The organism is Agrococcus sp. BE272 (assembly GCF_031457935.1).
Lineage (GTDB): Bacteria > Actinomycetota > Actinomycetes > Actinomycetales > Microbacteriaceae > Agrococcus > Agrococcus sediminis.
This window is the reverse complement of the sequence record NZ_JAVDXL010000002.1, coordinates 386,735-442,797: the sequence shown is the minus strand read 5'-3', so window position 1 is coordinate 442,797 and position 56,063 is coordinate 386,735. Positions and strand designations below refer to the sequence as shown.

Annotated in this window: 51 protein-coding genes, 3 tRNA genes and 1 other RNA gene (2 of these 55 running past the window's edge); 25 read left to right on the top strand and 30 right to left on the bottom strand. The window is 73.2% G+C overall.

The genetic code is table 11. The features are described from left to right. Window positions 1-42 carry the 3' portion of a DNA topoisomerase IV subunit A gene (locus J2X49_RS08550; RefSeq protein WP_310124989.1) on the top strand. Its footprint begins 2,415 nt before the window's first position, so the window shows 42 of its 2,457 coding nt (coding positions 2,416-2,457); its start codon lies beyond the left edge, outside the window; its stop codon occupies window positions 40-42. Between the two features lie 155 nt (window positions 43-197). Here the strand turns inward: J2X49_RS08550 and J2X49_RS08545 are convergent, their stop codons facing one another. Then, window positions 198-2,279 carry a DNA topoisomerase IV subunit B gene (locus J2X49_RS08545; protein ID WP_310124986.1) on the bottom strand — a complete coding sequence of 694 codons (2,082 nt, stop codon included), beginning with the start codon at window positions 2,277-2,279 and terminating at the stop codon, window positions 198-200. A gap of 216 nt (window positions 2,280-2,495) precedes the next feature. Between J2X49_RS08545 and J2X49_RS08540 the strand changes: the two genes are divergently transcribed. Then, a complete protein-coding gene (locus tag J2X49_RS08540) occupies window positions 2,496-2,717 on the top strand; it encodes a hypothetical protein (protein WP_128190644.1) in 222 nt (73 codons plus the stop codon). Window positions 2,718-2,781: 64 nt separating this feature from the next. On the opposite strand, the gene J2X49_RS08535 is transcribed toward J2X49_RS08540, so the two are convergent. The 6 genes from J2X49_RS08535 to J2X49_RS08510 form a co-directional block, all read right to left on the bottom strand. Further along, the gene (locus J2X49_RS08535; RefSeq protein ID WP_310124981.1) at window positions 2,782-3,570 is read right to left on the bottom strand and encodes an amino acid ABC transporter ATP-binding protein; all 789 of its coding nucleotides are present in this window, start codon (window positions 3,568-3,570) and stop codon (window positions 2,782-2,784) included. Then, complete coding sequence (locus J2X49_RS08530; protein ID WP_310124977.1) at window positions 3,560-4,216, bottom strand: ABC transporter permease subunit; 657 nt, start codon at window positions 4,214-4,216, stop codon at window positions 3,560-3,562. Before J2X49_RS08530 ends, J2X49_RS08535 begins: the two co-directional genes overlap by 11 nt. A 79-nt stretch (window positions 4,217-4,295) precedes the next feature. Beyond that, window positions 4,296-5,120, bottom strand: coding sequence for an amino acid ABC transporter substrate-binding protein (locus J2X49_RS08525; RefSeq protein ID WP_310124974.1), 825 nt, complete (start codon window positions 5,118-5,120; stop codon window positions 4,296-4,298). A 112-nt stretch (window positions 5,121-5,232) separates the two neighbouring features. After that, window positions 5,233-6,687, bottom strand: coding sequence for an RNA polymerase sigma factor (locus J2X49_RS08520; protein WP_310124971.1), 1,455 nt, complete (start codon window positions 6,685-6,687; stop codon window positions 5,233-5,235). 178 nt (window positions 6,688-6,865) lie between these two features. Beyond that, complete coding sequence (locus tag J2X49_RS08515) at window positions 6,866-8,194, bottom strand: nitrate/nitrite transporter (RefSeq protein WP_128190496.1); 1,329 nt, start codon at window positions 8,192-8,194, stop codon at window positions 6,866-6,868. Further along, entirely contained in the window at window positions 8,191-9,111 is a 921-nt protein-coding gene (locus tag J2X49_RS08510) for a PAC2 family protein (protein WP_310124968.1), read from the bottom strand. Before J2X49_RS08510 ends, J2X49_RS08515 begins: the two co-directional genes overlap by 4 nt. A gap of 62 nt (window positions 9,112-9,173) precedes the next feature. On the opposite strand from J2X49_RS08510, the gene J2X49_RS08505 reads away from it, so the two are divergent. From J2X49_RS08505 to sucB, 3 genes are all read left to right on the top strand, one after another. Further along, on the top strand, window positions 9,174-10,622 hold the full coding sequence (locus J2X49_RS08505) for a leucyl aminopeptidase (protein ID WP_310124966.1): 1,449 nt from the start codon (window positions 9,174-9,176) through the stop codon (window positions 10,620-10,622). 104 nt (window positions 10,623-10,726) lie between these two features. Beyond that, window positions 10,727-12,100 (top strand): dihydrolipoyl dehydrogenase, encoded by a 1,374-nt coding sequence (gene lpdA, locus J2X49_RS08500; RefSeq protein ID WP_310124964.1) that lies wholly within the window; start codon window positions 10,727-10,729, stop codon window positions 12,098-12,100. 22 nt (window positions 12,101-12,122) lie between these two features. Further along, window positions 12,123-14,084, top strand: a complete 1,962-nt coding sequence (gene sucB, locus J2X49_RS08495) for a 2-oxoglutarate dehydrogenase, E2 component, dihydrolipoamide succinyltransferase (protein WP_310124961.1) — start codon at window positions 12,123-12,125, stop codon at window positions 14,082-14,084. Here the strand turns inward: sucB and J2X49_RS08490 are convergent. Then, window positions 14,081-15,448 (bottom strand): hypothetical protein, encoded by a 1,368-nt coding sequence (locus J2X49_RS08490; RefSeq protein WP_310124959.1) that lies wholly within the window; start codon window positions 15,446-15,448, stop codon window positions 14,081-14,083. The genes sucB and J2X49_RS08490 overlap by 4 nt on opposite strands. Before the next feature lie 94 nt (window positions 15,449-15,542). Between J2X49_RS08490 and J2X49_RS08485 the strand changes: the two genes are divergently transcribed. Together J2X49_RS08485 and glnA are read left to right on the top strand one after the other, a co-directional pair. Continuing rightward, a complete protein-coding gene (locus tag J2X49_RS08485; RefSeq protein WP_310124957.1) occupies window positions 15,543-16,232 on the top strand; it encodes a DUF4191 family protein in 690 nt (229 codons plus the stop codon). Window positions 16,233-16,333: 101 nt separating this feature from the next. Next, a complete protein-coding gene (gene glnA, locus J2X49_RS08480) occupies window positions 16,334-17,758 on the top strand; it encodes a type I glutamate--ammonia ligase (protein ID WP_310124954.1) in 1,425 nt (474 codons plus the stop codon). A 61-nt stretch (window positions 17,759-17,819) separates the two neighbouring features. Here glnA and J2X49_RS08475 read toward each other — a convergent pair whose 3' ends face one another. From J2X49_RS08475 to J2X49_RS08465, 3 genes are read right to left on the bottom strand one after another with little or no spacing between them, the layout of a single operon-like run. Further along, window positions 17,820-18,023, bottom strand: coding sequence for a zinc-ribbon domain-containing protein (locus J2X49_RS08475; protein WP_310124951.1), 204 nt, complete (start codon window positions 18,021-18,023; stop codon window positions 17,820-17,822). 49 nt (window positions 18,024-18,072) lie between these two features. Next, a complete protein-coding gene (locus J2X49_RS08470) occupies window positions 18,073-20,982 on the bottom strand; it encodes a bifunctional [glutamine synthetase] adenylyltransferase/[glutamine synthetase]-adenylyl-L-tyrosine phosphorylase (protein ID WP_310124949.1) in 2,910 nt (969 codons plus the stop codon). Window positions 20,983-20,985: 3 nt separating this feature from the next. Then, window positions 20,986-22,317 carry a glutamine synthetase family protein gene (locus tag J2X49_RS08465; protein ID WP_310124948.1) on the bottom strand — a complete coding sequence of 444 codons (1,332 nt, stop codon included), beginning with the start codon at window positions 22,315-22,317 and terminating at the stop codon, window positions 20,986-20,988. A 68-nt stretch (window positions 22,318-22,385) separates the two neighbouring features. Here J2X49_RS08465 and panB point away from each other — a divergent pair, with 68 nt between their 5' ends. Together panB and J2X49_RS08455 are read left to right on the top strand one after the other, a co-directional pair. Continuing rightward, window positions 22,386-23,246, top strand: a complete 861-nt coding sequence (gene panB / locus J2X49_RS08460) for a 3-methyl-2-oxobutanoate hydroxymethyltransferase (protein WP_310124946.1) — start codon at window positions 22,386-22,388, stop codon at window positions 23,244-23,246. A 4-nt stretch (window positions 23,247-23,250) separates the two neighbouring features. After that, window positions 23,251-23,760 (top strand): DUF1697 domain-containing protein, encoded by a 510-nt coding sequence (locus tag J2X49_RS08455; RefSeq protein ID WP_310124944.1) that lies wholly within the window; start codon window positions 23,251-23,253, stop codon window positions 23,758-23,760. A gap of 89 nt (window positions 23,761-23,849) precedes the next feature. Here J2X49_RS08455 and J2X49_RS12945 read toward each other — a convergent pair whose 3' ends face one another. Both J2X49_RS12945 and J2X49_RS08450 read right to left on the bottom strand, forming a co-directional pair. Beyond that, window positions 23,850-24,032 carry an AAA family ATPase gene (locus tag J2X49_RS12945; protein ID WP_396131272.1) on the bottom strand — a complete coding sequence of 61 codons (183 nt, stop codon included), beginning with the start codon at window positions 24,030-24,032 and terminating at the stop codon, window positions 23,850-23,852. Window positions 24,033-24,045: 13 nt separating this feature from the next. Then, a complete protein-coding gene (locus J2X49_RS08450; RefSeq protein WP_128188669.1) occupies window positions 24,046-24,276 on the bottom strand; it encodes an SPOR domain-containing protein in 231 nt (76 codons plus the stop codon). A gap of 47 nt (window positions 24,277-24,323) precedes the next feature. Between J2X49_RS08450 and map the strand changes: the two genes are divergently transcribed. Together map and ppgK are read left to right on the top strand one after the other, a co-directional pair. Then, window positions 24,324-25,193, top strand: a complete 870-nt coding sequence (map, locus tag J2X49_RS08445) for a type I methionyl aminopeptidase (protein ID WP_310124941.1) — start codon at window positions 24,324-24,326, stop codon at window positions 25,191-25,193. 25 nt (window positions 25,194-25,218) lie between these two features. Then, entirely contained in the window at window positions 25,219-25,974 is a 756-nt protein-coding gene (ppgK, locus tag J2X49_RS08440; protein WP_396131123.1) for a polyphosphate--glucose phosphotransferase, read from the top strand. A gap of 88 nt (window positions 25,975-26,062) precedes the next feature. Here the strand turns inward: ppgK and rnpB are convergent. Then, window positions 26,063-26,432, bottom strand: an RNA gene (rnpB, locus tag J2X49_RS08435) — RNase P RNA component class A. A gap of 69 nt (window positions 26,433-26,501) precedes the next feature. On the opposite strand from rnpB, the gene J2X49_RS08430 reads away from it, so the two are divergent. Next, complete coding sequence (locus J2X49_RS08430; RefSeq protein ID WP_310124937.1) at window positions 26,502-27,845, top strand: MFS transporter; 1,344 nt, start codon at window positions 26,502-26,504, stop codon at window positions 27,843-27,845. Here the strand turns inward: J2X49_RS08430 and J2X49_RS08425 are convergent. The 5 genes from J2X49_RS08425 to J2X49_RS08405 all read right to left on the bottom strand — a co-directional run bounded on the left by J2X49_RS08425 (window position 27,835) and on the right by J2X49_RS08405 (window position 31,132). Further along, entirely contained in the window at window positions 27,835-28,923 is a 1,089-nt protein-coding gene (locus tag J2X49_RS08425; RefSeq protein ID WP_310124933.1) for a hypothetical protein, read from the bottom strand. The two genes, J2X49_RS08430 and J2X49_RS08425, sit on opposite strands and share 11 nt — an antisense overlap. A gap of 23 nt (window positions 28,924-28,946) precedes the next feature. Continuing rightward, window positions 28,947-29,687 carry a hypothetical protein gene (locus J2X49_RS08420; RefSeq protein ID WP_310124931.1) on the bottom strand — a complete coding sequence of 247 codons (741 nt, stop codon included), beginning with the start codon at window positions 29,685-29,687 and terminating at the stop codon, window positions 28,947-28,949. Continuing rightward, the gene (locus J2X49_RS08415; protein WP_396131119.1) at window positions 29,678-30,523 is read right to left on the bottom strand and encodes a Nif3-like dinuclear metal center hexameric protein; all 846 of its coding nucleotides are present in this window, start codon (window positions 30,521-30,523) and stop codon (window positions 29,678-29,680) included. The genes J2X49_RS08420 and J2X49_RS08415 overlap by 10 nt, the downstream gene beginning before the upstream one ends. A gap of 60 nt (window positions 30,524-30,583) precedes the next feature. After that, a tRNA-Val gene (locus J2X49_RS08410) sits at window positions 30,584-30,656 on the bottom strand. Between the two features lie 17 nt (window positions 30,657-30,673). After that, entirely contained in the window at window positions 30,674-31,132 is a 459-nt protein-coding gene (locus J2X49_RS08405; protein WP_310124926.1) for a peroxiredoxin, read from the bottom strand. 132 nt (window positions 31,133-31,264) lie between these two features. Between J2X49_RS08405 and aceE the strand changes: the two genes are divergently transcribed. The 6 genes from aceE to J2X49_RS08375 all read left to right on the top strand — a co-directional run bounded on the left by aceE (window position 31,265) and on the right by J2X49_RS08375 (window position 38,745). Next, window positions 31,265-33,982 (top strand): pyruvate dehydrogenase (acetyl-transferring), homodimeric type, encoded by a 2,718-nt coding sequence (gene aceE, locus J2X49_RS08400; RefSeq protein ID WP_310124924.1) that lies wholly within the window; start codon window positions 31,265-31,267, stop codon window positions 33,980-33,982. A gap of 84 nt (window positions 33,983-34,066) precedes the next feature. Then, window positions 34,067-35,233 carry a CdaR family transcriptional regulator gene (locus J2X49_RS08395; protein ID WP_225792734.1) on the top strand — a complete coding sequence of 389 codons (1,167 nt, stop codon included), beginning with the start codon at window positions 34,067-34,069 and terminating at the stop codon, window positions 35,231-35,233. Between the two features lie 5 nt (window positions 35,234-35,238). Beyond that, window positions 35,239-36,159 (top strand): ACP S-malonyltransferase, encoded by a 921-nt coding sequence (locus J2X49_RS08390; RefSeq protein ID WP_310124921.1) that lies wholly within the window; start codon window positions 35,239-35,241, stop codon window positions 36,157-36,159. Then, window positions 36,156-37,151, top strand: coding sequence for a beta-ketoacyl-ACP synthase III (locus J2X49_RS08385; RefSeq protein ID WP_310124918.1), 996 nt, complete (start codon window positions 36,156-36,158; stop codon window positions 37,149-37,151). The genes J2X49_RS08390 and J2X49_RS08385 overlap by 4 nt, the downstream gene beginning before the upstream one ends. 37 nt (window positions 37,152-37,188) lie before the next feature. Continuing rightward, on the top strand, window positions 37,189-37,440 hold the full coding sequence (locus J2X49_RS08380; protein WP_128188656.1) for an acyl carrier protein: 252 nt from the start codon (window positions 37,189-37,191) through the stop codon (window positions 37,438-37,440). A gap of 69 nt (window positions 37,441-37,509) precedes the next feature. After that, complete coding sequence (locus J2X49_RS08375; protein ID WP_310124914.1) at window positions 37,510-38,745, top strand: beta-ketoacyl-[acyl-carrier-protein] synthase family protein; 1,236 nt, start codon at window positions 37,510-37,512, stop codon at window positions 38,743-38,745. Between the two features lie 73 nt (window positions 38,746-38,818). Here J2X49_RS08375 and J2X49_RS08370 read toward each other — a convergent pair whose 3' ends face one another. Next, window positions 38,819-39,346 (bottom strand): DUF3145 family protein, encoded by a 528-nt coding sequence (locus tag J2X49_RS08370; RefSeq protein ID WP_310124910.1) that lies wholly within the window; start codon window positions 39,344-39,346, stop codon window positions 38,819-38,821. Between the two features lie 112 nt (window positions 39,347-39,458). Continuing rightward, window positions 39,459-40,283: a DUF1684 domain-containing protein gene (locus tag J2X49_RS08365; RefSeq protein WP_310124908.1), complete on the bottom strand. Its 825-nt coding sequence runs from the start codon at window positions 40,281-40,283 to the stop codon at window positions 39,459-39,461. Window positions 40,284-40,376: 93 nt separating this feature from the next. On the opposite strand from J2X49_RS08365, the gene J2X49_RS08360 reads away from it, so the two are divergent. Then, complete coding sequence (locus J2X49_RS08360) at window positions 40,377-41,201, top strand: LLM class flavin-dependent oxidoreductase (RefSeq protein WP_310124906.1); 825 nt, start codon at window positions 40,377-40,379, stop codon at window positions 41,199-41,201. Between the two features lie 24 nt (window positions 41,202-41,225). Here J2X49_RS08360 and J2X49_RS08355 read toward each other — a convergent pair whose 3' ends face one another. Next, window positions 41,226-42,305, bottom strand: a complete 1,080-nt coding sequence (locus J2X49_RS08355) for an alanine racemase (protein ID WP_310124903.1) — start codon at window positions 42,303-42,305, stop codon at window positions 41,226-41,228. 95 nt (window positions 42,306-42,400) lie between these two features. On the opposite strand from J2X49_RS08355, the gene J2X49_RS08350 reads away from it, so the two are divergent. Beyond that, window positions 42,401-43,792 carry a polysaccharide deacetylase family protein gene (locus J2X49_RS08350; RefSeq protein ID WP_310124898.1) on the top strand — a complete coding sequence of 464 codons (1,392 nt, stop codon included), beginning with the start codon at window positions 42,401-42,403 and terminating at the stop codon, window positions 43,790-43,792. A 46-nt stretch (window positions 43,793-43,838) separates the two neighbouring features. Here J2X49_RS08350 and J2X49_RS08345 read toward each other — a convergent pair whose 3' ends face one another. Then, window positions 43,839-45,038, bottom strand: coding sequence for a hypothetical protein (locus tag J2X49_RS08345; RefSeq protein ID WP_310124895.1), 1,200 nt, complete (start codon window positions 45,036-45,038; stop codon window positions 43,839-43,841). A gap of 165 nt (window positions 45,039-45,203) precedes the next feature. Here J2X49_RS08345 and J2X49_RS08340 point away from each other — a divergent pair, with 165 nt between their 5' ends. Beyond that, entirely contained in the window at window positions 45,204-45,908 is a 705-nt protein-coding gene (locus J2X49_RS08340) for a VOC family protein (RefSeq protein WP_246991287.1), read from the top strand. Window positions 45,909-45,973: 65 nt separating this feature from the next. Here the strand turns inward: J2X49_RS08340 and J2X49_RS08335 are convergent. The 3 genes from J2X49_RS08335 to J2X49_RS08325 form a co-directional block, all read right to left on the bottom strand. Continuing rightward, window positions 45,974-46,047: transfer RNA gene (locus J2X49_RS08335), tRNA-Ile, on the bottom strand. Between the two features lie 26 nt (window positions 46,048-46,073). Next, window positions 46,074-47,273, bottom strand: a complete 1,200-nt coding sequence (locus tag J2X49_RS08330; protein ID WP_128188649.1) for a glycosyltransferase — start codon at window positions 47,271-47,273, stop codon at window positions 46,074-46,076. Continuing rightward, window positions 47,270-48,211 (bottom strand): DMT family transporter, encoded by a 942-nt coding sequence (locus J2X49_RS08325; protein ID WP_240671257.1) that lies wholly within the window; start codon window positions 48,209-48,211, stop codon window positions 47,270-47,272. The genes J2X49_RS08330 and J2X49_RS08325 overlap by 4 nt, the downstream gene beginning before the upstream one ends. A gap of 41 nt (window positions 48,212-48,252) precedes the next feature. Here J2X49_RS08325 and def point away from each other — a divergent pair, with 41 nt between their 5' ends. The 3 genes from def (at window position 48,253) to J2X49_RS08310 (ending at window position 49,794) form a co-directional block, all read left to right on the top strand. Continuing rightward, window positions 48,253-48,816, top strand: coding sequence for a peptide deformylase (gene def / locus J2X49_RS08320; protein ID WP_310124887.1), 564 nt, complete (start codon window positions 48,253-48,255; stop codon window positions 48,814-48,816). Window positions 48,817-48,879: 63 nt separating this feature from the next. After that, window positions 48,880-48,952, top strand: a tRNA-Asn gene (locus tag J2X49_RS08315). Window positions 48,953-49,086: 134 nt separating this feature from the next. Beyond that, window positions 49,087-49,794 carry a hypothetical protein gene (locus J2X49_RS08310; protein WP_310124885.1) on the top strand — a complete coding sequence of 236 codons (708 nt, stop codon included), beginning with the start codon at window positions 49,087-49,089 and terminating at the stop codon, window positions 49,792-49,794. A 3-nt stretch (window positions 49,795-49,797) separates the two neighbouring features. Here the strand turns inward: J2X49_RS08310 and dnaG are convergent, their stop codons facing one another. The 4 genes from dnaG to J2X49_RS08290 are packed head-to-tail and all read right to left on the bottom strand — an operon-like array spanning window position 49,798 to window position 55,451. Further along, the gene (gene dnaG / locus J2X49_RS08305) at window positions 49,798-51,663 is read right to left on the bottom strand and encodes a DNA primase (protein ID WP_246991291.1); all 1,866 of its coding nucleotides are present in this window, start codon (window positions 51,661-51,663) and stop codon (window positions 49,798-49,800) included. A gap of 11 nt (window positions 51,664-51,674) precedes the next feature. Continuing rightward, complete coding sequence (locus tag J2X49_RS08300) at window positions 51,675-52,931, bottom strand: deoxyguanosinetriphosphate triphosphohydrolase (RefSeq protein ID WP_310124880.1); 1,257 nt, start codon at window positions 52,929-52,931, stop codon at window positions 51,675-51,677. Beyond that, window positions 52,921-54,075 (bottom strand): tRNA dihydrouridine synthase DusB, encoded by a 1,155-nt coding sequence (gene dusB, locus J2X49_RS08295; protein ID WP_310124875.1) that lies wholly within the window; start codon window positions 54,073-54,075, stop codon window positions 52,921-52,923. Before dusB ends, J2X49_RS08300 begins: the two co-directional genes overlap by 11 nt. Next, on the bottom strand, window positions 54,072-55,451 hold the full coding sequence (locus J2X49_RS08290) for a glycine--tRNA ligase (protein ID WP_146356340.1): 1,380 nt from the start codon (window positions 55,449-55,451) through the stop codon (window positions 54,072-54,074). The genes dusB and J2X49_RS08290 overlap by 4 nt, the downstream gene beginning before the upstream one ends. 186 nt (window positions 55,452-55,637) lie before the next feature. Here J2X49_RS08290 and J2X49_RS08285 point away from each other — a divergent pair, with 186 nt between their 5' ends. Continuing rightward, on the top strand, window positions 55,638-56,063 hold the 5' portion of the coding sequence (locus tag J2X49_RS08285; RefSeq protein WP_146356342.1) for a nucleotidyltransferase domain-containing protein. Its footprint extends 183 nt past the window's final position; the window shows 426 of its 609 coding nt (coding positions 1-426); its start codon is at window positions 55,638-55,640; its stop codon lies off the right edge, out of view.

The following is a 56,063-nucleotide window of genomic DNA, read 5'->3' as shown; positions in this document are numbered from 1 at the left end:
GACGGCGCGATCGGCGCGGTCGGGTCGCGGCTCGGCGCGTAGCCGGCTCACCCGCGGCTCGCCAGCGCCTCACGACCCGCGACTGGGGCGGCTGCGCCCGACCGGGCACGGCGTGCCCGCCCCGGTCGTGCGCATCCGCCCCGGTCGTGCGCATCCGCCCCGGTCGGCGTCGGCGCCACGCCCCGGGCGCGCGCGGCTCAGGCGTCGATGCGGTCGCGGTCGACCTGCGACGTGACGATGAGCTCGCGCCGCGGCGCGACGTCGTTGCCCATGAGCAGCTCGAAGACCTCGCTCGCCCGCTCGGCGTCGCTGATCGTGACGCGGCGCAGGGTGCGGCGGGAGCGGTCCATCGTGGTCTCGGCGAGCTGGTCGGCGTCCATCTCGCCGAGGCCCTTGTAGCGCTGCGGCGGCTCGTGCCAGCCCTTGCCGGCCTTCTTGAGCCGCGCGAGCGTGCGGTGCAGCTCGGCGTCGGAGTAGGTGTACACGGCCTCGTCGGGCTTGCCGCGGTGCTTGACGAGCACGCGGTGCAGCGGCGGCACGGCCGCGAAGACGCGCCCCTCGTCGATGAGCGGCCGCATGTAGCGGTGGATGAGCGTGAGCAGCAGGGTGCGGATGTGGGCGCCGTCGACGTCGGCGTCCGACAGCATGATGATCTTGCCGTAGCGCGCGGCCGAGATGTCGAACGAGCGGCCGGATCCCGCCCCGATCGACTGGATGATCGCCGCGCACTCCGCGTTGGAGAGCATGTCGGCCACCGACGCCTTCTGCACGTTGAGGATCTTGCCGCGGATGGGCAGGATCGCCTGGAACTCGCTGTCGCGCGCGGGCTTCGCGGTGCCGAGCGCGCTGTCGCCCTCGACGATGAACAGCTCGGTCTGCGCGACGTCGTTCGAGCGGCAGTCGACGAGCTTCACCGGCAGCGACGACGACTCGAGCGCGCTCTTGCGCCGCGCGGTCTCCTTGAGCGAGCGCGCCGAGATGCGCGCCTTCATCTCGCTGACGACCTTCTCGAGCACCTGCGCGGCCTGCGCCTTCTCGTCGCGCTTCGACGAGGTGAGGATGGCGCCGAGCTCGCGCGCGACCACCTGGGCGACGATCTGGCGCACGGCGGGCGTGCCGAGCACCTCCTTCGTCTGGCCCTCGAACTGCGGCTCGGGCAGCCGCACCGTCACGACGGCGGTGAGGCCGGCGAGCGCGTCGTCCTTCTCCACCTTGTCGGTGCCGGCCTTGAGCTTGCGCGCGTTCGCGGCCACCTGGTCGCGGATGAGCTTCAGCAGCGACTGCTCGAAGCCGGCCAGGTGCGAGCCGCCCTTGGGCGTCGCGATGATGTTCACGAACGTCTGCACGACGGTGTCGTAGCCGGTGCCCCAGCGCAGCGCGATGTCGACCTCGCACGTGCGGTCGACCTCGCGGGTGACCATGTGCCCGGTCGCCTCGTCGAGCACCGGGATCGTCTCCTGGAAGTCGCCCTCGCCCGTCAGCCGCCAGGTCGACGTCAGCGCGGGATCGGGCGCGAGGTACTCGGCGAACTCGCTGATGCCGCCGTCGTACTTGAAGTCGTGCACGACGCGCTCGTCGGCGCGGTCGTCGATGATCTGGATCGCGAGCCCCGGCACGAGGAACGCCGTCTGGCGCGCCCGGCGCGAGAGCTCGTCGGCGAGGAAGTCGGCGCCCTTCGTGAACACCTGCGGGTCGGCCCAGTAGCGCACGCGCGTGCCCGTGACGCCCTTCGCGACCTTGCCGACCTTGCGCAGCCGCGACGCATCCACGAACGGCAGGAACGTCGCGTGCGGCGAGGGCTCTCCCTCGTCGAGGAACTCCCCCGGCTCGCCGCGGTGGAACGACATCGCCCACGTGGCGCCGTCGCGGTCGACCTCGACGTCGAGGCGCTCCGAGAGCGCGTTGACGACGGATGCGCCGACGCCGTGGAGGCCGCCGGAGGACTTGTAGGCGCCGCCGCCGAACTTGCCGCCGGCGTGCAGCTTCGTGAAGATGACCTCGACGCCCGTGAGGCCCGTGCGCGGCTCGACGTCGATCGGCAGGCCGCGGGCGGTGTCGCGCACCTCGACGGAGCCGTCGCGGTGCAGCACGACCGTGATCTCGTCGCCGTGGCCGCCGAGCGCCTCGTCGACGGAGTTGTCGATGATCTCCCACAGGCAGTGCATCAGGCCGCGCGAGTCGGTCGAGCCGATGTACATGCCCGGGCGCTTGCGCACCGCCTCGAGCCCCTCGAGCACCGTCAGGTGCCGCGCCGAGTAGTCGGATGCCGCAGCTGCCAACCGATCCCCCAATCCTCGCTCGACGCGCCCGGGCTGCAGCGGTCTGCGACCGGCCGAGTGGGCGCCGCCCGCCAGCCTAGGGCCGCGCGGGCCCGCGGAACGGCAGGGCGCGCGGCGCGGACGGGCGTTGCGCCGCTGGCGAACCGATGGCCGGATGACCGGGATCTGACAGACTCCCGTGCCACGATGGAGGTCAGGACGAAGAAGGAGGGCACCGTGAACGACACCCAGACCGCGACGCTCGAGGCCGACGAGGCGAACGCGCCGCTCAGCGCGCTCGACCGCTGCGACAGCTGCGGCGCCCAGGCATACGTCCGAGCGACCATGGCGAGCGGCACGCTGCTCTTCTGCGCGCACCACGCCGCGAAGCACCGCGAGGCGCTCGAGCCCGTCGCGCTCGTCTGGCACGACGAGAGCGCGAAGCTCGCCGAGCGCTGACGCAGACCGCGAAGCGGCCCGTCCCCTGGTGGGGCGGGCCGCTTCCGCGTAGGGGCGTTGCTCGCTACCCGCCGAAGGGGCCCTGCAGCCGCTGCAGGAAGCGCTTCGTGCGCTCGTGGCGCGGGTCGCCGAAGAGCTGCGCGGGCGCGCCCCGCTCGACGACGACGCCCTCGTCGAAGAACGACACCTCGTCGGCGACCTCGCGCGCGAAGCCGAGCTCGTGCGTGACGACCGCCATCGTCCAGCCGTCGGCGGCCAGCTCGGTCATGACCGCGAGCACCTCGCCCACGAGCTCCGGGTCGAGCGACGAGGTGGGCTCGTCGAAGAGCAGCATCGACGGCGCGAGCGCGAGCGCGCGCACGATCCCGACGCGCTGCTGCTGGCCCCCGGAGAGCGACGACGGGTAGGCGTCCGCCTTCTCGCGCAGGCCGACGCGGTCGAGCAGCGCCAGCGCATCCGCCGTGGCCTCGTCGCGGTCGCGGCCCTGCACGCGCACGGGCCCGATCGTGACGTTGCCGAGCACCGTCAGGTGCGGGAACAGGTGGTGCTGCTGGAAGACCATGGCGGATGCGCGGTGCAGCGCCGCGCGGTCGCGCCGGCCGGGCGGCCGGGCGAAGTCGATCGCGAGGTCGCCGATCCGCAGGCTCCCGGCGTCGGGCGTCTCGAGCCCGTTGAGCGAGCGGAGCACCGTCGTCTTGCCCGAGCCCGACGGGCCGATGAGCGCGTGGACGGTGCCGGGCGCGATGTCGAGGTCGACGCCGCGCAGCACGTGGTTCTCGCCGAACGACTTGTGCAGCTCGCGCGCCGACAGCAGGAGGCCGTCGGCGGCAGCGTCGGTGTGCTCAGACGGCATAGCGGTCGAGCCTCCTCTCGAGGCGGTCCTGCCCGCCGGCGAGCACGAGGCAGATGACCCAGTAGACGACGGCGGCGACGATGTAGATCGTGAGGAACTCGCCGCTCGGCGCGGCGATGCGCTGCGCGACGCGGAACAGCTCGGTGACGAGGATCACCGACGCGAGCGAGGTGTCCTTCACGAGCGAGATGAACGTGTTCGACAGCGGCGGCACCGACACGCGGGCCGCTTGCGGCAGCACGATGCGCCAGAGCGCCTGGCCGCGCGACATGCCCACCATCGCAGCCGCCTCCCACTGCCCGCGCGGGATCGAGAGGATCGCGGCGCGGATGATCTCGGCCGCGTAGCCGCCGACGTTGAGCGACAGCGCGATGATCGCGCTCGGCCAGGGGTCGAGCGTGATGCCGATCTGCGGCATGCCGTAGAAGATCACGAACAGCTGCACGAGCATCGGCGTACCGCGGATGATGGAGATGTAGCCGCGCGCGACGGCAGAGAGCCACGCGATGCCGGAGACGCGCATGAGGGCCATCCCGATCGCGATCAGGAGACCGAGCGAGAACGACGCGAGGGTGAGCGGGATGGTGCCGGTGATCGCGCCGAGGGCGATGGGCCCCAGCGAGTCGAGCACGAGCTGCCAGTTCACGACGCGAGCCTAGACGCTCGGCCCGCGCACGGACGCGGCCCCGGCGAGCGCCGGGGCCGCGGTCCGCGAGGTGCGCCCGTCACGGCTGCGAGACGTCCTCGCCGAAGTAGCGCTCCGAGATCTCGGCGAGCGTGCCGTCGGCGGCGAGCGCGGCGAGCGCCTCGTCGACCGCTGCCACGAGCGACTCGCTGCCGGCGCGGAACGCGACGGCGCTCTCGCTGACCTCCTCGGTCTCGGCGACGACCTCGAGGCCCGTCTCGCCGCCCTGGGACTGCTCGTAGTCGAGGAAGGTCAGGCGGTCGTTGATCGTGGCGTCGACGCGACCCTGGCGCAGCAGCTCGGCGGCCTGGGCGAAGCCCTCGACCTCCTCGACGTCGGCGCCCGCATCGGTGGCGACCTCGGCCCAGTTGCTCGTGAGCGACTGGGCGCTCGAGCGGCCCTCGAGCGCGTCGAAGCCGGTGATGTCGCTGTCCTCGGGCACGATCAGCACGCCCGGCGAGTAGGTGTACGGCGTGCTGAACTCGTAGCGCTCGAGGCGCTCGGGCGTGATCGAGACCTGGTTGGCGATCACGTCGAAGCGGCCGGAGTCGAGGCCCGCGAAGATCGCGTCCCACTGGGTCTCCTGGAACTCCACCTCGACGCCGAGCTCCTCCGCGACCGCGGTGATCACCTCGACGTCGTAGCCGGTCAGCTCGCCTGCCCCGCCCTCGTGGAACGAGAACGGCGAGTAGGTGCCCTCGGTGCCGACGACGAGCACGCCCGCCTCCTGCACCTGCTCGAGGGTGAGGCCGGTCGAGCTCGGCTCGCCGCTCGCGGCGGGCTCGGAGCCCGACGAGCAGCCGACGAGGGCGACGGATGCGGCGGCGAGGGCCGCGAGGACGACCGCGGGACGGGCGTGGGTCATGACTTCTCCTTCTTGGGGGCAACACTCCATGTTAGAGCACGAGCGACCCCGGAGACGACGCAGGCCGCCCCGGGGAACGGGGCGGCCTGTGCGCGCTGGATGCCGGTGCGGCCTACTCCAGGTAGTCGCGCAGCTGCTGCGAGCGCGAGGGGTGGCGCAGCTTCGCCATCGTCTTCGACTCGATCTGGCGGATGCGCTCGCGCGTCACGCCGAAGGTGTCGCCGATCTGGTCGAGCGTCTTGGGCATGCCGTCGCCGAGGCCGAAGCGCATGCGGATCACGCCCGCCTCGCGCTCCGAGAGCGAGTCGAGCAGCGACTCGAGCTGGCGCTGCAGCATCGTGAAGCCCACGGCGTCGGCTGGCACGACCGCCTCGGTGTCCTCGATCAGGTCGCCGAACTCGCTGTCGCCGTCCTCGCCGAGGGGCGTGTGCAGCGAGATGGGCTCGCGGCCGTACTTCTGCACCTCGATGACCTTCTCGGGGGTCATGTCGAGCTCGCGTGCCAGCTCCTCGGGGCTCGGCTCGCGGCCGAGGTCCTGGAGCATCTGGCGCTGCACGCGGGCGAGCTTGTTGATGACCTCGACCATGTGCACCGGGATGCGGATCGTGCGCGCCTGGTCGGCCATGGCGCGGGTGATCGCCTGGCGGATCCACCACGTCGCGTACGTGGAGAACTTGAAGCCCTTCGTGTAGTCGAACTTCTCGACCGCGCGGATGAGGCCCAGGTTGCCCTCCTGGATGAGGTCCAGGAACTGCATCCCGCGGCCGGTGTAGCGCTTCGCGAGCGAGACCACGAGACGCAGGTTGGCGCCCAGCAGGTGGCTCTTGGCGCGCTGGCCGTCGCGGGCGATGCGGGTGAGGTCGCGCTTGAGCTGCCAGTCGAGGTCGGGCTCGAGCGAGAGCTTCTCCTCGGCGAAGAGGCCCGCCTCGATGCGCATCGCGAGGTCGACCTCCTGCTCGGCGTTCAGCAGCGCGACCTTGCCGATCTGCTTCAGGTAGTCCTTGACCGGGTCGGCGGTGGCGCCGGTGATCTGGGTGGCGGCGGGCTCGTCGTCGTCGCCCGAGAGGCGCAGGGCGCCCGTCGGCAGCTTCTCGACGTGGACCTCCTCCTCCTCCTCGGCCTCGGCCTCCTCGGCGACCTCCTCGGTCTCCTCGACCTCGGGCTCGGCGGCCTTCCGGCGCCCGCCGCGCGCGGGCTTCGCGGCGGCGGCCTCGACGTCCTCCGCCTCGTCGCCCGACTTGGCGCGGGTCGCCTTCGCCTTCGCGGCAGTCGTCTTGGCGGCCGTCGTCTTCGCCGCTGCCGTCTTCGCGGCCGTGGTCTTCGCGGCGGTCGCCTTCGCGGCCGGCGCCTTGGCGGCGGTCGTCTTCGCGGCTGCGGCCTTCGCCGGCGCCTTGGCGGCGGCGGTCTTCGCGGCGGCGGTCTTCGCGGCGGCGGTCTTCGCCGGCGCCTTCGCGGCCGTCTTCGGCGCCGCCTTCGCGGCGGGAGCCTCGGCGCCGGTCGCCTGCTCGGGCTCGGCGGCCTTCGCGGTGCTGCGGCGCGAGCTCGCGGTGGTCTCCTTGGCTGGCATGCGTCCTCCGGTGGGTCTCGGGCGCCTGGCCCCGTCGTGGATCGTGCGCGATCCGGACTGAGGGCAGTCGAATGACCCATGTCAAGTCCGGCGGCGGGCGCCGGTCTCGACTGGGTCGGTCTTGACAGTATAGCGCCGCATGTGGCATGCGCATTCCCCGAGTGCCCGGAGCGCCGCCTCAGTGCCCGCGACGGCGCATCCGGCGGGCGATCGCCTGCCACACGGGCGCGACCTCTATGCCCTCCTCGCGCAGCCTCGAGCGCGTGATGCGGCGCATCCGCACCACCATCGCGAAGCCGAGCGCGAGCACGACGAACTGCGACGAGAGCGCGATGCGGAAGGCGTCCCAGTCGTAGAGCCCGACCTGCTCCCCCGCTGCGGTGCGCACCGAGTGCACGACGTCGAGGATGATGCCGACCGCCGGCATGATCGCGAACGACGCGAGGAACCCGCCGATGTTGACGACGCCGTTGGCCGAGCCGAGCACGCGCAGCGGGTTGAAGGTGCGCGCGAAGTCGAAGCCGACGGTCGAGCCCGGGCCGGCGATGCCGAGCACGACGACGAGCACGACGACGAGCCAGGTGGGCGGATGCCCGGGCCACACGAGCACGACGGCCCACGTGAGCGCGACGATGCCGACGATGCACAGCACGAGCGTCGAGCGGCGGAGCGGGAACCGCGCCGTCGCGATGCCCACGATCGGCCCGACGACCATGCCGGTGACCACCACGACCGTCATGAGCCGAGCCGCGTCGGGCTGCGAGTAGCCGAGCCCGTCGACGAGCATCGGGAAGCCCCACAGCAGCAGGAAGACGTTCGTCGAGGCGAGCAGCGAGAAGTGCGTCCAGAAGCCGAGCCGCGTGCCGGGCTGGCGGAACGCCGCCTGCAGCCGCGGCCACCAGCCCTCGGGGACGTCGATCGAGCCGGTCGCCGGCGCCCCGCCCCGGGGCGCGTCGAACACCACGAGCAGGACGAGCACGAGGATGACCGCACCCGCGACCGCGAGCGTGCCGAACGAGAGCCGCCAGCCGATCTCGTTGAGCAGCCAGACGAACGGGATGGCCGACATGAGCTGCCCGACCTGCCCCGTCGTGGCGGTCCACTGCGACATCTGCGCGACGATCGGCCCGCGGAACCACCCCGACTGCAGCCGGATGACCGAGATGAAGGTGGCGGCGTCGCCGATGCCGAGCAGCACGCGGCCGGCGATCGCGAGCGGCAGGTCCTCGGCGAGGGCCACCATCGCCTGGCCGCCGACCATGATCGCCGCACCGGAGGCGATGAGCACGCGCGGCCCGAAGCGGTCGAGCAGCACGCCGACGGGCACCTGCATCGCGGCGTAGACGCCGACCTGCACCGCGCCGAGCGTCGCGAGCAGGGTCGCGGCCACCTCGAAGCGCTCCGCGGCGGCGGGGCCGGCCACGCCGAGCGACGAGCGGTGCAGGATCGCCATCATGTAGGCGATCGCGCCGACCCCCCAGACCAGCCAGGAGCGGGCGCTGTTCATGCCAGCGGATCCGGCCCCGGCCGCCGGCGCTCCTGCAGGTAGCGCTCGAGCTCCTCGGCGATCTCGTCGGCGCTCGGCAGCGAGCCGTCCTCGTCGGTCAGCGGTGAGCGCACCGACGTCTGCGCCATGAACGCGTCGTAGCGGGCCTCGAGCGTGCGCACGACGCGCTGCAGCTCCTCGTTGGTCTCCATCTGCTGCGCGACGAGCTGCTGGAACTCGCGGTCGGCGGTGCGCAGCTCCTCCGTGCGGAAGGCGAGCGAGGTCGCGCTCGTGACGCCCTCGAGCGCGGCGAGCGCGGGCCCGGCCGAGCCGGACTCCCCCACGTAGTGCGGCACGAGCACCGTGAAGGTCGCCACGGGAGCCGTGCCCTGCAGGCGGTGCTCGATGCGGTGGATGACCGACGCGGGCACCGACGACACGGGGCGCCAGGCCGAGTACTGCTCGATCAGCTCGGTGCGGTTGCCCGAGACCGTCGAGACGAGCGGGCGCGTGTGCGGCACGGGCATGCCGATCGAGGTGATGATCGTCGTCGACGCCACCTCGAGGTGCTCGAGCAGCTCGAGCAGGGCGTCGGTGAAGCGCTCCCACATCCAGTCGGGCTCCGGGCCCGTCAGCAGCAGGAAGGGCGCGCCCGCGTCGTCCTCGACCAGCAGCACCGTGAGCGTGTGCGGCAGGTACTCCTCGATGTGGTCCTCGTTGAAGAGCATCCGCGGCCGGCGCGAGCGGTGGTCGATGAGGAGATCGGTGTCGAACTCGACGATGCCGCGGTGCGGGAGCGTGTCGAGGATCGCGGCGGCGGCGGCCTCGGCCGCGGCGCCGGCGTCGACGAAGCCGTGGATCGCGATCACGAGGTCGAGCCCGCGCGGCACCGTCTCGAGGTCCTCGAGGGCCAGTGTCAGCTCGTGCGGTTCGAACACGGCTCCAGCCTAGTGATGGGCCGCGGAGGGGGAGCCCGACGTCGCCGGTATCCTCGTGACCCATGCCCATCCCCGCGCTCTCGATCATCGCCCGCCCCGAAGACGCCACCGCCGAGCTCACCGTGCACGGCGTCACCGCCGGCGACGAGCCCGCCGCCCAGGGCTTCGACCCCGAGCTGCTCTCGGGCCTCGCCATCACCGGCAAGCGGGAGCAGGTGACCCGAGCCGTCGTCGACGGCCGTGCCGTCGCCTTCGTCGGCCTCGGCGACGACCTCTCGTCGGCACGGCTGCGCGAGGTCGCCGGCGCCGCGGTGCGCGCGCTCCGCGACGTGCCGTCGCTCGCGCTCGCGCTCCCGGTGACGACGACCGACGACGTGCTCGCGGTGCTCGAGGGCGCGGCGCTCGGCGCGTACCGCTACACCGGGCTGAAGCGCGACCAGCGGCCCGGCGTGCTCGAGATCGCCGTGGTCGCCGGCGAGGCCGAGGTGACCGAGACGGTCGTCGCCATGGCGCAGGCCGCATCGCAGGCGGTGTGGACGACGCGCGACCTCGCCAACACGCCGCCCAACCTCCTGAGCCCCGTCGAGTTCGCCGACCGCGTGGTCGCCGAGGGCGAGGCCGCGGGCCTGAGCGTCGTGGTGCGCGACGAGGAGCGGCTGCGGCGCGAGGGCTTCGGCGGCATCCTCGCCGTCGGCCAGGGCTCGAGCCGCCCGCCGCGGCTCGTCACGATCGAGCACGCGCCCGAGAACGCCACCCGCCACGTCGTGCTGGTCGGCAAGGGCATCACCTTCGACTCCGGCGGCCTCTCGCTGAAGCCCGCCGCGTCGATGCAGCACATGAAGTACGACATGACCGGGGCCGCGACGGTGCACGCCGTCGTCGTCGCCGCGGCGGCGCTCCAACTGCCCATCCGCATCACCGCGCACCTGTGCCTCGCCGAGAACCTCGTCTCGTCGACGTCGACGCGCCCCGACGACGTCATCACCATGCGCGGCGGCACCACCGTCGAGGTGACGAACACCGACGCCGAGGGGCGCCTCGTGATGGCCGACGGGCTCGTGCTCGCGAGCGAGGCGATGCCCGACGCGATCATCGACGTCGCGACGCTCACCGGCGCCCAGCAGATCGCGCTCGGCAACCGCGTCAGCGGCGTGATGGGCAACGACGACGCGTTCGTCGACGCCGTCCTGCGCGCGGGCCGCGAGGTGGGCGAGCAGCTGTGGCCCATGCCCATCCCCGAGGAGATGCTGCCGATGCTCGACTCGGAGGTCGCCGACCTCGCGAACGCCAAGGTCGGCAACCGCGCCGGCGGCATGCTGCTGGCGGCAGCCTTCCTCGCGGAGTTCATCGGCGAGCGCGACGGCGCGCGCATCCCGTGGGCGCACCTCGACATCGCCGGCCCCTCGACGAACACCGGCTCCGCCTTCGGGTTCACGCCGGTGGGCGCGACGGGCGTGACCGCGCGCGGGCTGCTGCGCATGCTGTCGAAGATGTCGCGCTCGGCCGAGTGATCGACGAACTCCGAGGTGCTTCCGACTAGGCTGGCACGGGCAAGAACTGCCCTGCACCGCCGCGCCCACCGGCGCGGCGACGAAGGATCATAAGGAGCGAGTGCGTGTCCGATCAGAGCTTTGACATCGTCGTCCTGGGCGGAGGCAGCGCGGGCTACGCCGTGGCGCTGCGCGCCGTGCAGCTCGGCAAGACCGTCGCGATCGTCGAGAAGGACAAGCTCGGCGGCACCTGCCTGCACAAGGGCTGCGTGCCCACGAAGGCGATGCTGCACTCGGCCGAGGTCGCCGACGTCGTGCGCGACTCCGAGGAGGCGGGCGTCGACGCGGAGCTCAAGGGCATCGACATCCAGCGCGTGACCGCGTTCCGCGAGGGCATCGTCTCCAAGAAGTTCAAGGGCCTGCAGGGCCTCATCAAGGCCAAGGGCATCCCGGTGTTCGAGGGCGAGGGCAAGCTCACCTCCCCCACGACCGTGCAGGTCGGCGACCAGACCCTCACCGGCTCGAGCATCGTGCTCGCGACCGGCTCCTACCCGAAGACCCTCCCGGGCCTCGAGATCACCGGCAACGTCATCACGAGCGAGCAGGCGCTGCAGCTCGACTGGATCCCGCAGCGCGCGGCGATCCTCGGCGGCGGCGTGATCGGCGTCGAGTTCGCGAGCGTCTGGCGCTCCTTCGGCGTCGAGGTCACGATCATCGAGGGCCTCCCCCACCTCGTCCCGAACGAGGAGGAGTCGGTCTCGAAGCAGTTCGAGCGCGCCTACAAGAAGCGCGGCATCCAGTTCAAGCTCGGCGCGCGCTTCTCCGGCGTCACGCAGGACGACTCGGGCGTGCACGTCTCGCTCGAGAGCGGCGAGACGATCGACGCCGACCTGCTGCTCGTCGCCGTCGGCCGCGGCCCCGTCACGGCCGGCCTCGGCTACGAGGAGGTCGGCGTACAGCTCGACCGCGGCTTCGTCACGGTCGACGAGCGCCTGCAGACCTCCGTGCCCGGCGTCTACGCCGTCGGCGACATCGTCCCGGGCCTGCAGCTCGCGCACCGCGGCTACCAGCAGGGCATCTTCGTCGCCGAGGAGATCGCGGGCCTGTCGCCGCGGCTCGTCGACGACCGCAACATCCCGAAGGTCACCTACTCCGACCCCGAGGTCGCATCCATCGGCTACACCGAGGCGAAGGCCAAGGAGGAGTTCGGCGACGACAAGGTCGAGAGCTACGAGTACTCGCTGGGCGGCAACGCCAAGAGCGAGATCGTCGGCACGACGGGCAGCGTGAAGGCGGTGCGCGTCAAGGACGGCCCCGTGGTCGGCGTGCACATGATCGGCCGCCGCGTCGGCGAGCTGATCGGCGAGGCGCAGCTGATCGTCAACTGGGAGGCGTACCCGGAGGATGTCTCGCAGCTGATCCACGCGCACCCGACGCAGCACGAGTCCCTCGGCGAGACGATGCTGAAGCTCGCCGGCACGCCCCTCCACGCCATCTGATCGAGCCACAGGAGATCACCGCATGACTGACATCCAGCTTCCCGCCCTCGGCGAGAGCGTCACCGAGGGCACGATCACCCGCTGGCTCAAGGCCGTGGGCGACGAGGTCGCGGTCGACGAGCCCATCGTCGAGGTCTCGACCGACAAGGTCGACACCGAGGTGCCCTCGCCCGTCGCCGGCACCATCACCGAGATCCTGGCCGACGAGGACGACACCGTGGAGGTCGGCGCGGTCATCGCGCGCGTCGGCGACGCCGGCGACGCGCCGGTCGAGCAGGCCCCTGCCGAGGAGGCGCCGGCCGAGCAGGCCCCTGCCGAGGAGGCTCCGGCCGAGGAGCCCGCCGCCGAGACCGCCACCGAGGGCACCGACCCCGAGGCGGACCAGGAGGCCGACGAGGAGTCGGCCGCCGAGGCGCAGGAGTCCCCCTCGCAGGAGGCGGAGCAGGCCGAGGAGGCCCCGCAGCAGGCGCCCGCGGCCGAGGCGAAGCCCTCAGCGGGCGGCGGCACCGACATCACGCTCCCCGCGCTCGGCGAGAGCGTCACCGAGGGCACGATCACCCGCTGGCTCAAGGCCGTGGGCGACGAGGTCGCGGTCGACGAGCCCATCGTCGAGGTCTCGACCGACAAGGTCGACACCGAGGTGCCCTCGCCCGTCGCCGGCACCATCACCGAGCTGCTCGCCGACGAGGACGACACCGTCGACGTCGGCGCCGTCATCGCCCGCGTGGGCGGAGCGGCGGCCGCGCCGGCCGACGAGCCGAAGGCCGACGAGCCGCCGGCCGACGCCGACGGCTCCGCGCAGGCGCAGGACGCAGCACCGGCCCCGCAGGCCGAGCCCGCCGAGCCCTCCACCGAGCAGCCCGAGCCCGCCAAGGCTCCCGAGGCCGAGGCACCGAAGGCGGAGGCGCCCAAGGCTGAGCCGAAGGCCGAGGAGCCGAAGGCAGCGCCCGCGCAGCCTGCCGCACCCAAGGCACCGGCAGCGCCGGCTCCGGCAGCCCCCGCGCCCGCGGCTCCGGCCGCCGCGGCACCGGCAGCACCGGCGCAGGCAGCACCGGCGCAGGCAGCACCGGCGCCGAGCTCCTCCGGCTCGCCGTACGTCACGCCCATCGTGCGCAAGCTCGCGAACGAGCGCGGCGTGGACCTGGCGAGCCTGACCGGCTCCGGCGTGGGCGGGCGCATCCGCAAGGAGGACGTGCTGGCCGCCGCCGAGGCGAAGCCCACCGAGGCACCGGCTGCGGCCGAGGCCCCCGCGGCATCCGCCGCCGAGGTAGAGGTGTCGCCGCTGCGCGGCACCACGGCGCCGATGTCGCGGCTGCGCAAGGTCGTGGCGAAGCGCGCGGTCGAGTCGATGCAGACGCTCGCCCAGCTCACCACCGTGGTCGAGGTCGACGTGACGAAGGTCGCGAAGCTCCGCGATGCCAAGAAGGCGGCCTTCCAGGAGGAGACCGGGCAGAAGCTGACGTTCCTGCCGTTCTTCACGCAGGCGGCGGTCGAGGCGCTCAAGTCTCACCCGCTGATCAACGCCACAGACGACGGCGAGCAGATCACCTACCCCGACACCGAGAACCTCTCGATGGCGGTCGACACCGAGCGGGGCCTGCTGACCCCGGTCATCCGCGACGCGGGCTCGAAGAGCATCCGCGAGCTGACGGCCGAGATCGCCGACCTCGCGCAGCGCACCCGCGACAACAAGCTGAGCCCCGACGAGCTCGCCGGCGGCACGTTCACGCTGACGAACACGGGCTCGCGCGGCGCGCTGTTCGACACGCCGGTCGTCTTCCAGCCGCAGCGCGCCATCCTCGGCGTCGGCACGGTCGTGAAGCGCCCCGTGGTCGTGCAGGTCGACGGCCAGGACTCGATCGCGGTCCGCTCGATGGTGTTCCTCGCCCTGTCGTACGACCACCGCATCATCGACGGCGCCGACGCGGCCCGCTACCTCGGCCAGGTCAAGGCCCGGCTCGAGGAGGGCGCCTTCGAGGTCTAGCCAGACCCCGGCTGCGCCGACCACGCGTCGCGCAGCACCCAACCGGCCTCGGTGCTCATCGCGAGCACCGAGGCCGGTGCCGTCTCGGAGACCACCCGCAGCAGCCACGCGTCGCCCAGCCGCTGCGCGACCTCGAGGCGCCCGTCGTCGGGCATCCGCCACGGCTCGTCGGCGACGAGCTGCGGGCTGTCGGCCTCGTGCAGCCCGACGAGGCACGCGGCGTCGCCGGCGTCGAGGCACGCCTCCCGCTCGGCCAGCAGGGCAGCCGCTCCCGCGAGCGGATCCGCAGTCGCGGCGCCGGCTGCTGCATCGGCGGCATGGGGCGCGTCGGGCGCGCGAGGCGGATCGGTCGGCGCGGTGATCGCGGGCTCGGTCGACGCGGTCGCGGCAGGGGCATCGTCGGACGGGGCGCCTGCGCCGGCCGAGCCCGCCGGCAGCGCGAGCCCGAGCGCGATCGCGCCGGCGACGGCGCTCGCGACCGCGACCGCCCAGAACCTCGGGCGCACCGAGCCGGCAGCCCCGCGTGCGCGCTCGAGCAGCGGGCCGCCCCGTGCCGCCGCGCGGTCGAGCAGCAGCGCGGCCCGCGACCAGAGCGCGTCGACGCCACCCGCGCGGTCGCGGCGGCGCATCCCGGCTCCGTGCCTCTGGACGCCGCGCACTCCGGCGCGATGCTCGTGCTCGCCGCGCGCGGACGGCGGGTCGAGCGCGAGCGGCAGCGCGGGCCAGGCCGCGAGCAGCGCTTCGCCCGCGGCAGCGAGGTCGCGCCGCTCGAGGGCGGTCTCGACCGCCGCCGGCAGCGCGGCGCCGGCCGCCTCGACGACGGTCGCCGCGAGGCGCCGCCACGCGTCGGCATCCGCGGCGACCGCGGGGCTCGCGTCGCGCCACGCCTCGGTCGGCCTCGCCGTCTCGACCCGCGCGCCCGCCGCGAGCAGGAGCGGGGCGCCGTCGGGATCGAGCCGCACGTCCTGCGCGCCGAACCCGTCGACGGCGGCGCCGACCGCGTGCAGTGCGGCCAGCGCGGCCGCGACCGGCGCGAGCGCCGTCACCGCCTCTCCGGGCGCGGGCGCGCCGCGCTGCACCAGCCAGACGGCCAGGTCGCGCGGCAGCAGCGGGCGGATGACCACCGCTCCCCCGTCGGTCGCGACGTCGAGGATGGGCACGAGGTGCGGATGCGCGGCGGCCAGCACCGCCTCGGTCTCCCTGGCGAGCGCGTCGTCGGCGCCCGCCCGGCTGCGATGCACCTCGACCGCCGCGCCCGACGCATCCGCCGCCACCCACGCCTCGCGCTCGCCGTCGTGCCGCAGCGCCCGCACCAGCTGCAGCCCGGCGATCGTCGCCGGCCCCGTCGCTCCCTCGTCGTCCACGGCCGCGACCATGCCACCGGGGCGCGCGGCGCCGGGGCCTGCGCGCGACCGCCTGTGGAGAGCGGGCCGCTCCCGCGCCGGTATCCTGGACGGCATGGCACGCGACAGCGAGAAGGAGCCCGGCAGGCTCAAGACGATGTGGTCGATCTTCCAGATGACCCGCAGGAACGACCGGGCCGCGCTGCCGCTGATGCTGCTGGCGCTCCTGGGCCCGATCGCACTCGTCACGGTGCTCGCGATCGCGCTGCGCCAGGACCCGCTGTTCCTCGTGCTCTGGATCATCTCCGGCGTGCTCATCGGCCTGATGCTGATGATGATGATGCTCACCTGGCGGGCCGAGAAGATCGCGTTCGCGCAGATCGAGGGCCGCCCCGGCGCCGTCGGCGCCGTGCTGAAGAACGGCCTGCGCGGCAACTGGACGACGAGCGAGATGCCCGTCGCCGTGAACCCGCGCACGCAGGACGCGATCTACCGCGCCGTCGGCAAGCCCGGCGTCGTGCTCATCGCGGAGGGGCCGCGCGAGCGCGTCGCCCGCCTGCTCGCCGACGAGCAGCGCAAGGTCAAGCGGATCGTGCCGAACGTGCCGATCCACGTCGTCGAGATCGGCCCCGACTCGACCACGCCGCTGCGCCGCCTGACGCGCACGATGCGCCGCCTGAAGCGCACGCTGTCGCGCGCCGAGGTGATGGCGGTCGCGAACCGGCTCACGTCGCTCGGCCAGGCGAACCTGCCCATCCCCAAGGGCATCGACCCGCGCAGGGTGCGGCCCGGCCGCCCCCGCTGACGTAACACCGCCGAAACATCGGCGTCACCGGCGGGCAACGGCTCCTGCGTAGCGTCGAAGGCACGGCATTCGCCCACCCCCAACCGCAAGTCAGGAGCATCATGTTCAAGGATTCCTCCGAGGTCCTCGCCTACATCAAGGACGAGGAGGTGAAGTTCCTCGACATCCGCTTCACCGACCTGCCGGGCGTGCAGCAGCACTTCAACATCCCCGCGTCGACGGTCGACGAGGAGTTCTTCACGGTCGGCCAGCTGTTCGACGGCTCGTCGATCCGCGGCTTCGCGAACATCCACGAGTCCGACATGCAGCTCATCCCGGACGTGACGACCGCGTACGTCGACCCCTTCCGCGAGCACAAGACGCTCGTGATGATCTTCGACATCTACAACCCGCGCACGGGCGAGATCTACCACCGCGACCCGCGCCAGGTCGCGCACAAGGCGGAGCAGTACCTCGCCTCGACCGGCATCGCCGACACCGCGTTCTTCGCGCCCGAGGCGGAGTTCTACATCTTCGACGACGTGCGCTACTCGGTGACGCAGAACCAGTCGTTCTACTCGGTCGACTCCGAGGAGGGCGCCTGGAACACCGGTCGCGTCGAGGAGGGCGGCAACCTCGCCAACAAGACCCCGTACAAGGGCGGCTACTTCCCCGTCTCGCCGGTCGACAAGCAGGCCGACCTGCGCGACGACATCGTGCTGAAGCTCGAGGCGATCGGCCTGCAGGTCGAGCGCAGCCACCACGAGGTCGGCACCGGCGGCCAGGCCGAGATCAACTACCGCTTCAACACGATGGTGAAGGCGGCCGACGAGATCCTCGCCTTCAAGTACATCGTGAAGAACACGGCCGAGGAGTGGGGCAAGACGGCGACGTTCATGCCGAAGCCGCTCTTCGGCGACAACGGCTCGGGCATGCACACGCACCAGTCGCTGTGGCTCGACGGCAAGCCGCTCTTCTTCGACGAGAACGGCTACGGCAACCTCTCCGACGTCGCCCGCTGGTACATCGGCGGCCTGCTCGCGCACGCGCCGGCGGTCCTCGCGTTCACGAACCCGTCGATCAACTCGTACCACCGCCTCGTGAAGGGCTTCGAGGCGCCGGTCAACCTGGTCTACTCGGCCGGCAACCGCTCGGCGGCCATCCGCATCCCCATCACCGGCTCGAACCCGAAGGCGAAGCGCATCGAGTTCCGCGCTCCCGACGCCGCGTCGAACCCGTACCTCGCGTTCGCCGCGCAGATGATGGCCGGCCTCGACGGCATCAAGAACCGCATCGAGCCGCACGAGCCGGTCGACAAGGACCTCTACGAGCTGCCGCCCGAGGAGGCCAAGGACATCCCCCAGGTGCCCGGCACGCTCGAGGAGGCGCTCGTCGCGCTCGAGCAGGACCACGAGTTCCTCCTCGAGGGCAACGTGTTCACGAAGGACCTGATCGACACCTGGATCGCGTACAAGCGCGAGCACGAGATCCTGCCGATGGCGCAGCGTCCGCACCCGTTCGAGTTCGAGCTCTACTACGGGGTCTGACGCCGTCGCGGCGCACTGACGGGGGCCGGGTTCCTTGGGGGGACCCGGCCCCTCTATGCGCTCAGAGCGCGACGGCCTCGCCGCAGATGCCGCACGCCTCGAGCTCGCGGCGGCGCCACCGGGCGATGGGGATGAAGAACAGCGTGAACTGCTGGAAGGTCTGCACCCGCGACCAGACGGTCGTGTTGCCGCAGCGCGGGCACGTGCGCGTCGCGCCCGGGCCGAGGTCGCGCTGCTTGCCGCCGAAGCCGAAGATGAAGAGCATCGCGCCAGGATAGGCGCCGCTCCTCGACGCCGGCCGCGCGAGCGGTGGATCAGTCCTCGTAGAACAGGCGGTCGAAGACCCGCCTCGCGCGGCGCGTCGTCGCGAGGTACTCCTCCTCGAGCGCCTGCGCGGAGTGCGCGGGCATGCCGATCAGGCGCGCGACCGCCTCGAGCTCGTCGCGGTCGACCGGCAGCAGGTCGGTCGAGCGGGCGCGCGCGAGCGCGAGGGCGTTCCGGATGCGCGTGGCCAGGCTCCACGCGGCCCGCAGGGTCTCGGCGTCGCGGTCGCCGACCAGGTCGGCGCGCGCCGCCGCGGCGAGCGCCTCGAGCGTCGACGTCGTGCGCAGGCTCTCCTCATGGCCGGCGTGCCGCAGCTGCAGCAGCTGCACGAGCCACTCCACGTCGCTCAGCGAGCCGTCCCCGAGCTTCAGGTGCCGGCGCCGGTCGGCGCCCCTCGGCAGCCGCTCGGCCTCGACGCGCGCCTTGATGCGGCGCACCTCGCGCACCGACGACGCCGGGAAGTCGGCCGGGTAGCGGCGCTCGTCGATGACGGCCATGAGCTCGCCGGCGAGCTCGGCGTCGCCGGCGAAGGGGCGCGCCCGCAGCAGCGCCTGCGCCTCCCACGGCTCCGACCAGCGCTCGTAGTAGGCGCGGTAGCTCTCGAGCGTGCGCACGAGCGGGCCCTGACGGCCCTCCGGCCGCAGCCCCGCATCCATCTCGAACGGCAGCGTCGGGTCGGCGAGCGTCTCCTGCACGCGGCGGATGATGGCGGTCGCGGCTGCGACCGGGTCGCCCTCTCCGCGCACGACGTGCATGACGTCGATGTCGCTGCCGAAGCCGATCTCGCGGCCGCCCGTGCGCCCCATGGTGATCGTCGCGAGCCGGAGGCCCTCGGGCCGGTGGAGCGCGATGGCTGCGTCGACGAGGGCCGCGGCGATGCCGGTGAGGGCCGCGCCGACCGCCGACTCGTCGATGCGCTGCAGCGCGCTCGCCATCGCGACGCGCAGGTGCTCGCGCCGGCGCAGCGTGCGCAGGGCCCGCCGCAGCGCGTCGGCGTCGCCGGCGTGGCGGGCGAGCACGGCGGCGGCCTCGTCGCGCAGCGCCTCCTCGGAGCGCGGCCGCAGCTGGTCGTCGTCGTCGAGCCACGAGGCCGCCTCGGGGATGCGCTCCATGAGCGCACCGATGAGCTTCGATGAGGAGAGGAGCCGCGTGAGGCGCCGCGCGGCGACGGGCGAGTCGCGCAGCATGCGCAGGAACCAGGGGCTCTCCCCCAGCGCCTCGCTCAGCCGCCGGAACGACAGCAGGCCCATGTCGGGATCGACGCCCTCGGCGAACCAGCCGAGCAGCACCGGCAGCAGCAGCCGCTGGATCTGCGCGCGCCGGCTGACGCCGCCGGTGAGCTCGGCGATGTGCCCGAGCGCGCCCTTCGCGTCGACGTAGCCGGAGGCGCGCAGCCGGCGCGCGGCGTGCTCGGGCGTGAGCCGCACGTCGTCGTGCGCGAGCGACGCGACCGCGCCGAGCAGCGGCCGGTAGAACAGCCGCTCGTGCAGCGTGCGCACCGCGCGCCGGACCGCCTGCCACCGCTCGTCGAGCGCCGACGCATCCGCGAGCCCCGCCGTGCGCGCGAGCCGCCGCAGCTCGTCCTGCTCGACGGGCATGAGGTGCGTGCGGCGCATGCGCCAGAACTGGATGCGGTGCTCGAGCACGCGCAGGAACCGGTAGTGGGCGCCGAACTCGTCGCGGTCGGCGCGCCCGATGATGCCGCGCGCGGCCAGCGCGTCGAGCGCCTCGAGCGTGCCTCGCTGGCGCAGGCTCTCGTCGTCGGCGCCGTGCACGAGCTGCAGCAGCTGCACGGTGAACTCGATGTCGCGCAGGCCCCCGGGGCCGAGCTTCAGCTGCCGGGGGACCTCGTCGGCGGGGATGTGCTCGGTGACGCGCTCGCGCATGCGCTGCACCGACTCGACGAAGCCCTCGCGGCCCGACGACTCCCACACCTTCGCCCGCACGGCCTCCTCGTAGGCGGCGCCCAGCTGCCGGTCGCCGGCGATCGCGCGCGCCTTGAGCAGCGCCTGGAACTCCCACGACTTCGCCCACCGCTCGTAGTAGGCGACGTGGGAGGCGAGCGTGCGGGTGAGCGCGCCGTCCTTGCCCTCGGGGCGCAGGTTCGCGTCGACCTCCCACAGCGGCGGCGCCGCCTGGAACTGCGCGCACGCCGCAGCGGTCTCGCGCGCGAGCAGCGTGGCGATCTGGGTCGCGGCAGGGTCGTCGACGCCGTCGGCCTCGTGCACCCAGATGACGTCGACGTCGCTCAGGTAGTTGAGCTCGCGCGCGCCGGTCTTGCCCATGCCGATGACCGCGAGCCGCACGCCGTCGGCCTGCTCGCCGAAGCGCTCCCTCGCGGCGGCGCGGGCGATCGCGAGCCCCGCCTCGAGCGCCGCGGAGGCCAGGTCGGCGAGCGCCGTCGACACCCGCTCGACGTGCTCCACCGGGTCGGGCAGCCCCAGGTCCCACGCGACGAGCTCGGTCAGGTGGCGGCGGTAGCGGCCGCGCATCGCGGCGACGGCGGCGTCCTTCGGCGTGCGCGCGACGCCGTCGGCGGACTCCACCGCCTCCAGCAGGCTCGCGCGGTAGTCGTCGGCGCCGACCGGCGGCGACGGGCGGGCGGCGACGTCGAGATCCTCGGCGTGCCGCTCGAGGTGCTCGGCGATGCCGAGCGAGCCGCCGAGCACCCGCATGAGCGACGCGCGCGACGCCTCGTCGCCCGTGGCGGCCGACAAGTCGATCCCGGCGCGCACGAGCCGCACGAGCATCTGCAGCGCCGTGTCGGGGTCGGCGGCGCGCGAGCACTCGTCGACGAGGCCCGTGAGCGACTCCGGCAGCTCGTCGAGGCACGCCTCGGCACGGCTCGGCTCGCGGAAGCCCAGCTGCGCCAGGCGGGTCCGCGGCGAGGGGACGCGCATGCGCTACAGCGAGAGCAGGTTCGACTCGAGCTCGACCCGGGTCACCTGCGCGCGGTACCGCTGCCAGTCCTCGCGCTTGTTGCGCACGAAGAACGAGAAGACCTGCTCGCCGAGCGTCTCGGCGACGAGCTCCGACTCCTCCATCGCGCCGATCGCTCGGTCGAGGCTCGCGGGCAGCGGCTTGTAGCCGAGCGCCTTCCGCTCGCGGTCGGAGAGCTGCCAGATGTCCTCGATCGCCTCGTCGGGCAGCTCGTAGCCCTCCTCGATGCCCTTGAGGCCCGCGGCCAGCAGCACCGAGAACGCGAGGTACGGGTTCGCCGCGGAGTCGAGGCCGCGGTACTCGACGCGGGCCGACTGCGCCTTGTTCGGCTTCGACAGCGGCACGCGCACGAGCGCCGAGCGGTTGTTGTGGCCCCAGCTGACGTAGCTGGGGGCCTCGTCGCCCGACCACATGCGCTTGTAGGAGTTGACGAACTGGTTCGTGACGGCGGTGATCTCGGGCGCGTGGTGCAGCAGGCCCGCCATGAACTGGCGGCCCACCTTCGACAGCCGGTACTCGCCCGCCGGGTCGTGGAAGGCGTTGCGCTCGCCCTCGAACAGCGACATGTGCGTGTGCATGCCGCTGCCGGGCTGGCCCTCGAACGGCTTCGGCATGAAGGTCGCGTACACGCCCTCCTGCATCGCGACCTCCTTCACCACGGTGCGGAAGGTCATGATGTTGTCGGCGGTCGAGAGCGCGTCGGCGTAGCGCAGGTCGATCTCGTTCTGGCCCGGGCCCGCCTCGTGGTGGCTGAACTCGACCGAGATGCCGATGTCCTCGAGCATGCGCACGCTCGCGCGGCGGAAGTCGTGCGCGGTGCCGCCGGGCACGTTGTCGAAGTAGCCGGCGCGGTCGACGGGCTCGGGGTGCGCGACGTCGGCTGACTTCAGCAGATAGAACTCGCACTCAGGGTGCGTGTAGAAGCTGAAGCCGCGATCGGCGGCCTTCGCGAGCGTGCGCTTCAGCACGTGCCGCGGGTCGGCGGCGGCGGGCAGGCCGTCGGGCGTCGAGATGTCGCAGAACATGCGCGCGGTCGGGTCGATCTCGCCGCGCCACGGCAGGATCTGGAACGTCGACGGGTCGGCCTTCGCGATGACGTCGGCCTCGGAGGAGCGCGAGAGCCCCTCGATCGACGAGCCGTCGATGCCGAGGCCCTCGGTGAAGGCGCCCTCGACCTCGGCGGGCGCGATCGCGACGGACTTCAGCGTGCCGAGCACATCCGTGAACCACAGCCGCACGAACTTCACGCCGCGCTCCTCGATCGTGCGAAGCACGAAGTCCCGCTGCTTGTCCATCCGCGTCCCCCCTGTTGACCTCCCCTCAGGCTAGTGGTCGCGGCCGGGCGTGCGGTTAGGCTCGGGGCATGGCAGCGAGCGACAGCGCACAGGACCAGGCAGCCCCCTACGGCGGCGGCTCGGCAGGGCCGAAGCGCGTGCGCATCCGGCACTTCCAGCAGGCGAAGCGCGACGGCGTGAAGATCACCGGGCTCACGAGCTACGACCACCTCACGGCGGGCATCTTCGACCGCGCGGGCATCGACTTCCTGCTCGTGGGCGACTCCGCCGGCAACACCGTCTTCGGCTACGACACCACGCTGCCCGTGACCGTCGACGAGCTCATCCCCCTCACCCGCGCGGTCGCGCGCGGCGCGAAGCGGGCGCTCGTGATCGCCGACCTGCCGTTCGGCTCGTACGAGACCAACCCGCGCGAGGCGGTGCACACCGCGATCCGCTTCATGAAGGAGACGGGCGCGCATGCCGTGAAGCTCGAGGGCGGCGAGCGCTCGGCCGAGCAGATCCGTCACATCGTCGAGGCCGGCATCCCCGTGATGGCGCACATCGGCTTCACGCCGCAGTCGGAGCACGGGCTCGGCGGCCACGTGATCCAGGGCCGAGGCGACCGCGGCGCGGCGCAGCTGCTGCGCGACGCGCGGGCCGTCGAGGAGGCGGGCGCCTTCGCCGTCGTGCTCGAGATGGTGCCCTCCGAGGCGGCGCGAGCCGTCACCGAGGCGCTCACGATCCCGACGATCTCGGTCGGCGCGGGCCCGCACTGCGACGGGCAGCTGCTCGTCTGGACCGACTGGGCGGGGCTCACGACCGGCCGCATCCCCCGCTTCGTCAAGCAGTACGCGCAGCTCGCGCAGACGCTCGAGGACGCCGCGAACGCCTTCCGCGAGGACGTCTCGTCGGGCGAGTACCCGGCGTCCGAGCACGAGTACGAGTAGCGACGTGCGCGTCGCCCTGCTGCTGCGCGGCGTCAACGTCGGCGGGGTCTCGGTGCGCTCGGCAGACCTCCGCGCCGTGCTCGAGGAGGCCGGCCTCGGCGAGGTGCGCACGGTGCTCGCGAGCGGCAACGCGGTCGTGACGGCGACGGATGCGCCGGCGGCCGCCGAGGCGGCCGAGCGCGGCCTCGAGGCGCGGTACGGCAGGCGCATCCGGGTGCTCGGCCTGCCGATGGCAGACCTCCAGCGCATCGTCGACGCCTACCCGCACGCGGAGGACGACGCGCACACGCCCTACGTGGTGCTCGAGCTCGAGCCGGGCGTCGCCCGCGAGCTCGACGCGCTCGAGGCCGGCGAGGGCGAGGCGATCGCGGCCGGCGCCGGGGTCGTCTACTGGTCGAACCCGAAGGGCACGACCCTCACGAGCCCGTTCGCGACGGCGCTCGAGCACACTGCGAAGGACCGCGTCACGACCCGCAACCTCCGCACGCTGCGGAAGGTCCTCGCGGCGGCCTGAGCAGCGATCGGGCGGTCACCGCGCGATGACGCCGCGCGCTCGATCGGGCTGAGCGGGCCGTCGGCCGCCCATGCCGCTCGAGGAGGCGCTCAGCCCGATCGAGCGCTCAGCCGTGGACCACCACGCGCATGCCTTCCACGTCTGCGTCGCCCGGCGGGGTGGAGCTGCCGCATCGAGGCATCGAGACTGAGGCGCACCGCGCCGTCACGCTTCGCGATCGATCGCGCGAGCGTGCTCTTGCCGGCGCCGTTCAGCCCGACGAGCAGGTGCACGAGGGCCACGGCGTCAGCGCTGCGCCGGGTCGTCCTCCGGTGCCTCGGCGCCGCCCTCGGAGCCCTCGCCCCACGAGTCGTCGGAGGCGTCCTCGGCCGCCCACTCGCGTGAGCGCTGCGCGATGATCTCGGGCGCCCGCGCGGCCTCCTCGCGGGAGGAGAAGGGCCCGGCCCGGTCGTAGCCGGGAGAGACCATGCCCTCCTCGACGACGCCCGTCTCGAGGTTGTACCAGTACTCCGCCATGCCGTCCTCCTCGGGTGGGATGGAACCGTCTGCCTAGGATGGACACTATGCCGAAGGACGCTGGAGGTCACCTCATCCCCGGCCGCATCGGCCCCGAGCGCCGGGTCGACGCATCCATCGCCCGGCCCGAGTACGTCGGGCGGCCGGCGCCCGCGAAGCACGTCGGGGGCGACGTCTACGACGAGGCGACGATCGACCGCATCCGCGCGGCCGGCACGATCGCCGCCGACGCGATCGCCGCCGTCGGCCGGGCCGTGCGGCCCGGCATCACGACCGACGAGCTCGACGCGATCGGCCACGACTGGGTCACCCGGCACGGCGCCTACCCCTCCACGCTCGGCTACCGCGGCTACCCGAAGTCGGTGTGCTCGAGCGTCAACGAGGTCATCTGCCACGGCATCCCCGACGACACGGTGCTCGAGGCCGGCGACATCGTGAACATCGACATCACCGCGTTCAAGGACGGCGTCCACGGCGACTCGAACCGCACCTTCGTCGTCGGCGAGGCCTCCGACGAGGTCGCGCTGCTCGTCGAGCGCACGGAGGAGGCGCTGCGCCGCGGCATCCGCGCCGCGATGCCCGGCCGCCGCGTCAACGTGATCGGCCGCGCGATCGAGATGTACGCGAAGCGCTTCGGCTACGGCGTGGTGCGCGACTTCACGGGCCACGGCGTGGGCACGTCGTTCCACTCGGGGCTCATCATCCCCCACTACGACACCGACCGGTACGACACCGAGATCGTGCCCGGCATGGTGTTCACCATCGAGCCGATGCTCACCCTCGGCACGCACGAGTGGGAGGGCTGGGACGACGGCTGGACCGTCGTCACGAAGGACCGCTCGATCACCGCGCAGTTCGAGCACACGATCGTGGTGCGCGAGACGGGCGCCGAGATCCTCACCCTGCCATCGGCGTGATCCGATCCGTGGCAGGATCGTCGCCGTGACCAAGTCCAAGCACATGGCAGTCGGCGTCGACATCGGCGGCACCGGCGTGAAGGCCGCCCTCGTCGACGTGGCGGAGGGCACGCTGCTGAGCGACCGGGTCAAGGTGCCGACGCCGGTCGGCGGCGAGCCCGACGACATCCGCGACGCGGTGGTCGAGCTCGTGGGGCGCCTCGACGTCGAGGCCGACACGCCCATCGGCGTGACCTTCCCCGCGATCGTGCGCCACGGCCGCACGATGAGCGCCGCGAACGTCTCGAAGGCGTGGATCGGGCTCGAGGCGGAGCGGCTGTTCGAGCAGGCGCTGGGCCGCGACATCCACTTCGTCAACGACGCCGACGCCGCCGGCTTCGCCGAGGACCACTACGGCGCGGCGAAGGATGCGTCGGGCCTCGTGATCATGACGACGCTCGGCACCGGCATCGGCGGTGCGCTCATCTACAACGGCGTGCTCATCCCGAACGCCGAGCTCGGGCACCTCGAGCTCGACGGCTACGACGCCGAGACCCGCGCGTCGAACCGGGCGCGCGAGACCGAGGGCCTCAGCTGGGAGGCGTGGGCCGCGCGCCTGCAGCGCTACTACAGCCACCTCGAGTTCATCTTCTCGCCCGACCTGTTCGTCGTCGGCGGCGGCGTCTCGAAGTCCTCGGAGATGTTCCTGCCGCTGCTGCGCCTCGACACCCCGATCGTGCCGGCGATGCTGCGCAACAACGCGGGCATCATCGGCGCCGCGGCGCTCGCGCGCGGCGTCTGACGCCCAGCGCCCGCCGACGTCGAGCTTCCCCGCATCGCGGGTTCCCGGAGGGGAATCCCGGCGCTCGGGGAAGCTCGACGGATGAGGGCGAACCGGCCGGCCGATACGCCGGGTTCTGTCGTGGACGGCCATCTCTCTCGGGGATGCATCGCTGCAGCCCTCTAGCGACCTACCCGCGGATGGGACGAGCAGCCCCGTGATCCGCTGTCTGGTCTTGCTCCGGGCGAGGTTTGCCTAGCCGCCGCGCTCGCACGCGACGCTGGTGGGCTCTTGCCCCACCGTTTCACTCCTGGCCCGCCGGGATCGGGACCCCGGCGGGTGGACCTGCTCTCTGTTGCACTTTCTCGCGGGTTGCCCCGGGTGGACGTTATCCACCGCCCTGCTCTGCGGAGCCCGGACGTTCCTCGGCACGGCGCCAGCCGGAGCCGCCGCCGCGACGCGGCCGCCTGGCCGACCGATTCGCTGCCCCCAGGGTACCGCGCGGGACGCGTGCAGTTTCTGGCCTCGGTGCAACTACAATCGAGCGAGTGACTGCTCCCGCCGCACCCGCCGCCGTCCCCGTCGCTCCGGCCTCCGCACGGCTCCGCCGCCGCTCGATGCTCGCCTCCGCGGTGGGCAACGGCCTGGAGTGGTTCGACTGGAACATCTACGTCGTCTTCACGGCGTACCTCACCGCGAACCTGTTCGACCAGCAGGACCCGGGCTCGGCGCTGCTCATGACCTTCGCGATCTTCGGCGTCGGCTTCGTCTTCCGCCCGCTCGGCGGCGTGCTCGCGGGCTACCTCGCCGACCGCTTCGGCCGGCGCTGGGTGATGATCTCGACGATGCTCACGATGAGCGGCGCGTCGCTGCTGATCGCCGTGCTGCCCACCTTCGAGTCGGTGGGCGTGCTCGCCTCCGTGCTGCTGCTCGTCGCCCGGCTCGCCCAGGGCGTCGCCCACGGCGCCGAGTCGACCGCCGGCTACACCTACATCGCCGAGATCGCGCCTGCGGAGCGCCGCGGCCTGTGGTCGTCGACGCTCGCGATGGGCGTGCTCGTCGGCTCGATGCTCGCGAGCGCGCTCGGCTGGGGCCTCACGACCGGGCTCGGCACGGATGCGATGACCGAGTGGGGCTGGCGCGTGCCGTTCGGGATCGGAGCGGTGCTGGCGATCGTGGTGCTCGTGCTGCGCCGCACGATGATGGAGACCGAGCAGTTCGAGGAGGAGCTGCGCAGCGAGCCCGTCGCCGAGGCGCCGCTCGACCCCGCCGCCCGCCGCGCGATCCTCCGGGCGTCGTTCCGCGTCTTCTGGTTCGTCGGTGCGATCTCGCTCGTCTTCTACACCTGGTTGACCGCCGCCTCGTCGCTCGCGACGCTGCAGCACGGCATGGACGCATCCGCTGCCCTCGCGTCGTCGTTCGCGGCGCAGCTGCTCTGCGTGTGCCTCATGCCGCTCATGGGCTGGCTGAGCGACCGGATCGGCCGGCGGCCGGTGGCGCTGGGCTTCTCGCTCGGGTTCGTGGTGCTGAGCTTCCCGCTCATGGGCCTCATCTCGTCGGAGCCCTGGACCCTGCTGGTGGCGCAGTCGATCGCGCTCGCGTTCGTCGCGATGGGCAACTCGATCTACTCGGCGCTGCTCGCCGAGCAGTTCCCGACCCGCTACCGCGCGAAGGGCATCGGCATCGCCATGTCGCTGTCGGTGGCGGTCTTCGGCGGCAGCGCGCTCTACCTCAACCAGTGGCTGTTCGGCGCCGGGCTGCAGTGGGTCTTCATCCTCTACTTCGTGCTCGTCGCCCTCGCGTCGGCGGTCGCCGTCTGGCTCATGCCGGAGACGAAGGGCATCGACCTCGGCTCGGTCGGGCAGCGGGAGCCGGCGCCGCTCAGCCGCTGACCGGCGCCCGGTAGTAGGCCGTCGAGTGGAGCGGCCGACCGCCGAAGCGCGCGAACTGCCGCGCGGAGCCGAGGTTGAGCCGGCCGACCTGCGTCGAGCGGAGCGTCGCGCAGCCGAGCTCGGCGAGGTTCGCGTGCAGGCGCCGGCTCAGGAGCGTCACGATGCCTCTGCCCTGCGCGTCGTGCCGCGCGCCCTGCACCACGAGCACCGCCTCCCGCCGCAGCTCGCGCCGGCGCGCGACGAGCGCCCACGCCTCGCTCGGGCCGAGCCGGCCGCCGGAGCGCTGCAGCAGGGGGCTCGCGTCGAGCACCGCGAGCACGAAGGCGACGGGCACCTCGTCCTCGTCGCGGGCGATGAGGAACAGCCCCTCCTCGTGCAGCAGCCACATGCCGGCCGTCCACTCATCGAGCTCGGCCTTGCTGAGCGGCGTGAAGTACGGCAGCTGCGCGAAGGAGTCGTTCAGCAGCGGCAGCAGGGCGCGCATGCCCTGCGCGAGCCCCACGCGCGTCACCTCGTCGATGCGGATCCCGGCCGCGTCGAGCTCGGCGTCGCTCGGCCCCTCCTCGTCGACCACGTCGACGATCCAGGTGTCGGCCTCGTACCAGCGGCGCATCCCGCGCTCCTCGAGCGCCTCGGGCACCCACGCGGGGTTCCACGGCGCATCCAGGAACCCGCGCTCCTCGAACGCCCCCGTCACCGCGCCCCCGGACTGGGCGGGCAGCAGCTGCGCCGGACCGAACAGCTCCGACGCGCCGCTCGCGCGCGCGCGCCGATCGGCCTCGTCGAGCAGCGCGTGCAGGACGGGCGCGTCGGTCGCGGCGATGGCGCCGAACACCTGCGCGCGCGTGCCGAGGCGCGCGTCGAGCCGGTCGTCGCGATGCACGACCGCGCGGCCGACGGGCCGCTCGCCGTCGAGCGCGAGGAGGAGCGAGACCGGATGCGGATGCGAGGAGGTGCCGCGGAACCAGTCGCGCAGGCGGCGCTCGCGCAGCGGCACCGCCCGCCCGCCGTGGGTGTCGAGGCCCAGCCGCACGAAGGCGTCGAAGGCCGCCCGATCGGCGACGTCCACGACCCGCATCGCGACCATCCCCGCTGGAGCGGCTAGATGCCGCTCTCCTCCGTGCGGACGAGGATGGCGGAGGAGTTGGGGTCGAGGATGACCTCGTCGTCGGGCGCCTGCCGGATCTGGTGCAGCTCGGAGGCCGTGAGCTCGACGCCGGAGGCCACCGACGTGCGCCGCTGCAGCAGGGTCGCGCCGATGCCGTAGCGCTCGCGCTGGCGCTCGTACAGCGCCAGCAGGTCGGCCGGCACGGGGGCCGCCCGCTCGTCGCGCTCGGCCCGCGCCTCGGCGAGCTCCGCCTCGATGCCCGCGGCCTGCTCGTCGCGCTCCGCGGCGAGCCGCTCGCGCTCGGCGCGCGCGGCGCCGGCCTCGGCGCGCGCCGCGGCGAGCGCGGCCTCGGCATCCTCCTGCGTCTGCATGGCCTCGAGCTCGAGGTCCTCGAGCGTGCTGCGGCGGCGCTCGAGCGTGACGATCTCGTGCTCGGTCGCGGTCGCCGTCTTCGAGTCGGTCACCGTCTCGAGCCGCGTGCGGTCCTTCGCGAGGCGCGCCTCGACGAGCTGCACGTCGCTCTCGATGCGGCGGACCTCGGCCGAGACGTCGTCGAGCGCGCCGAGCCGGTCGAGCACCGCGCGGTCGAGCACCGCGAGCTGCGCGTCGAGCTCCTCGATGCGCTTGGTCTGCGGCAGCGCGCGCCGCTTCGCCAGCAGCCGCATGATCCGGGTGTCCACGTCCTGCAGCGTCAGCAGCAGCCGCTGGTCGCCGTTCGTCGCCTTCAGTGCCATGCGTGCTCCTCCTGCGGGACCGCGAAGTCCCATGGGTCTGTCCTGGTCTCGCTCACGACCACCTCGACGCCCGGGAGCGCGGCGCGCAGCTGCTCGGCGGCGGGCCGCAGCCACAGCGACTCGCTCGCCCAGTGCGAGACGTCGACGAGCGCGGGGCCCTCGCCGGCGGCGTGCCGCTCGCGCGCGTCGGAGGCGGGGTGGTGGCGCAGGTCGCTCGTGATGTAGACGTCGGCGTCCGCGACCGCTCGCTCGCGCAGCAGCGAGTCGCCGGCGCCGCCGCAGATGGCGACGCGGCGCACCCGGCGGGCCGGGTCGCCCGCCGCCCGCACGCCGCCGGCCACCGGCGGGAGCAGGCCCGCGAGGGTGCGCACGAGGTCGCGGAGCGCGACAGGCTCGGGCAGGTCGCCCACGCGTCCGAGGCCCTTCGCGTCGTCGACGCGGTTCACGACGATGGGGGTCGCGCCCTGCAGGCCGAGCATCGAGGCGAGCTCGCCGCTCGTGCCGCGGTCGACGGCGTCGGCGTTCGTGTGGGCCGCGAGGAGCGCGACCCGCTCGCGCACGAGCCGCGTGATGACGCGCCCGGCCGGGGTCGTCGCGGCGACGCTCGTCGCGCCGCGCAGCAGCAGCGGGTGGTGCACGAGCAGCAGGTCGGCGCCGCGCGCGATCGCCTCGGCGGCGGTCGCCTCGACGGCGTCGACGGCCAGCAGCACGCGCCGCACCTCGTCGACGGGGTCGCCCGCGACGAGGCCCACGGCGTCCCAGTCCTCGGCGGTCGCGGCGGGCCAGAGCGACTCGACCGCGCGCTGGACATCGGCGACGCTCGTCATGCGCTCCATCCTAGGGACGCGGGGCGGATGCGCCGACGCGGCCCGGCGGGCGGGCCGGACTGCGCTCGGTGAGCCTGGACGGGATCGAACCGCCGACATCCACGGTGTAAGCGTGGCGCTCTGCCAGCTGAGCTACAGGCTCCGGGGTGCTCTACCGTCTCACGCGACCCGCGCGAGCGCATCCCGGTACGCATCCATGTCGCGCGACTCGGAGGTGCTGACCCGGAAGTGCGCCGCGATGCGGCCGTCGCGGTCGACGACGTAGGTCGCGCGGGTCGCGATGCCGCGCTCGGGGAGGAACGCGCCGTACGCCTGCGCGACGGCGCCGTGCGGCCAGAAGTCGCTCAGCAGGCGGAACTCGAAGCCCTCCTGCTCGGCGAAGACCGCGAGCGACGCCGCCGTGTCGACGGAGATCGCGAGCACCTCGGCGTCGGCGCCGGTGAAGTCTGCGAGCTCGTCGCGGATCGAGCAGAGCTCGCCCGTGCAGGTGCCGGTGAAGGCGAGCGGGTAGAAGACGAGCACGACCGGCCTGCCGCGCAGCTCCGAGAGCGTGACGGCCTCGCCGGTGTGGTCGGTGAGCGTGAAGTCGGGAGCCTCGTCGCCGATCTGGAGTGCCATGCGCTCCATGCTGGCAGAGGCGTCGCGGGCACGGCGACGAGGGCGCGCTGGCGGGATCGGCCCGGTGGCTAGAGTGGACGGGCGAGCGCCACGCACCCAGGGGTGCCGCAGGAGACGACGTCAGGAGCATCGGTGCTGAACGACCAGGACCCCTACTCGGGCCACACGGACGACACGGACCCCAGCGAGACCGCTGAGTGGCAGGAGTCGCTCTCGCAGCTGGTCGCCGCGAACGGCCCCCAGCGCGGCCGCGAGATCATGCTGAGCCTGCTCAAGCGCTCCAAGGAGCTGCACCTGGGCGTGCCGATGGTGCCGACCACCGACTACATCAACACCATCGCGCCCGAGAGCGAGCCGGAGTTCCCCGGCGACGAGCAGATCGAGCGCACCTACCGCCGCTGGATCCGCTGGAACGCGGCGATCATGGTGCACCGCGCGCAGGCGCCCGGCATCGGCGTCGGCGGCCACATCTCGACGTACGCGTCCTCCGCGTCGCTGTACGAGGTCGGGCTCAACCACTTCTTCCGCGGCTACGACGCCCCCGGCGGCGGCGACCAGATCTTCTACCAGGGCCACGCCTCCCCCGGCATGTACGCCCGCGCGTTCCTCGAGGGCCGCCTCACCGAGGCGCAGATGGACGGCTTCCGCCAGGAGAAGTCGAAGGCGCCGCACGGCCTGCCCTCGTACCCGCACCCGCGGATGATGCCCGAGTTCTGGCAGTTCCCGACCGTGTCGATGGGCCTCGGGCCGATCGACGCCATCTACCAGGCGCAGGCCAACCGCTACCTCGCGAACCGCGGCATCAAGGACGCCGCCGACTCGCAGGTGTGGGCCTTCCTCGGCGACGGCGAGATGGACGAGGTCGAGTCGCGCGGCGCGCTGCAGCTCGCCGCCAACGACGGCCTCGACAACCTCAACTTCGTCATCAACGCCAACCTCCAGCGCCTCGACGGCCCGGTGCGCGGCAACGGCAAGATCATCCAGGAGCTGGAGTCCTTCTTCCGCGGCGCCGGCTGGAACGTCATCAAGGTGGTCTGGGGCCGCGAGTGGGACGACCTGCTCGCCCGCGACCACGACGGCGCGCTCCGCAACCTCATGAACGTCACGCCCGACGGCGACTACCAGACGTACAAGGCCGAGTCGGGCCTGTTCGTGCGCGAGCACTTCTTCGGCCGCGACCCGCGCACCGCCGAGATGGTCAAGGACATGACCGACGACGAGATCTGGAGCCTCAAGCGCGGCGGCCACGACTACCGCAAGGTCTACGCTGCCTACAAGGCGGCGAGCGAGCACAAGGGCCAGCCGACCGTCATCATCGCGAAGACGATCAAGGGCTACGGCCTCGGCAAGCACTTCGAGGCGCGGAACGCGACGCACCAGATGAAGAAGCTCACGCTCGACGACCTGAAGACCTTCCGCGACTACCTGCAGCTCGACATCTCCGACAAGCAGCTCGAGGCCGACCCGTACAACCCGCCGTACTTCCACCCCGGCCAGGACTCGCCCGAGATCCAGTACATGCTCGAGCGCCGGCGCGAGCTCGGCGGCTTCACGCCCGAGCGCCGCGCGAAGCACACGATCATCCCGCTGCCCGAGCCGAAGACCTACGACATGCCGAAGAAGGGCTCCGGCAAGCAGCAGGTCGCCACGACGATGGCGTTCGTGCGGCTGCTGAAGGACCTGCTGCGCGACAAGGGCTGGGGCGAGCGCATCGTGCCGATCATCCCCGATGAGGCGCGCACGTTCGGCATCGACGCCTTCTTCCCGACCGCCAAGATCTACAACCCCCACGGCCAGAACTACACGTCGGTCGACCGCGACCTGCTCCTGAAGTACCGCGAGGCGCCCGACGGCCAGATCGTGCACGTCGGCATCAACGAGGCGGGCGCGATGGCCGCGTTCATCGCGGCCGGCACGTCGTACTCGACGCACGGCGAGCCGCTCGTGCCGATCTACGTCTTCTACTCGATGTTCGGCTTCCAGCGCACCGGCGACTCGATCTGGGCGGCCGCCGACCAGATGACGCGCGGCTTCCTCATCGGCGCGACTGCGGGCCGCACGACGCTCGCCGGCGAGGGCACCCAGCACGCCGACGGCCACTCGCCGCTCATCGCCTCGACGAACCCATCGGTGCTCGCCTACGACCCGGCCTACGGCTACGAGATCGCGCACATCACGCAGATGGGCCTCGAGCGCATGTACGGCGAGTCGCCCGAGGACGTCATGGTGTACCTCACCGTCTACAACGAGCCGATGGTGCAGCCCGCCGAGCCGGCCGACGTCGACGTGGAGGGCATCCGCCGCGGCATCCACCGCGTCTCGACGAGCGACCACCACCCGGTCAAGGTGCAGCTGCTCGGCTCGGGCGTCGCGCTGCCGTGGCTGCACCACGCGCAGGAGCTGCTCGGCAGCGACTGGGGCGTCTCGGCCGACATCTGGTCGGTCACCTCGTGGAGCGAGCTGCGCCGCGACGGCCTCGACGCCGACCGGCACAACTTCCTGCACCCGCAGGGCGAGGCGCGCGTGCCGTACGTCACGCAGCGCCTGTCGGAGGCCGAGGGCCCCTTCGTCGCCACCACCGACTACATGCGGGCGGTCCCGGACCAGATCCGCGAGTGGGTGCCCGGCGACTACGCGACGCTCGGCGCCGACGGCTTCGGCTTCGCCGACACCCGCGCCGCCGCCCGCCGCTTCTTCACGATCGACAGCCACTCGGTCGTGGTGCGCGCGCTCGACGCGCTCGCGAAGCAGGGCAAGGTGCCGCTCGGCATGGTGCAGCAGGCGATCGACAAGTACAGCCTCCACGACGTGAACGCCGGCGAGTCGGGCACCGTCGGCGGGGACGCCTAGGCCACGGCGCTGGACGCCGCGGCGGAGCTCCAGGCGCAGCAGCTCGCGTGGCTGCGGCGCATCTCGGGCGACCTCTCGACGCAGGTGACGCGGGCGCTCGACGACCGGCTGCCCTGGTACCGCACGATGCCGCCCTCGCGGCGGAGCGCGGTGGGGCTCGTCGCGCAGTCGGGCATCTCGTCCTTCATCGCCTGGCACGAGGATCCCGAGGCGCAGCCGTGGATCGCCGCCGACGTCTTCGCGGCGGCGCCCCGGGAGCTGCTGCGCAGCGTGAGCCTGCAGCAGACGCTGCAGCTGATCCGCACCGTGGTGTCGGTCTTCGAGGAGCGCATCGGCGACGCCGACCCGGCGATGCGCGAGCCGATCCTGCGCTACTCGCGGGAGATCGCGTTCGCGGCGGCCGACGTCTACGCCCGCGCGGCCGAGTCGCGCGGGCTGTGGGACGCCCGGCTCGAGGCGCTCGTGGTCGACTCGATCCTCACCGGCGAGCACGACGACGAGCTGCCGAGCCGCTCGGCCGCGCTCGGGTGGCACGGGCGCGGCGAGTGCGCCGTGCTCGTGGGCCTCGCGCCGCGCCAGCTCGACGTCGACATCATCCGCCGCCGGGCGAGGCATGCCGGCTGCGACGTGCTGGTCGGGGTGCAGGGCTCCCGGCTCGTCGTCGTCATCGGCCGCGCCGCCGCGGAGGACGAGGAGGGTCCGAGCGGCCCGATCGAGTTCATCGCGGTCGCCGAGCAGCTCGCGGAGGCGTTCGGCGACGGCCACCTGGTGCTCGGCCCCGCCGTGCCGAGCATCGTCGAGGCGGCGCGCAGCGCCAAGGCGGCGCTCGCGGGCTTCGCCGTCGCCGACGCGTGGCGGCGCACGCCCCGCCCGGTGCGGGCCGACGACCTGCTGCCCGAGCGGGCGCTCGCCGGCGACCCGCTGGCCCGGCAGGAGCTCGTGCGCAGCATCTACCAGCCGCTGCGCGACCACTCGAGCGACCTGCTCGCGACCCTCGCGTGCTACCTCGACACCGGCCGCTCGCTCGAGGCGACCGCGCGCGAGCTCTTCGTGCACCCCAACACCGTGCGCTACCGCCTGAAGCGCATCAGCGAGATCATCGGCTGGGACGCGACGGGCGCCAGGGAGGCGCTCGCGCTGCACACGGCGATCATCCTCGGCGCCATCCACGACGCCTCGCGCGAGCGCGCCCAGCGTGCGCCGCAGCCGACGCGCCATGCCGTCCGCGGCAAGGGCGCGGTGGGAGGATGAGGCACGTGATCGTCATCGTCGCTCCCGGCCAGGGCTCGCAGAAGCCCGGCTTCCTCTCCCCCTGGCTCGAGCTGCCGGGCGTGCCCGAGCGGCTCGCCGCGCTCGGCGCGGCGGCCGGCGTCGACCTCGTGCAGCACGGCACGGTCAGCGACGCCGACACCATCCGCGACACGCTCGTGGCGCAGCCGCTCATCGTCGCCGCCGGCATCCTCGCGCTCGACGCGCTCGGCGAGAGCGCCAGCCTCGCGGGCGGCGTCGCCGGGCACTCCGTCGGCGAGATCACCGCGGCCGTGGCCGCGGGGGTGCTCGAGGCGGAGGACGCGATGGCGCTCGTCGGCGAGCGCGCGCGGGCGATGGCGGATGCGGCGGCCGAGACCCCGACGGGCATGGCCGCGGTGCTCGGGGCCGACGAGGCCGCGCTCGAGGCCCGGCTCGCCGAGCTCGGCCTGCAGCCGGCCAACTACAACGGCGGCGGGCAGATCGTCGTCGCCGGCGCGCTCGACGCGCTCGCGGCCCTCGCCGAGGCGCCGCCCGAGCGCGCGCGGGTCATCCCGCTGCAGACCGCGGGCGCGTTCCACACGAGCTACATGGCCCCCGCCGTCGAGCGCTTCCGCGCGCGCGCCGCCGCCACCCGTTCCTCGGACCCGACGACCACCCTCTGGACGAACCGGGACGGCAGCGCCGTCGCATCCGGCACCGGCTTCCTCGACCTGGTCGTCGGCCAGGTCTCGAGCCCGGTGCGCTGGGACCGCTGCATGGCCGCCTTCGAGGAGGCCGGCGTCACGGGCATCGTCGAGCTCGCCCCCGCCGGCGCGCTCGTGGGGCTCGCGAAGCGCGGCCTGCGCGGCGTGCCCGCGGTCGGCATCACCACCCCCGACGACCTGCCCGCAGCCATCCGGCTGCTCGAGAGCGGAGCCGCAGCATGACCACCCTCGCAAGCCTCCCCACCCGTGCCGGGTCGCGCATCCTCTCCGTGGGCGCCGCCCGCGGCGAGGTCGTCGTGCCGAACGAGGAGCTCGTCGGCCCGATCGACTCGTCCGACGAGTGGATCCGCCAGCGCACCGGCATCATCACGCGCGTGCGCGCCGGCGAGGGCGTGCAGGCCGTCGACCTCGCCGAGACCGCCTCGCGCGAGGCGCTCGAGCGCGCGGGCCTGACCGGCTCGCAGATCGACGCCGTCATCGTCTCGACGATCAGCAACACCGTGCAGACGCCCTCGATGGCGGCCCTGCTCACCGAGCGGCTCGGCGCCACCCCCGCTCCCGCGTTCGACATCTCCGCCGCCTGCGCCGGCTACGCCTACGGCGTCGCCCAGGCCGACGCGCTCGTGCGCAGCGGCATGGCCGAGCACGTGCTGGTCGTGGGCGTCGAGAAGCTCTCGGAGATCATCGACCCGACCGACCGCTCGATCAGCTTCCTGCTCGGCGACGGCGCGGGCGCGGTCGTGATCGGCGCCGCCGACGAGCCGGGCATCAGCCCCTCGGTGTGGGGCTCCGACGGCTCCCACTGGGAGACCATCCGGATGACCAACTCCCTCGGCTCGATGCGCGACGGCGAGCCGTGGCCGACGCTGCGCCAGGACGGCCAGAAGGTCTTCCGGTGGGCGGTGTGGGAGATGGCGAAGAAGGCGCGCGAGGCGCTCGACGCCGCCGGCGTCGAGCCTGCCGACCTCGCCGCGTTCATCCCGCACCAGGCGAACATGCGCATCATCGACGAGTTCGCGAAGCAGCTGCAGCTGCCCGACTCCGTCGTCATCGCCCGTGACATCGCGACGACCGGCAACACGTCGGCCGCGTCGATCCCCCTCGCGATGCACCGCATCCTCGAGGAGCACCCCGAGCTGTCGGGCGGGCTGGCGCTGCAGATCGGCTTCGGCGCGGGCCTCGTATACGGCGCCCAGGTCGTGGTCCTCCCCTAGACTGCAACCCGTCCACCAGACAGAAGGAGACAACCCGATGGCTTACACCAAGGACGAGGTCCTGGCAGGGCTCGCCGACCTCGTGAACGACGAGACCGGCATCGCGACCGAGAACGTGCAGCTCGAGAAGTCGTTCACCGACGACCTCGACATCGACTCGATCTCGATGATGACGATCGTCGTGAACGCCGAGGAGAAGTTCGACGTGAAGATCCCGGACGACGAGGTCAAGAACCTCAAGACCGTCCAGGACGCCGTCGACTACATCACGGGCGCCCAGGCGGCCTGAGCCCCCCACGGGCCGAGACCACGCGTGCGGCCGGGCGACCGGCCGCACGCTGCATCTGCGAGGAGAGCCATGACGAAGAAGATCGTCATCACCGGCATCGGCGCCACGTCGCCGCTCGGCGGCACCGCCCGCGAGAGCTGGGAGGCGCTGCTCGCCGGCGACTCCGGCGCGCGCAGCCTCGAGCACGACTGGGTGGCCACGTACGACCTGCCGGTCACGTTCGCCGCCGAGGCGAAGGTGCGCCCCGACACGGTGCTCGAGCGCCCCGTCGCCAAGCGCCTCGACCCGTCGAGCCAGCTCGCGCTCGTCGCGGCCAAGGAGGCCTTCGCCGACGCCGGCTCCCCCGACGTGCCCTCCGAGCGGCTCGGCGTCGACTTCTCGACCGGCATCGGCGGCGTCTGGACGCTGCTCGACGCGTGGGACACGCTGCGCGAGAAGGGCCCCCGGCGCGTCATGCCGATGACGGTGCCCATGCTCATGCCGAACGCCCCCGCCGCGGCCGTCTCCATGCACTTCGAGGCTCGGGCCTACGCCCGCACGGTCGCCTCCGCGTGCGCCTCGAGCACCGAGGCCATCGCGAACGCCTACGAGCACCTGCAGGCCGGCCTCGCCGACGTCGTGATCGCCGGCGGCAGCGAGTCGGCGATCCACCCGATCACCATCGCCTCCTTCGCCTCGATGCAGGCGCTCTCGCGCCGCAACGACGACCCCGCCACCGCATCCCGCCCCTACGACGTCACCCGCGACGGGTTCGTCATGGGCGAGGGCGCGGCGGCGCTCGTGCTCGAGACCGAGGAGCATGCGCTCGCGCGCGGCGCCCGCATCTACGCCGAGCTGGCCGGCGGCGGCGTGACCGCCGACTCGCACCACATCACGGCCCCCGAGCCCGAGGGCCTCGGCGCGAGCCGTGCCGTGCAGCTCGCGCTCGACGCGGCCGGCGCCACCGCCGACGACGTGACCCACATCAACGCGCACGCGACCTCGACGCCCGTCGGCGACGTCGCCGAGGTGCGCGCGATGCACCGCATCTTCGGCGACCGCATCCGCGAGATCCCCGTCTCGGCGACGAAGGCCGCGCACGGCCACCTGCTCGGCGGCACGGGCGCGCTCGAGGCGATGTTCGCGACGCTCGCGATCGTCGAGCGCCAGGCTCCCCCGACGATCAACGTCACCGAGCAGGACCCGGACGCTCCGCTGCGCATCTCGCCCGAGCCGATGCCGCTCGGCGACGAGCCGCAGCTCGTGATCTCGAACTCGTTCGGGTTCGGCGGCCACAACGCGGTGATCGCGATCCGCTCGGTCTGACGCCGGCCGCGCCGACGCCGAGGGCCCCGCTGTACGCAGCGGGGCCCTCAGCCGTTCCGGGGAGTCGAGAGGCTCAGCCGACGCGGTGCAGCCAGACGACGGGCGACGCGTCGGAGGCGTGCCGGTAGGCCTCGAGGTCGCGGTCCCACGGGCCGCCCATGGCGTCGTCGAGCTCGGCGAGCAGGGCGCGCGCGTCAGGGCCCGCGGCCTCGATGGCGGCGCGGATGCGGTCCTCGGGCACGACGACGGAGCCTGCGGCGTCGATGCGCGCGGCCGTGATGCCGAGCTGCGGCGCGTGCATCCAGCGCATGCCGTCGGAGCCCGGCACCGGATCCTCGGTGACCTCGAAGCGCACGTCGCGCCAGCCGGCGAGCGCGCTCGCGATCGCCGCGCCCGTGCCGACCGGTCCCGACCAGTGCACCTCGCTGCGCTCGGCGCTGGGCTCCGCGGGCTGGCTCTGCCAGACGAAGCGGAGCGCGTCGCCGACGGCGCTGCCGACCGCCCACTCGAGGTGGGTGCGCAGGGCGCGCTGGGACGCGTGGATCCAGACGACCCCCGTCGTGGTCGCGGGACGTCGTCTGAGCGTGTTCGCAGCAGTCATCGTCTCTCCCTCGTTCGATACGACTTCCCCATCGGTCGAACGATCCGGACGATGCCAGCGATCCTCTCATACGCCTGCCGGGAGTGACAACCGTGTCATTCCCCGGGCGCGGTCACCCCTCGCCGAAGGCGGGCCGCCGCTCCCCCGCGCGGATCGGGAACGGGAGCCGGTTGCCCGCCGGCGGCATCGGGCAGTTGAACTGGTCGCTCATCGCGCACGGCGGCACGATGGCCCGGTTGAAGTCGAGGTCGACCGAGCCGTCGTGGCGCGGCTTCACGAACAGGAAGCGGCCCACCTCGTAGGTCTCGTCGCCCGTAGTGGCGTCGGCGAAGACGATCTGCAGGCTGTCGCCGTCGGGCAGCGCCAGCAGCTCGACCTCGGCCCCGTCGTGCTCGAAGCGGATCGTGCCGGGCGAGACGGCCCGGCGGAGCGAGCCGCCCTGCGTCTTGCCGTGCTCGAACTCGACGCCGCCCTCGACCGGCTCGAAGGTGCCGTGCTTCACCCACGCGGGGTCGAAGTCGTAGGCCTCGATGCCGGCGAAGCCGCGCTCGTCGGCGGCCTCCGCGTCCCACACCCGCAGCGCGAAGCGGCCGTGGAAGTCGGGACCGATGACGAAGGCGGTGCGCCGGTCGTCGAAGCGCACCGAGCTGGGCGTCATGGAGTCGTGGCTGTAGACGATCGCGTCGCCGTCGACGGTCTGGCCGTCGACGATGATCCCGGCCGACGCATCCGCCGTCACCTGCAGGCCGTCGGCGGTCGGCGACGGCGCCCAGGTGCCCGGCACGCCCTCGATCGAGGTGGGCCCGGAGACCCACGCGGTCGTCACGAGCGCGATCGCGCCCTGCGGGCCCCGCACGCCCTGATCGCGCTTCTGGCGGAACGCGGCGTAGGCGCCGCGGGCGTCGTCGGCGGCGGCCGGCACGGCAGTCTCGGTCATGCCTCCACCCTACCGACGGGTGCCGACGCGGACTCCCGGGCCGGAGCCGCCGGGCGCTCGCCCGATGTCAGGCGCCGGCCGTAGGGTCGCACCATGGACGCCCTCCCCGCGCTCGGCCTCATCCTCCCGCCCGACGTGCCGCCCGAGCGCATCGTGCCGCTCGCCCGCACTGCCGAGGGCCTGGGCGTCGGCGAGGTGTGGCTGTGGGAGGACTGCTTCGCCGAGTCGGGCGTGTCGCCCGCGGCCGCCGTCCTCGCGGCCACCGAGCGGCTGCGCGTCGGGCTCGGGCTCATGCCGGTGCCGCTGCGCGCCGTCGCGCTGACCGCGATGGAGGTCGCGACGCTCGCGCGCATGTTCCCGGGCCGCTTCCTGCCGGGCATCGGCCACGGCGTGCTCGAGTGGATGGGGCAGGCGGGCGTGCGCGCCGCGTCGCCGCTCACGCTGCTGCGCGAGCACGCCGAGGCGCTCCGCGCGCTGCTCGCCGGCGACGAGCTGTCGGTCGAGGGCCGCTACGTGCGGCTCGACCGGGTGCAGCTGCGGTGGCCGCCGGCCGAGGCGCCGCCGCTGCTCATCGGCGGCGGCGGGCCCAAGACCCTCGCGCTCGCGGGCGAGCTCGGCGACGGCGTGATCCTCGCCGGCGACCTGGGCGATCCCGCGGCCGTCGACACGACGCGCGCGGCGGTCGAGACCGTGCGCGCCGCGCGCGCTGCCGCCGGCCTCGCGTCGCCGGCCGCGATCGTGCAGTTCTCCCAGGTGCCGGCGGATGCGTCGACCGACGAGGTCGCGCGGGTCGCGGCCGCGCTCGCGCAGGCGGGCGCGACGAGCGTGCCGCTGCTCGCCCTCGAGCGCGACGGCCGGCCAGCGGCCGGCGAGGGCATCGAGCGCCTCGCCCGCACCATCGCGGCGCTCGGCGGCTGAGCCCCTGAGCGCGGGCTCGCCGCCTCAGCTGTTGCGGCCGCGGGCTGCCACGCGCCACGTGGCCGACGGCACCGCGTCACCTGCGCGGTCGAAGACGTGCAGCTCGTCGACGAGATTCACGGCCATGCACACGTGGTTCGGCACCAGCCGCACGGTCGAGCCGAGCGGCGGGGGCGCATCCCCCTCCCCCAGCTCCGCGACCGCGTGGTGCTCGCTCAGCTGCACGATGCGCGCGTCGGGGTGGTCGAGCAGCCGCCCGTGCCCCGTGGCCCAGGGGGCGCGATCGGGGCCGAGCACCTTCGATCCCGCGTCGAGCACGAGCCTGCCGCCGGCATGCGAGACGACGGTGGCGTGCGCCGTCAGCGCGATCTCGGCCGCGTCCATCGCGCCCAGCTCCCACTGCTGCGCGTCGCCGAAGACGGTGACGCCCGGCCGCAGCTCGGTGACCGGCGAGTCGATCTCGAGCGCGGCCGCGAAGCTCGGCGTCGAGCCGCCCGAGACCACGAGCGGCGTCGCGCCGGCCGCGCGCATGCCGTGCACGGCGACGGTGAGCGCCTCGGCCTCCTGGCGGGCGGCCTCCGCGCGGGCGCCCGGCGCGTACGCGTGGCCGGGGAAGGCGAACACGCCTTCGACCTCGATGCCGGCCTGCACCGCCGCCGCGGCCACCGCGCCCGCCTCGGTCGGCGCGCAGCCGGAGCGGTGGTGGCCGGCGTCGACCTCGACCCGCACGGCGATGCGCCCGGCGAGGCCGGCCCGCGCGACGCGCTCGACGGCGGCGACCGAGTCGACGCCGACCGAGATCGCGGCGCCGCGCGCGGCGAGGGCGCTGAGGCGCGCCGCGCGCGGCGGGTCGATCCACAGCGGGTAGGCGATGCAGAGGTCGTCGAGCCCTGCCGCGGCGAAGACCTCGGCCTCGCCGATCGTGGCCACCGTGAGCCCGTGCGCCCCCGCCGCCACCTGCATCCGGCCGATCTCGATCGTCTTGTGCGTCTTCGCGTGGGGCCGCAGCGCCAGGCCGCGCGCCGACGCGGCGTCGGCCACGCGCGCGATGTTGGCCTGCATCCGCTCGAGGTCGACGGCGAGGTACGGCGTGGTCGGCGGCATGGCTCGATGTTAGGCCGCGGCACGCCCGCGGCGGCATCTTGACCGCGTCCCGGGGCAGGCGGATCATGAGAGCCACCGGGCCGAGGGAGCGCACCATGCAGGCCGTCAGGAAGTCCATCCGGGGGCCGCTGGCGGTCGCCGCCGTCGCCGCCCTCCTGCTGTCGCCGGCGCTGCCGGCCGTCGCCGCGGAGCCCGACCGGCAGGTCGTCGCGCGCGGCTCCGAGTGGCACATCGCCGGCGGCCCCACCTTCACCTACGGGCGCAGCTCCGACGTGCAGGTGATGGGCGACTGGGACGACAACGGGTCGCGCACGCCGGGCGTCTTCCGCGCGGGCACCTGGTACCTGCGCAACAGCCTGAGCGGCGGCGCGGCCGACGTCGTCGTCTCCTTCGGCCGGGATGGCGACAAGCCCGTCGTCGGCGACTGGGACGGCGACGGCCGCACCGGGATCGGCATCGTGCGCGGCGGCACGTGGCACCTGCGCAGCAGCCTCTCGAGCGGGGTCGCCGAGACGAGCTTCTCGTTCGGCCGGCCGGGCGACACGCCGGTCGCGGGCGACTGGGACGGCGCGGCGGGCGACGGCATCGGCGTCGTGCGCGCGGGCGGCTGGTACCTGCGGAACGCCGCGAGCGGCGGCGGCGCCGACCTCGCCTTCGGCTACGGCATGGCGGGCGACATCCCGGTGACCGGCGACTGGAACGGCGACGGCCGCACCGGCATCGGCGTCGTGCGCGGCACGACCTGGTACCTCAAGGAGGTGCCGGGCTCCGGCGCGGCGACGCGCTCGTCGATCTACGGGCGCTGCGGCGACGGGGTGCTCAGCACGCACTCGGCCCGCACCGAGCCCGGCGTGCCGCTGTCGTTCGGCGGCACGGAGTGGACCGAGCTGCCGACGTCGCAGCGGGTCGTCGCGCTCACCTTCGACGCGGGGGCCAACGCGAACGCGGTCGCGTCGATCCTGTCGACGCTCCGCTCGACCGACACGCCCGCGACGTTCTTCCTCACGGGCGCCTGGGCGCAGTCGTTCCCGGCCCGCGCGGCCGAGATCGGGCGCGACTACCCCATCGGCAACCACACGCAGACGCATCCCGACCTCACGACGCTCTCGAGCGCCGCGGTGCGGTCGCAGATCGTCTCGGCCGACACCTCCATCCGCGCGACGGCCGGCGTCGACCCGCGGCCCTGGTTCCGCTTCCCGTTCGGGGCGAGGGATGCGCGGACGCAGTCGATCATGACGTGCCTCGACTACGGCTCGGTGCGGTGGACCGTCGACACGCTCGGCTGGCAGGGCACCTCGGGCGGCCAGAGCTCGACGACGGTGCTGAACCGGGTGCTCGCGAACCTGCAGCCCGGCGAGATCGTGCTCATGCACGTCGGCTCGCACCCGACCGACGGCAGCACGCTCGACGCGGATGCGCTGCCGGCCATCATCCGCGAGGTCGAGGCGCGCGGCTACCGCTTCGTCGACCTGGACGACTTCCGCTGACAGGCGGCGGCGCGGCCGGGGAGGGCCGCGCCGCCGCTGTGCCGGTTCAGCAGCGGTTGCGGCGCTGCTCGGCGACCGCGGGAGTCGCCATGCAGGTCTCGCCGATGCCCTCGACCGACGTGGTGACGACCGGAGCGCCGGGCGCCTCGGTGTCGACGACGAGCGGGTCGATCGTCGCGCTCGTGACGGTCACGATCGCATCGGCGGCCTCGACCGCCGTCTCGGCCTGCTGCCGGGTGGCGCCGTCGACGGCGGTGACGATGGGCGCGATCGGGTCGCACTCGACGTCGGCCTCGTCCGCACCGGCGCGGAGGCCGGTCGTCACGACCGGGGTGCCGGGCACCACGGCCTCCGTCACCTCGGGCGTGCCGGCGGCCGTCGTCACGGCGTCGCTCGAGGAGGTGAACGTGGGCACGTCCGTGCCGCGCGGGAACCCGTAGACCGCCGTCGTGACGGTCGTCGTCGTCGTGGTCGGCTGGGTCGTGGTCCGCGTGCGCTCGGTCTGCTGCGTCGTCTCCGTGTCGATGAGGGTCGCGTAGGTCGTCGTCGTGCACGACTGGCGCGGCTGGGTGGTCGTGAAGACCTCGGTCCAGGGCGTGGTCGTGGTGATGAGCGTCTCGCGCGGCTGCGTGGTCGTCGTGACGAGCTCTCGCGACGTGGTGGTGGTCGTGACGACGGTCGTCGGCGTCGTGACGGTCGTCAGCACCGCGCGCTCGCACCGCTCGACGGGCCTCGCGGCGCGCGCGTCGTTCACCTGCCGACAGTCGATCGTCGTCGGCGCCTGCGTCGTCGTCGACGCGCCCAGCACGGTGCGGTCGGTCGAGCTCGGGGTGCCGAGCACGACGACGTCCTCGCTCGTCGAGGGGGCCGCGTCGCGCTCCTCCTCGGTGACGACCGGGGTGCCGGGGCGCTCGGTGCGCTCGACGGTCGCCTCGCCCGCGTCGCGCTCGTCGATCGCGACCGACGGATCGGGCTGCCGCACGGGCGGCGACGTGTCGACGGTGACGGCGTCGCCGACGGGGCGGTCGGCACTGTAGGAGACGCTCGGCTCGCCGGACGGGACGTCGGCGACGACGACCGTGCTGATGACGGTGCAGACCTGGTTGGCGCCGTTGCCGCTGAGGGTGCCGCCAAGGGCGGAGCAGGCGATCTGGCGGTCGGCCGGGCCGGCGTGCGCGGGCGCGACGCTGGTCAGAGCCAGTGCCAGGCCGACCGCGGTCGCGGCCAGCAGGGAGGGAACACGCATGGGGACTCTCTTCTCGCGCTTGTACCCCGCAGGCGCGGGATGGGGCGACCGTACGTGCTCGCGGGCGCGAAGGAGCGGGCTCGGGGGCGATCCTGCGCAACCCCTCGACGTGGACTAGGAACAGTGTTCGCATTGGGGATGCGGCCAGGGGTAGTGTCGCGCTCCATGGACATGCTCACGGGCGAGCAGATCGCCGCAGCCGACCTGACCGACTGGCGCAAGCTCGCGCAGGGGCTCCACGCCCGCTACCTGGTGGACGGCTTCAGCGCCGGCGCGCGCTTCGTCGCGGCGGTGGGCGAGGCCGGCGACGCGGTCGGGCACCACCCGAGCGTCGCGATCGGGCACGGCCACGTCGACCTGAAGCTCAGCAGCGACGACGCGGTCTACCGCGACGGCGAGGGCACCGAGCACCTCGTCGAGTGGGTGACGCAGCAGGACGTCGAGCTCGCGCGGCGCATCACCGAGGTCGCCGCCGAGCATCGGCTCGCGGCCGACCCCGCCTCGGTCAGCGTCATCGAGCTGGGCCTCGACACCGCGCAGTCGGCCGCGATCGCGCCCGTCTGGGCGGCACTCCTCACCGGTCGCGCCGACGCGCAGGGCCACGGCTCCCCGAGCGACGAGATCCGGGATGCGGCGGGCCGGGTGCCGAACCTCTGGTTCGGCGACGCGCTCGAGCATGCAGGCTCGCGGCAGCGATTCCACCTCGAGGTCTACGTCGCGCCCGAAGCTGCCCAGGAGCGCATCGCCGGGGCCCTCGCCGCAGGTGGCACCGTCGTCGACGACAGCGACGCGCCCTCCCTCACCGTGATCGCCGACCAAGACGGCAACCAGGGCGTCATCTGCATCGACGCCTCCGCCACGAACCGGTAGGGCGGACGGGACTTGCATGCCGGTCCGGTGGACCGGCATGCATCAGGCAGCGTCCGGCTCGACCGTAGGGCGGACGGGACTTGAACCCGTGACCGAGGGATTATGAGTCCCCTGCTCTGACCAGCTGAGCTACCGCCCCGAGGCCTCCCGGCCCATCCGCCGATCCTAGTCGGCGAGCTCCACGCGGGTCTCGGGGTCGCGGATGTCCTCGCCGCGGTAGAGGCGCTCGAAGGCGGTGATCGTCGTCTCGATGTCGTGCGGCGCGACGATCTCGAGGCTGTGGCGCTGGAACGCGCCGTACTCCTCGTCGCTCAGGCGCAGCACGCGCTCGAGCTTCTCGGCCATGTCGGTCGCGTCGTCGGGCCGGAAGAGCCAGCCGTTCGCGCCGTCGCGCACGAGGTGCGGCAGCGCCATCGCGTCGGCGGCGACGACCGGCAGGCCCGTCGCCATCGCCTCCATCGTCGCGATCGACTGCAGCTCGGCGGTCGACGGCATCGCGAAGACCTCGGCGGCGCGCAGCCGCTCGCGCAGCTCCGTGTCGCTCACGAACCCCGTCAGGGTGACGCGGTCGGCGACGTGCAGGTCGCGGGCGAGCGCGGCGAGCTCGTCGATCTGGTCGCCGCCGCCGACGATGTCGAGGTGCCAGTCGAGGTCATCGGGCAGCTGCGCGACGGCCCGCACGAGGGTGTCGAGCCGCTTCTCGGTCGTCACGCGGCCGACGAAGACGATGCGGCCGTGCTGGCGCTCGGGGTTGGGCGCGTACTCGTCGCCCGGCAGGCCGCACGAGATCGCGTGCACGCCGGTGAGCCCGGTCTTGCGCTCGAGGTAGTCGGCGCTGCGGCGCGTCGGCGTCGTGACGACGTCGCACCGGCCGAAGACCGTCGCCGCGTCGCCCCAGGCGAAGTCGACCGCGGGCGCGTGCAGGGCGCGCGGGATGTTGGAGTGATCCATCAGGTTCTCGAACATCAGGTGGTTCGTGCCGATGACGCGGATGCCGCGCTTCTTGGCCTCGGTCGAGAACGCGCGGCCGAGCACGAGGTGCGACTGGAAGTGCACGACGTCGGGCCGCAGCGCGTCGAGCAGCGACGCCGCGTTCTGCCAGACCCGCCACGGCGACGCGAAGCGCAGCCACTCGTGGCCCGGGTACAGCAGCGACCGCAGGCGGTGCACGCTGAAGCGCTGGCCCTCGTGCTCCTCGACGCGCGTGCCGTGGCGGCCGCGGCCGAGCGCCGACGCGACGACATGCACCTCGTGCCCGCGGGCGGTGAGGCGCGCGGCGAGCCGGGTGGTGAACTTCGCGGCGCCATTGACGTCGGGCGCGAACGTGTCGGTGGCGATGAGGATGCGCAGGGGCCGGTCGGTCATTGGTCCTCCTCGGGCGCTGTCGACAGCGTCCGGATCTGTGGGTGGTGCCTGGCGAGCTGGAGGACGCCCGTGACGGCGATCGCTCCTGCGGCGGCGAACACGATGATGGCCCACGGCGGGGTCGCCGAGGCCTCGCCGAGCACCGTGACGCCGATGAGCACGGCGACGAGCGGGTCGATGACGGTGAGTCCGGCGATGACGAGGTCGGGCGGTCCGGAGGCGTGCGCGAGCTGCACGGCGTAGCTGCCGACGAGCATCGCGATCACGAGCGCGACGGCGCACACGATCGTGAGCCAGTCGAACTGGCTGGAGATGATGCGGTTGATGACGATCTTCGAGAGCGTCACCACGAAGCCGTAGAGCACGCCGGCGGCCAGGATGTAGAAGAACGCGTTCGCGCGGTGCCGGAACCACCACCAGGCGGCGCCGAGCCCGGCGAGCGCGACGACGAGCAGGGCGAGCACCGTCAGCAGCTGCTGGTCGCGGATGGGCCGCTCGACGGCGAAGATGGCCGCCACGGTGACGAAGATGCCGATGCCCGTCAGGCACAGCGCGATCGCCCGGATCGTGCGGTGGTCGAGCCGGATGCCGGCCAGGCGCGCGTTGAGGATGGCGGTGACCACGAGCGCGACGGCGCCCAGCGGCTGCACCACGATGAGCGGCGCGAGGGCGAGCGCGCCCAGCTGCATGACGATCGCGAGGCCGAGCAGCAGCGTGCCCACGACCCAGGCGGGGTTGCGCACGAGGCGCAGCATCGCCGAGCCGCCGAGGTGGGCGCCGCGCTGGTCGCCGCCCTCGAAGTGGCCGACGCCGCGGTGCTGGAACTGCGTGCCCACCGACAGGAACACCGCTCCCACGATCGCGACCGGGATCCCGAGCGCCTGCATCGGCGTCAGCGAGATCTCTGCGGCGAGATCGTCGAGGGCGGTGAAGAGCACCCGATGAACCTACCGCCGCAGCCGTCGATACCCTGGACGACATGACCGTTCTGCCCATCTGCATCACGGGCGAGCCCGTCCTCCACCGCGTCGCCGACCCCGTGCGCGCCTTCGGCGACGAGCTGGCCGCGCTGGTCGCCGACATGTTCGCCACCATGGAGGCCGCGCCCGGCGTCGGCCTCGCCGCCCCGCAGATCGGGCTCGCGAAGCGCCTGTTCGTCTACGACTGGACCGACGCCGACGGCGTCCGCACCCGCGGCGTCGCCGCGAACCCGGAGCTGTGGATCTCGCCGCTGCCCGTCGGCCTCCCCGACGAGGACGACGAGGAGGGCTGCCTCTCCATCCCCGGCGAGCGCTTCGCGCTGCTGCGCGCCGAGCGCGCGCTGCTGCGGGCCCAGGACGAGCGCGGCGAGCACTACGAGCTCGAGGCCTCCGGGTGGCTCGCGCGCATCCTGCAGCACGAGTTCGACCACCTGAACGGCATCCTCTACGCCGACCGGCTGGATGCGTTCGGCACGAAGGGCGTGCAGAAGGCGATCAAGCGCAACAAGTGGGGCGTCGAGGGGCTCACGTGGATGCCGGGCGAGGACGACCTCGAGGGCTGAGGCCCCCGCCGATGTGACCCCCGCCCGGACGGGATGCTACGCTTGTCGTCGCTCCCGCAGCGATCCTCGATAGCTCAATTGGCAGAGCAGCCGGCTGTTAACCGGCAGGTTGATGGTTCGAGTCCATCTCGGGGAGCGAGAAGGCCCCGCCGAACGGCGGGGCCTTTGCCGTGCCAGCGGGGTTCGAGGGCGCACGGCGAGGTTCTTGCCGTTCCTGCATGGATCCGCGCTACGGTGCCAGCGTCACGCCCGCTCGAGCCTGGAGCATCGATGTCGTCTCTTCCCCGCCGCCCGCGCCTCGCGCCGCTCGTCCTCACCGCCGCGGCCGCGCTCGCGCTCGCCGGCTGCGTGCCGCTCCCGCCCGACGTGCCGCCCGCGATCACCGATCCCTCGCCGTCCGTGCCGCAGCCGAGCGAGCCGGCGCCCGCGCCGACGGAGCCGACCGAGTCGACGGAGCCCGGCACCGATCCCGACGCCAGCGCGCTCCCCGAGCTGCTCGAGGTGGGCGACGTGCTCGAGCCCGGCACGCTGCCCGGCTGGGAGACGAGCATCATCACCGACGGCGCGTTCGCGCCGCAGCCCGACTCCGACTTCCCGCTCGGCCCGACCATCCACGTCGTCGAGAGCGCGACCGGCTGCACCTTCTGGGCCTACCAGGGCCAGCAGGACATCGACTCGACCGACGAGGTCGAGAGCTCCGAGGCGACGCTCGCCGCGCTCACCGACAGCTCGCCCGACGACTGGGACGCCGACACGTTCCAGCTCGCCCCCTCGGCGTCGCAGGGCGTCGCGGTGGTGCTGCTGTCGCTCTTCGAGGAGCGCGAGGACGGCTCGACCGAGGCGTGGTTCGCGCGCAACTTCCAGTCGAGCCAGACCACGAGCGCGATCCGCGCCGCGTGCGGTCCGGACACGGGCGGCATCGAGCACATCGACGAGGTCGTGCTCGAGCACTTCCAGATCAACTTCCTCGTGCCGTAGGCGCTACTCCGCGCGAAGCGACCGCCGCTCGCGCTCGAGGGCGAGCAGCTGCTCCTGCAGCTGCTTCGACGCCTCGGGGTCGGTGGCGCCGAGGCGCTGCAGGCTGCCGAGCAGCTCGGCCTTCCGCCGCAGGATGTCGCGGTCGACGAGCGAGCCGACGATGCCGCGCACGTAGGCGGTGACGCCCTCCTTCGACGTCTGCGGGATGGGCGACATCGCCAGCGCGCGCACGAGCGGCACGAGCTCGGCCGGCACCGCCTGCGCGACCCGCTCCGAGAAGTCGCTCGCCTCGAACGCGTCGAGCGTGGCCAGCACCCCGTCGCGCACGACCGCGAGCGACGGGTTCGCGACGTACGCGGAGGCGCCGCGCGCGGCCAGGTCGCGGCCGAGCACCGCCGGCTGCTGCAGCATCGCGGCGACCGCATCGCGCTCGAGCCGCGACGCCGGGTCGCGCTCGAGCTGGCCGAGCGCCACGTCGGCGGGCGGATGCGCGGGCGCGCCGCCGGGGCGGCCGGCGTCGCCCGCGCTCGGCGTGGGCCGCGGCCCCGCCTGCCGCACGGCGGCGCGCACCTCCTCGGGGCTCACGCCGAGCCAGCCGGCGACCGTGCGCATGTAGCCGTCGGCGAGCGCGCGGTCGCGGATCGACTGCAGCACCGGCGCCGCGCGCCGCATCGCCGCGACCCGCCCCTCGACGGTCTCGAGGTCGTGCTGGGCGACGATGCGGCGCAGCATGAACTCGAACAGCGGCCGCGGCTGCTGCACGAGCCGCCGCACGGCGTCGTCGCCGCGCTCGAGGCGCAGGTCGCACGGGTCGAGGCCCTCCGGCGGCACCGCGACGAAGGTCTGCGCCGCGAAGCGCTGCTCCTCGGCGAAGGTGCGGGCCGCCGCCTGCTGCCCAGCCTCGTCGGGGTCGAAGGTGAACACGACGCGGCCGAGCGCGCGGGTGTCGGTCGTCGAGACGTCGCCCAGCACGCGCCGCAGCACCTTGATGTGGTCGACGCCGAAGGCGGTGCCGCACGTCGCGACCGCGGTCGTGACGCCCGCGAGGTGGCACGCCATGACATCCGTGTAGCCCTCGACCACGACCGCCTCGTGGCCGCGCGCGATGTCGCGCTTCGCGAGGTCGAGCCCGTAGAGCACCTGGCTCTTGCGGAAGATGGGCGTCTCGGGCGAGTTGAGGTACTTCGGGCCCTTGTCGTCGTCGGCCAGGCGCCGTGCGCCGAACCCGACGGTCGCCCCGGCGACGTCGCGGATGGGCCAGATCAGCCGGCCGCGGAACCGGTCGTAGCTGCCGCGCTGGCCCTCGCTCAGCAGGCCCGCGCCGAGCAGCTCGGCCTCGGTGAAGCCGCGGCCGCGCAGGTGCGACTTCAGCGCGTCGAACGACGCGGGCGCGAAGCCCACGCCGAAGCGCTCGGCGGCGGCGAGGTCGAAGCCGCGCTCGCCGAGGAACCGCTGCCCGAGCGCCGCGCCCGGCGTCAGCAGCTGCTCGCGGAAGTACGCCTCGGCCGCCTTCGACGCCTCGAGCAGCCGCAGCCGCCCGCTCGTCTCCTCCTGCGGCTTGCCATCCTCGTAGTGGAGCGTGTAGCCGAGCTGCGCGGCGAAGCGCTCCACGGTCTCCTGGAACGACGTGTGGTCCATCGCCATCACGAACTGGAAGGCGTCGCCGTCCTCCCCGCAGCCGAAGCAGTGGTAGCGGCCCACGGCCGGCCGCACGTGGAACGACGGCGTGCGCTCGTCGTGGAACGGGCACAGCCCCTTCATGCTGCCGACGCCCGCGGTCTTCAGCGTGACGTGCTCGGCGACCACGTCGACGATCGAGATGCGCGAGCGCAGCTCGTCGATGTCCGCACGTCGGATCCGGCCCGCCATCGCTCCCCCCTTCAGTCCCCGACGTGGCGCTCGTGCCACGCGAAGGCGCCGCGGTCGGTGAGGCTCGCGACCTGGTCGACCACCACGCGGGCGCGCCCGGCGTCGTCGGATGCGGCGCGCCAGTCGTCGGCGTGGGCCCGGTCGAGCGCGGCGGGGCCGATGCGCAGCAGCGCGTCGCACAGCTCCTGCAGGATGCGGCGCTGGCTCGCGTAGATCGGCTGCCGGCGCTCGGCGAGGATGAAGCTCGCGGCCGTGCCCTTGAGCACCGCGATCTCGGCACGCACCTCGCGCGGCACCTCGACGGTGCCGCCGAAGCGCGCGAGCGGCCCCTCGTGGCTCTCGCGCGTCGCGCGGATCGCCGCGTTCGCGAACCGCCCGATGAGCTTCGACGTGAGGTTCTTGAGGCGCGCGTGGTCGGCGCGCGAGCCGTCGAACGAGCGCAGCCACGTGTCGAGGTCGTCGAGCCGGTCGAAGGCGGCGAGCAGCTCGTCGCGCGTGAACTCCGGCCCCACCCACGTGAGCATCATCGAGACGAGCTCGTCGTGGCCGACGCGGCTCTGCAGCTTCGCCACGTCGACGTAGCCGCCGACCACGGCGTCCTCGAAGTCGTGCACCGAGTAGGCGATGTCGTCGGCCAGGTCCATCACCTGCGCCTCGATGCTCGGCCTGCCCTCGGGCGCCCCCAGGCGCATCCACTCGAACGCGTCGCGGTCGTCGGCGTAGAAGCCGAACTTCACCCGGCCGGATGCGTCGTGGACGTCGGTCGCGGCCGGCCACGGGTACTTGCACGCGGCGCCGACGCTCGCGCGCGTGAGGTTGAGCCCGTACGGGCGGCCGTCGATCACCTTCGGCTCGAGCCGCGTGATGACGCGCAGCGTCTGCGCGTTGCCCTCGAAGCCGCCGATCGCCAGCGCCCACTCGTTGAGGCCCTTCTCGCCGTTGTGGCCGAAGGGCGGATGCCCGATGTCGTGGGCGAGGCACGCGGTGTCGACGACGTCGTGGTCGAGCCCGAGCTCGGCGGCGATCTCGCGGCCGATCTGCGCCACCTCGAGCGAGTGGGTCAAGCGGGTGCGCGAGTCGTCGAAGCCCATCGTGGGCGAGAGCACCTGCGTCTTCTGCCCGAGCCTCCGGAAGGCGCTCGAGTGCAGCAGCCGCGCCCGGTCGCGCGCGAAGTCGGTGCGCGCGGAGGTGTGCGTCTCGGGCAGCCAGCGCTCGACGTCGTGGTCGCCGTACCCCTTCGGCGCCGCGCGGCGCGGCTCAGCCGCCACGGGTGTCGCTCTCGTCCTCGATGAGCGCCGCCCGCTGCGCTGCGCTCAGCTCGGGGCTGTCGAGCCAGCCGTCGGGCAGCGCAGGGCGCCGGGGGCTGCCGGCGCGGCCCCGCTGCCCCTCGATGCCCTCGGCCCGGTACGGCACATCGCGGTCGAGGCCGCCGAGCAGCTCGTCGAGGTGCGCGAGCGACTCGACCGCCGCGAGCGCGCGGCGCGCGTCGCCGCCGACCGGGTAGCCCTTGAAGTACCAGGCGACGTGCTTGCGGATGTCGCGGCAGGCGCGGTCCTCCTCGCCGAAGAACTCGACCAGCAGCTCCGCATGCCGGCGGAACGCATCCGCCACCTGCCCGAGGCTCGGCCGGTGCCGGGCGTCGCTGCCGGCGAACGCGGCCGCGAGGTCGCCGAAGAGCCACGGGCGGCCGAGGCAGCCGCGGCCGACCACGACGCCGTCGACGCCCGTCTCGCGCACCATCCGCAGCGCATCCTCGGCCTGCCAGATGTCGCCGTTGCCGAGCACGGGGATGGAGGTGACCGCCTCCTTGAGGCGCGCGATCGCGGCCCAGTCGGCGGTGCCCGAGTAGTGCTGGGCGGCGGTGCGACCGTGCAGGGCGACTGCCGCGACGCCGGCGTCCTCGGCGATGCGCCCGGCGTCGAGATAGGTGAGGTGGTCGTCGTCGATGCCCTTCCGCATCTTGACGGTCACCGGGATGTCGCCGGCGCGCGCGACGGCGCGCTGCACGATGGCGCCGAACAGCTCCCGCTTCCACGGCAGCGCGCTGCCGCCGCCCCGGCGCGTGACCTTCGGCACCGGGCAGCCGAAGTTGAGGTCGATGTGGTCGGCGCGGTCCTCGTCGACGAGGATGCCGACGGCCTGCTCGACCGTGCGCGGGTCGACGCCGTACAGCTGCACCGACCGCGGCGTCTCGGACTCGTGGTGGCTGATGAGGCGCATCGTCTCGGGCGTGCGCTCGACGAGCGCGCGCGAGGTGATCATCTCGCTCACGTACAGTCCGGCGCCGAACTCGCGGCAGAGCCGCCGGAACGCGGTGTTCGTGATGCCGGCCATGGGCGCGAGCACGACCGGCGTGTCGAGGGCGATGGGCCCGATCGACAGCGCCGGGGTCGTGCTCACGGTGCTCGTCACGCTCCGACGAGCCCCTGGGCCAGGTGCGCCTCGAGGTCGTCGATCGCGACGCGGGTCTGCGCCATCGAGTCGCGCTCGCGCACGGTCACCGCGCCGTCCTCGAGCGAGTCGAAGTCGACGGTGACGCAGTACGGCGTGCCGACCTCGTCCTGCCGGCGGTAGCGGCGGCCGATCGCGCCCGCGTCGTCGAAGTCGATCGCCCAGAGCTTGCGCAGCCGCGCGGCGATGTCGCGGGCGAGCGGCGAGAGCTGCTCGTTGCGCGACAGCGGCAGCACCGCGACCTTGACGGGCGCGAGGCGCGGGTCGAGCCGGAGCACGGTGCGGGTGTCGGTGCCGCCCTTGCTGTTGGGCACCTCCTCCTCCTCGTAGGCGTCGACGAGGAACGCCATCAGGCTGCGCGTGAGGCCGAAGGACGGCTCGATGACGTACGGCGTGTAGCGCTCGCCGGTGGCCTGGTCGAAGTAGACGAGGTCCTTGCCGGAGGCCTCCGAGTGCGACGAGAGGTCGAAGTCGGTGCGGTTCGCGATGCCCATGAGCTCGCCCCACTCCGAGCCCTGGAAGCCGAAGCGGTACTCGACGTCGATCGTGCCGGCCGAGTAGTGCGCGCGCTCCTCCTCGGGCACGTCGAAGCGGCGCATGTTGGCCGGGTCGACGCCGAGGTCGACGAACCAGTCCCAGCACGCCTCGACCCAGCGGTCGAACCACGCGGGGGCCTCGTCGGGGTGCGTGAAGTACTCGATCTCCATCTGCTCGAACTCGCGCGTGCGGAAGATGAAGTTGCCCGGCGTGATCTCGTTGCGGAAGGCCTTGCCGACCTGGCCGATGCCGAACGGCGGCTTCTTGCGCGAGACGGTGAGCACGTTCGAGAAGTTCACGAAGATGCCCTGTGCCGTCTCGGGGCGCAGGTAGTGCTGGCCCGCCTCGTTGTCGACCGGGCCGAGGTACGTCTTCATGAGGCCCGAGAAGAGCTGCGGCTCCGTCCACTTGCCCGTCGTGCCGCAGTCGGGGCACGTGATCTCGTCCATCGAGGCGGCGGCGCGGCCCTTCTTCGCCTCGTACGCCTCCTCGAGGTGGTCCTGGCGGTGGCGCTTGTGGCACTGCAGGCACTCGACGAGGGGGTCGGTGAACGTGGCGACGTGGCCGGATGCCTGCCACACGGCCGACGGCAGGATGATCGACGAGTCGAGGCCCACCATGTCGTCGCGGCCCTGCACGAACGTCTTCCACCACTGGCGCTTGATGTTCTCCTTGAGCGCCACGCCCAGGGGGCCGTAGTCCCACGCCGACCGGGAGCCGCCGTAGATCTCGCCCGCCTGGAACACGAAGCCACGGCGCTTCGCGAGGTTGATGACGGCGTCGAGTCGGTTCTGGGCCACGGATGCTCCTCGGTATCGGCCGGGCGCCCCTGGCTGGGGCGCGGCACGTGAACCTCGATTCTACCGAGCGGGCGAGGCGCTCCCGGTCGCTGTGCCTCGCGCATGGGGGCGATGCGCGGATGCGGTGCTGGGATAGGGTCGAGGCTTGGGGCGCGAGCGCCCCGAAGGACTCGGCGAGGAGGGCCGATGCAGAGCGATGAGCAGCGAGAGCTCTATGGCGCCTGGGCCGAGCGCTGGCCCGCGGACGCGGCCGAGCTCCTCGACGGCTACTCCGGCACCTGGTGGATCGGCGGCGGCTGGGCCCTCGACCGCGCGCTCGAGCGCAGCCGCCCGCACGGCGACATCGACCTCGTCATCCCCCGCAGCGAGCTGAGCCTGCTGCGCGGCTGGCTCGGCGGCAAGTGGCAGCTGTGGTGCGCCTTCCAGGGCGCGCTGAAGCCGCTCCTCCCCCACGACTCCGACGTGCTGCCGCTCGGCACCACGAGCATCTGGCTGCGCCGCAGCGCCTACGGGCAGTGGGAGTACGAGGTGCTGCTCGACCCGAGCGACAGCGAGTCCTGGCGCTTCCGCCGCGACACCGCCGTCACGATGCCGCTCGACGACGCGCTGATG

Bases quoted from the DNA above. Each gene is read 5' to 3' on its own strand.
- J2X49_RS08420 (WP_310124931.1), bottom strand. From the start codon at position 29,687: ATGGCACTGAAGGCGACGAACGGCGACCAGCGGCTGCTGCTGACGCTG.
- J2X49_RS08485 (WP_310124957.1), top strand. From the start codon at position 15,543: ATGGCACGCGACAGCGAGAAGGAGCCCGGCAGGCTCAAGACGATGTGG.
- J2X49_RS08505 (WP_310124966.1), top strand. From the start codon at position 9,174: ATGCCCATCCCCGCGCTCTCGATCATCGCCCGCCCCGAAGACGCCACC.
- J2X49_RS08470 (WP_310124949.1), bottom strand. From the start codon at position 20,982: ATGCGCGTCCCCTCGCCGCGGACCCGCCTGGCGCAGCTGGGCTTCCGC.
- J2X49_RS08345 (WP_310124895.1), bottom strand. From the start codon at position 45,038: ATGCGTGTTCCCTCCCTGCTGGCCGCGACCGCGGTCGGCCTGGCACTG.
- J2X49_RS08340 (WP_246991287.1), top strand. From the start codon at position 45,204: ATGGACATGCTCACGGGCGAGCAGATCGCCGCAGCCGACCTGACCGAC.
- J2X49_RS08450 (WP_128188669.1), bottom strand. From the start codon at position 24,276: ATGGCGGAGTACTGGTACAACCTCGAGACGGGCGTCGTCGAGGAGGGC.
- J2X49_RS08415 (WP_396131119.1), bottom strand. From the start codon at position 30,523: ATGGAGCGCATGACGAGCGTCGCCGATGTCCAGCGCGCGGTCGAGTCG.
- def (WP_310124887.1), top strand. From the start codon at position 48,253: ATGACCGTTCTGCCCATCTGCATCACGGGCGAGCCCGTCCTCCACCGC.
- dnaG (WP_246991291.1), bottom strand. From the start codon at position 51,663: ATGGCGGGCCGGATCCGACGTGCGGACATCGACGAGCTGCGCTCGCGC.
- J2X49_RS08385 (WP_310124918.1), top strand. From the start codon at position 36,156: ATGACCACCCTCGCAAGCCTCCCCACCCGTGCCGGGTCGCGCATCCTC.
- map (WP_310124941.1), top strand. From the start codon at position 24,324: ATGCCGAAGGACGCTGGAGGTCACCTCATCCCCGGCCGCATCGGCCCC.
- J2X49_RS08310 (WP_310124885.1), top strand. From the start codon at position 49,087: ATGTCGTCTCTTCCCCGCCGCCCGCGCCTCGCGCCGCTCGTCCTCACC.
- J2X49_RS08520 (WP_310124971.1), bottom strand. From the start codon at position 6,687: ATGCCAGCCAAGGAGACCACCGCGAGCTCGCGCCGCAGCACCGCGAAG.
- J2X49_RS08425 (WP_310124933.1), bottom strand. From the start codon at position 28,923: ATGCGGGTCGTGGACGTCGCCGATCGGGCGGCCTTCGACGCCTTCGTG.
- J2X49_RS08380 (WP_128188656.1), top strand. From the start codon at position 37,189: ATGGCTTACACCAAGGACGAGGTCCTGGCAGGGCTCGCCGACCTCGTG.
- J2X49_RS08330 (WP_128188649.1), bottom strand. From the start codon at position 47,273: ATGACCGACCGGCCCCTGCGCATCCTCATCGCCACCGACACGTTCGCG.
- J2X49_RS08465 (WP_310124948.1), bottom strand. From the start codon at position 22,317: ATGGACAAGCAGCGGGACTTCGTGCTTCGCACGATCGAGGAGCGCGGC.
- J2X49_RS08375 (WP_310124914.1), top strand. From the start codon at position 37,510: ATGACGAAGAAGATCGTCATCACCGGCATCGGCGCCACGTCGCCGCTC.
- J2X49_RS08365 (WP_310124908.1), bottom strand. From the start codon at position 40,283: ATGACCGAGACTGCCGTGCCGGCCGCCGCCGACGACGCCCGCGGCGCC.
- glnA (WP_310124954.1), top strand. From the start codon at position 16,334: ATGTTCAAGGATTCCTCCGAGGTCCTCGCCTACATCAAGGACGAGGAG.
- J2X49_RS08355 (WP_310124903.1), bottom strand. From the start codon at position 42,305: ATGCCGCCGACCACGCCGTACCTCGCCGTCGACCTCGAGCGGATGCAG.
- J2X49_RS08515 (WP_128190496.1), bottom strand. From the start codon at position 8,194: ATGAACAGCGCCCGCTCCTGGCTGGTCTGGGGGGTCGGCGCGATCGCC.
- J2X49_RS08535 (WP_310124981.1), bottom strand. From the start codon at position 3,570: ATGCCGTCTGAGCACACCGACGCTGCCGCCGACGGCCTCCTGCTGTCG.
- J2X49_RS08370 (WP_310124910.1), bottom strand. From the start codon at position 39,346: ATGACTGCTGCGAACACGCTCAGACGACGTCCCGCGACCACGACGGGG.
- panB (WP_310124946.1), top strand. From the start codon at position 22,386: ATGGCAGCGAGCGACAGCGCACAGGACCAGGCAGCCCCCTACGGCGGC.
- J2X49_RS08405 (WP_310124926.1), bottom strand. From the start codon at position 31,132: ATGGCACTCCAGATCGGCGACGAGGCTCCCGACTTCACGCTCACCGAC.
- J2X49_RS08475 (WP_310124951.1), bottom strand. From the start codon at position 18,023: ATGCTCTTCATCTTCGGCTTCGGCGGCAAGCAGCGCGACCTCGGCCCG.
- J2X49_RS08360 (WP_310124906.1), top strand. From the start codon at position 40,377: ATGGACGCCCTCCCCGCGCTCGGCCTCATCCTCCCGCCCGACGTGCCG.
- J2X49_RS08350 (WP_310124898.1), top strand. From the start codon at position 42,401: ATGCAGGCCGTCAGGAAGTCCATCCGGGGGCCGCTGGCGGTCGCCGCC.
- sucB (WP_310124961.1), top strand. From the start codon at position 12,123: ATGACTGACATCCAGCTTCCCGCCCTCGGCGAGAGCGTCACCGAGGGC.
- J2X49_RS08525 (WP_310124974.1), bottom strand. From the start codon at position 5,120: ATGACCCACGCCCGTCCCGCGGTCGTCCTCGCGGCCCTCGCCGCCGCA.